This is a genomic window from Cohnella nanjingensis (assembly GCF_014212125.1).
In the GTDB taxonomy this organism is placed as follows: domain Bacteria; phylum Bacillota; class Bacilli; order Paenibacillales; family Paenibacillaceae; genus Cohnella; species Cohnella nanjingensis.
The window spans coordinates 1-57,671 of record NZ_JACJVP010000035.1 but is presented as its reverse complement, the minus strand read 5'-3'; the positions used below and the strand labels follow the sequence as shown (position 1 = coordinate 57,671).

Sequence of the window (57,671 nt, the reverse complement as noted above, 5' to 3'; positions counted from 1 at the left end):
TGCGCAGGTGGAGGGAGCGGGAGATGACGCCGTCCCGCTTCGTCCTGACGCTGGCGGACGGCAACCCAGGCCACCTCCGCCTCGCGCGCGAGACACTCGCCGAAGACGCCGCGTCCGGGGCGGCACGCATCCTGACCGATGCCGAAGCCGAGGCTTGCGATTGGCGGGATCGCCCGGCGATTCTGGTCGGCAACGAGCTGCTGGACGCGATGCCGGTGCACCGCGTCGTTCGGCGGGGCGGACGCTTGTGGGAGTGGGGCGTAGCCTGGGACGCGGCGCGCGGCTGCCCCGTCCCCTGCCGGACGGAGCCGAGCGATCCGCAGCTCGCCGCGTGGATGGAGCGGGACGGGATCCGGCTGCGGGAGGGGCAGACCGCGGAGCTGCATCTCGATGCGGGCGCCTGGCTGAAGGCGCGGAGCGGGCAGTTCGGCGAAGCGCTGCTCGTCTTCCTCGACTACGGCGACGCCTCGGAGGAGCTGACCGCACCGCACCGGATGGACGGGACGCTGCTCTGCTACTCCCGTCATGTCGCGCATACGGACCCCTACGCGCTACCGGGCGGGCAGGATCTGACGGCGCACGTCAACTTCACCTCGATCCGGCGCGCCGCGCTGGAGGCGGGCTGGGTCGAGGTGGCCTACCAGACGCAGAAGGAATTCCTCGTCTCCGCCGGCATCCTCTCCCGTTTGTCCCCGCCGGGGGACGCCGACCCGTTCGGTCCGGCAGCCCGGCGCAACCGGGCGGTCCGGCAGCTGCTCCTGACCGACGGCATGAGCGAGCTATTCAAGGTCCAGATCTTCGCCAAAAGCCAAGTAAAAACGGTTTTGCCGTCTTCCTAGACGGTGACACGTATTTATCGGAGGTCATACAGAGACGGATAGGCGTGAAAACTTAACATTCTGTATGACTAAACAAGGCCGGAGCGTTCGCGCTCCGGCCTTGTTGCTCTCGTTTGTGTAAAGGAAAAAGGTTCGCCCCGTCCCGTCGGATGGCCCTTAGTAAGGCAAGCTCATCTCGAATACGGACCAGTAGGTGAATCCCAAGAACGCGATGACCATGTATCCCCAGAACATGAAGATATAGGTGCGTTCGGTGAATTTCAGATAACCAAGCAAGAAGAAAGCGGCCGTCTGGATGAAGAATAGAAGCGACATCTCGTACATATCGCCTGCGAACGACATCAGCGCGATCGCCAGCGTCCAGAAGCCCAGCACCCGGAACATGCGTGCCACGTTTGATCCCCCCTCTGCACAACGTCCTCACGAATTTCTACAGCATATTATACCTTTATAGCCAATCGAGTGTAAACCTGAAGAAGTGACGAAATGGCAAACTTTTCGTCCAAGCCTCGGCGCGGCCCGCGTATACTCCGATCATTCCCCGAATCCGACGCCCGCCAAACGCGCGCGCACGGCGGTTCGGAAGGCTTCTGCCGGTATTTGGCGGGTCGCTTCCATGGTTCCACCGACTCCCCGTCCTTATACATGCCGTCTCCGGCCGGCCGGCGGCGGGACGGAAACCCTTGGGACCCGAAGGTATACCGTTCGAAAAAATGGATATACCTAGAAGTATCCGATAGATTCTATGAATTCTACCATGGGCATAAAGATGAATGAAGAAGATCATGAAACCTATGCGTAGACAAGGAGGGAACAAACCCCATGGCGGCTGTAAGACAAGACGCATGGAGTGCGGATGACGACCTGATCCTCGCGGAAGTCACACTGCGCCACATTAGAGAAGGAAGCACGCAACTTGCTGCTTTCGAAGAAGTCGGGCAACGGATTGCCCGCACGTCCGCGGCTTGCGGGTTCCGCTGGAACAGCTGCGTCCGCAAGCGCTACGACGAGGCGATCTCCATCGCCAAGCAGCAAAGGCAAAAGAGAAATTATTTGAAGAAGCAAGGCATCTCCGGAATGTCGCAGCCGGAACGGCTGCCGGTGCCGGGAGAAGAGCCCGAATCTGCGAAAACCGAACTGCTTTCTGCGGACTCCTTATCTATGGAGGCGGTTATCCGATATTTGCGGCAATGGAAGAATACGGTTCAGGATCTGACCCGTCAGGTGCGAACGCTCGACAAAGAATTGAAAGACAAAGAGGAGCAGCTCCTCAACCTGCGTCAATCGAACGACAAGCTCTCCAAAGAAGTGAACGAAGTGCAAACGGACTACCAGGTCGTCAACGACGACTACAAGGCGCTGATCCGGATCATGGACCGCGCGCGCAGGCTCGCCTTCCTCTCGGAGGAGACGGAAGACGAGAAGACCCGCTTCAAGATGGATGCCAACGGCAACCTGGAGCGCATCGAATAGCTAGGCGGCCGACCGCCTGACCGGGCCACCCCTTCGCGAACGCCGCGAAAGAGGGTGGCTTTCGTTTGAGAGGACCGCTATGATAAATGCAATCACGTCAAGCATGGGGGAGCGCTTCGAATGACGAAAATCGCGGTTGCGGGCGGGGGCTCGATCGGTCTGCTGCTGGCGGGCAGGATCGCGCTGGCGGGCAAGCCGGTGACGGTATGGACGCGCGCCGAAGCGCAGGCGCGCGCGTTGGCGGCGTCGGGCGTCGCGGTATGCGGAGCGTCCGGCGAGACGATCGGCATCGCGCCCGTGACGGCGATGACGCTGGATCAGGCGCAGGCGGAACGGGATCCGGCGCACGTCGTCCTGCTGGCGGTCAAGCAGACGGCGCTGTCGCAGGCGTTCCTGGACGCGCTCCGGGCCGCGGTGCCGCCGGGCGCCGCGGTCGCGGCGTTCTGCAACGGCTTGGGGCATACGGAGCGGCTCGCGGCGGCGCTGCCCGGACGGCATCTGCTGGCCGCCGTGACGACCGAGGGGGCGCGCCGTACGGGGCCGGCCGCGGTCCGCCACACGGGCAGCGGGAACACCTGGCTCGGGGACGCGCCGTTGTTCGACGGGACGGCGCGCGACGCCGCCGTTCCCGCGGACCCGGCAAAGCTACAGATCGTAGAAAAGGTGCTGAAAGAGGCAGGATTTACCGCGATTGTGTCGAATGATATGGCAGAGAGAATGTTGCGGAAATTGCTGAGCAACGCCGTGATCAATCCGTTGACGGCCTTGCTGCGCGTGCCGAACGGTCAGCTGACGGCGACGCGGGACCGCCTGCGGCTGATGCGGACGTTGTTCGACGAGACGGTCCCCGTCCTGCGGCAGTACGGCTTGCCGAACGACCCCGCGCTGTGGGACGAGCTGCTCGACGTCTGCGCGCGCACGGCGGCCAACCGTTCCTCCATGCTGCAGGACGTGGAGGCCGGCCGCCCGACGGAGATCGGCGCCATTAATGGAGCGGTCTCGCGCCTGGCGCGGCAGGCGGGCTTGCCGGCTCCGTGGAACGGCGGCTTGACGGCGCTCATCGAGGCGATTCCCGGCGACGGAGGAGACGTGTGAATGGGTTCATTGTGGGAGGCTTTGGTGTCCGCATACGCTTTTCTTGCCATCGTACCGGTCCTGCCCTTCCTGCTCGTGTTCGGGGTCGCTTCCGTCCGCAGCGGGGATCGGCAGCGGGCCATCCGGCTCGCGATGGATATCACGACGGCATTCCTGATCGGCATCGTCGCCTCGCTGATCAACAAGCTGCTGGGCAATCATTTCGGCCCGTATCTGATCCTGTTGTTCATGCTGCTCGGCGCGGGCTTGATCGGCAACGCGCAGTACCGGATGCGCGGCAAGGTGAACGGCATGCGGCTGTTCAGGGCGATCTGGCGGCTGTCTTTCTTCGCGATGAGCGTACTCTACATTCTGCTCATGCTCGTGGAACTCGTGAAGAGCATGTTCGGCAGCGAACCCGTCTAATCCCGATCGCCGGCGCGCGAGGGCGCCGAGAGCGCTTAGGTACGACCAGCTGGATCGATGGCAGGGGCTGTCCCGCAAGTCCGTACGGACTTGCGGGACAGCCCCTGCCGCATGAAGGCGCGCCGGCATGTACGATCTCCTCCAATCCAAGGATGGTCCCGTAATTCGAAAAGACGGGGAGAGAGGCGGGCGCTGGCGCGTCAAGACGAGCTTTGACGCCATCCGACCGCCTCGTGTACAATCGGATTTGACATGGTAATCTGACGGGAGGACCCTCTAAATGAACGTATATCCCCTCCAAGGCTTGTCTGCCCCGTCCTTGGCGGAACAATACAGGCTGGGCGACGCCGGCACCCGCCGGCTGTTCGGCGCTCATCCATTCGAACGCGCCGACTGGCTTCAGCGGGCGGAAGCGCTCGACCGGCTGGCGGATCGCCGGGCGGACCGGAAGTCGCTCGCCGCCGCGCTGAGGGAATACCAGGCGCAGTTGGCCCCGCACGAGCGGGTCTTGCAATCGATCGCGGATCTGGAGCGCGAGGACACGCTGGCCATCGTCGGCGGACAGCAGGCCGGCTTGTTCGGCGGCGCGCTGCTCATCGTCTACAAGGCGCTGACGGTCATCCAATCGGCCAAGCATGCCGAGCGGCTGCTCGGCCGCCGGGTCGTGCCGGTCTTCTGGATCGCGGGCGAGGACCACGACTTCGACGAGGCGAACCATGTCTACGTCGAAGCGAATCACGTCTTCGCCGGCGAAGCGGACGGCGAATCCGTCCGCATCCGCCTGAACCGGCCGGAAGGCCCGCGCCAGGCGGTCAGCCGCACGCCGCTCTCGGCCGCGGATTGGGAGTCCGCCGTCGGCGCGTTGGCGCGCGCCCTGCCCGATACAGAATTTAAACCGGAATTGCTCCGGCAAATCACCGCCCAACTCGCGGACGCGCCGTCGCTGACGCTGGCGTTCGCCCGGCTGCTGTCGGACTGGTTCGGCAAGGACGGTCTCGTCCTCCTCGATTCGGACGATCCGGCGCTGCGCCGCCTGGAGCGCCCGCTGTTCCGCGAGATGATCGAGCGAAGCGACGGCATCAGCGCGGCGATCGCCGAGGGCGAAGAGCGCGTGAAGGCGCTCGGGTACCCGCTGCAGGCCGAATCTTCGCCGGAGATCGCGAACCTGTTCCTGCACCTGGAGCGGGGCCGGACGCTCCTGTACCGCCGCGACGGCGGATTCCAGGACCGCCGCGGCGAAGTCGCCTTCACCCGGGACGAACTGCTGCAATGGACCGCGGAGAAGCCGGAGACGTTCAGCAACAACGCGCTGACCCGCCCGCTCATGCAGGAATACCTGCTGCCGGTGCTGGCGACGGTGCTCGGGCCTTCCGAAATCGCGTACTGGGGCGTGCTCGGCCCCTCGTTCGACCTGCTCGGGCTGCAGATGCCGCTGCTCGTCCCGCGTCAGTCGTTCACTTACCTGGAGCCTGCCGTCGGCAAGCTGCTCGCCAAGTACGGGATGACGGCGGAGGAATTGATGGCGCGCGGGGACGCGCGCAAGGCCGAATGGCTGTCCGCCCAGGACCGCTGGGATCTGGAAGCGAAGTTCGCCTCCGCCCGCGAAGCGTTCGAGCGGCTGTACGCGCCGATCCTGGAGACGGTCTCGGCCGTCCAGCCCGGATTGGATCGGCTCGGCGAGCGCAACCGCGACAAGATTCTGGAGCAGATGGCGTACCTGGAGCAGCAGACCGCGAGCGCGCTCGCGAAACGCCATGAGGACGCCTTGCGTCAATGGGACCGCATGCTGGGATCGCTCCGGCCGCAAGGCAAGCCGCAGGAGCGCGTGCTGGGCGGCATTCATTTTCTGAATCGCTATGGACCGGGCTGGTTGGACGCGCTCCGGGAAGTCGACTACGACGTAACGGGCGGACATCGATTGCTCGAAGGGTAGCCTTTCAACATACTATAATCAACAGGAGGTCGTTCATAAACGATGAAAACAACGCTTAGCAGCATTATCCGGGATCCGTCCCTCGCGCCGGAAGGCCGGCTGAAGATCGATTGGGTGCAGGCGCACATGCCGGTGCTGAACCGCATACGCGAGCAGTTCGAGCGCGACCAGCCGTTCAAAGGGCTGAAGGTGGCGATCTCGCTGCACCTCGAAGCGAAGACGGCCTATCTGGCCAAGGTCGTGCAGGCCGGCGGCGCCGAAGTCGCCATCACCGGCAGCAATCCGCTGTCCACGCAAGACGACGTCTGCGCGGCGCTCGCCCTTGACGGCATCGCGGTCTTCGCGAAGTACAATCCGGACCCGCAGGAGTACCACGACCTTATGGTCAAGGCGCTGGAGACGAAGCCCGATCTGATCATCGACGACGGCGGCGACCTGGTCACGATCCTGCATACGGAACGCAAGGACCTGCTGGCGAACGTTCGCGGCGGGGCGGAGGAGACGACGACGGGCATTCTGCGCCTGAAGGCGATGGAGAAGGACGGCTCGCTGCAATTCCCGATGGTCGCCGTGAACGACGCCTTCTGCAAATACCTGTTCGACAACCGTTACGGCACCGGTCAATCGGTATGGGACGGCATCAACCGGACGACGAACCTCGTCGTGGCGGGCAAGACGGTCGTCGTCAACGGCTACGGCTGGTGCGGCAAAGGCGTGGCGATGCGGGCGAAAGGGCTAGGCGCCAACGTCGTCGTTACGGAAGTGGACGCCATCAAAGCGGTCGAGGCGTATATGGACGGCTTCACCGTGCTGTCGATCGCCGAAGCGGCCAAGATCGGCGACTTCTTCGTCACCGTAACGGGCAACAAAGACGTCATCCGCGGCGAACATATCGCGAACATGAAGGACGGCGCGATCTTGTCCAACGCAGGCCACTTCGACGTCGAAGTGAATCTGGTGGAGCTCGCGGCGCTGTCGGTATCGAAGCGCGTCGTCCGCCGCAACATTGAGGAGTACCAACTGAAGGACGGACGCCGTATCTATGTGCTGGCGGAAGGCCGTCTGGTCAATCTCGCCGCGGGCGACGGGCATCCGGCCGAGATCATGGACATGACGTTCGCGCTCCAGGCGCTGTCGCTCCGCTACGTCAACGAGAACTACGAAGCGATCGGCAAGCGAGTCGTGAACGTGCCTTACGAGCTCGACGAGCAGGTCGCGCGGACGAAGCTCGAATCGCTCGGCATTACGATCGACAAACTCAGCGACGAACAGAAGGCTTATCTGGCCAGCTGGACCGCGCACTGAGTCGGCCATGCCGAAGCAGATCGGGGGCCGATAACCGTTTTGAGCGGTTAACTTGGCACGGTTCGTGCAGGTTGCGAGGCCGATAACCGTTTTGAGCGGTTAACTTGACCCGGTTGGGGCGAATAGCGAGGCCGATCACCGTTTTGGGCGTTAACTCTGCTCGGCTGAAGCATATCGCAGGGCCATTAACCACATTTACGCGGCAGCTTTGCCGACTGCAACGGTTAACGCACCTGAATACAGAGACGCCCTTCCGAACGACAAGATGTCGTCGCGGAGAGGCGTTTTTTCAGTCTTCCGGCATGACATCCAACACGAACGCATCTCCCACGCTCCAAAATGATCTCCGATACAAATGGATTTCCCGCCTTCCGGCATTCCCTCCTAAAGGCGCATTCTCACTTCCAGCATGATTTTCGATCAAAATCAAAAAAGTCGGCGACGTCTTGTTACTTGCTCGTTCGGAAACGGGCGGCCGAAAGCGGTGGCCCGGGCGGAAACGATGCGACCGTAGTTTGCAACATTTACCAGAACCTCCTCGTCTAGAGGGCAGATATACCGGATAAGGGGGATCTGTCGAATGAAGCAGATGGGGGTACGCCGCCCGCGAGGCGCGCGCAATCGGAAGAGATGGGCGTGGGCCGCGGTGTTTTCACTGTTGCTGCTGGCCGGCTGCAGCGGGCGTTCGAACGACAACGCGTCCGAGGCGCTGCGGGGCGAGGCGGCGTCCGCCCCGCAAGCGGCGGCGGTCGCGAACGAATCGCTAGCGGATGCAGTCACGGCTAAGAATTCGGAAGCGCTGAGCGAAAAGGGGAGCGCGGCGGACACCAGCTTCGCGGCGGCTTCCGGCGCGCCCGCTTCGGCGGATGGCCTGAGCGCCGGCACGACGTTCGGTCCGGTCGCGGACGCCGCGGCCGGGTTCAACCGCAAAATGATCTACAACGCCGACGTCGTCCTCAAGGTAGAGCGCTTCGCCGAAGGAGAGCGGCGGGTCAGCGATCTCATCTTCCAAAGCGGGGGCTATATCGTTCAATTCGCGGATTCGCGCACGGGCGAATATGCGGGTTCGACCTACGCGATCAAGATTCCGTCGGCGGGATTCAGCGCCTTCCTCGACCGGTTGGGCGAGATTCCGCACAACGGGTTCGAGCGGCAGATCAAAGGCAACGACGTCACCGAGGAATACGTCGACCTCGAGGCGCGGCTCAAAGCGAAGAAGATGGTGGAGACCCGGTTGCTCGCCTTCATGGACAAGGCGACGAAGTCCGACGATCTCGTGCGCTTCTCGAACGAGCTGGGCAGCGTGCAGCAAGAGATCGAGCAGATCCAGGGGCGCATCCGCTATCTCGATCAGAACGTCGCCTATTCGACGATCAACCTGCGCTTGTACGAAGGGCCGGCTGACGAGCCGATGAAAAAGGAGGAGAAGGACAAGGGCCTGGCAGCCAGACTCGGGGGCGCGATGTCGGGCAGCGCGGACTTCCTGCGCGTCTTCGGCGAAGGCGTACTCACCGTCTTGGCCGCGCTTCTGCCCGTGCTGGCCGTGGTCGTGATTCTGGGCGTTCCCCTATGGCTCGTCATTCGCCGCAGCCGCCGGGCGCGGCGGGGGGTGGCCGCCGAGCGGCGCGCGCTGCTGAACGCGCCCGTTCCGGCGGATCCGACGGCAACCGCCTCCGCGCGGGCGGATGCGGTCGAGGAAGCGCCCGTCGAAGAAGGTTCTGACGAATCGGGGGAGATTCGTTAATCCCCTAAAATATTTTTATGAAATCCTGCTCATTTAAGCAGGATTTCTTTTTTTTGACGCGAATAGTCATCATAAGTGGTTCAAAGTGGGGCAAAGTGGTGGAAGATGGAGGAGGTGTGGGGGCGCATGTTTTTAGGGGAATACCAACATTCGATCGACGACAAAGGCCGAATCATTATTCCCGCTAAATTCCGCGAATCCCTCGGCACGGAGTTCATCGTCACCCGCGGCTTGGACAACTGCTTGTTCGTCTACCCCCGCGAGGAATGGAACCTCTTGGAACAGAAGATGAAGTCGCTGCCTTCGATGGCGGCGAACGCGCGGGCGTTCTCGCGCTTGCTCTTCGCCGGCGCGTCCGAATGCGAGTGGGACAAACAGGGAAGGGTAAACGTGCCGAATCACCTGCGCGATTATGCCAAGCTTGACAAAGATTGTACGATTATCGGCGTCTCCTCCCGCGTGGAGATCTGGGACAAGGCGACTTGGGAAGCTTACAGCAAGCAGTCCCAAGATTCGTTCAACGAGATTGCCGAGAAGCTGGTCGATTTCGACTTTAACTTCTAAGCCGGAACCGGCCGCACGACGAGCGTTCACAAATTCCTTGCAGCATAGACAAAAATCAGAAAGACCCCGAGAGGTTGCCGGGAGGGCATACGCGTGTTTCACCACATTACCGTGCTCAAAGAGGAAGCGGTCGACGGACTCAACATCAAAGAAGACGGCATCTATGTCGATTGTACGCTCGGCGGGGCCGGCCACAGCGAAGCGATCGCTTCGCGGCTCGGACCGCGGGGAAGGCTGATCGGACTGGACCAGGACGATACCGCCCTCGCGCATGCGCGGGAGCGACTCGCGCCTTACGGCGCGGTCGTGACGCTGGTGAAAAGCAACTTTCGGCGCCTCGCCGAGGCGCTCCGGGAAGCCGGCGCGACCGGCGAGGACGGAGCGCCACAGGTGGACGGCGTGCTGTTCGACCTGGGCGTATCCAGCCCGCAGCTCGACGAAGCCGACCGCGGCTTCAGCTACAACCACGACGCCGAGCTCGACATGCGGATGGACCAGAGCCAGCGCTTGTCCGCGAAGGAGATCGTGAACGAATGGGACGAGCAAGAGCTCGCCCGCATCTTCCGCGACTACGGGGAAGAGAAGTTCGCCCGCAAGATCGCCCGCCAGATCGTCGCAGCCAGACAAAAGGCGCCGATCGAGAAGACCGGCGAGCTGGCGGAGCTGATCAAGTCCGCCATCCCGGCGGCGGCGAGACGCACCGGCGGCCATCCCGCCAAGCGGACGTTCCAGGCGATCCGCATCGCCGTGAACGACGAGCTCGGCGCGTTCCAGGACGCGCTGAATCAGGCGATCGAGGTCGTCCGTCCGGGCGGCCGCATCGCGGTCATCACGTTCCATTCGCTCGAAGACCGGATCTGCAAGCTGACGTTCGCGAAGGAAGTCGCCACCTGCCGCTGCCCGCCGGACTTTCCGGTGTGCGTCTGCGGCGGCGGAGACGGACGCCTGCGGCTCACGCCGCGCAAGCCGATCCTGCCGTCCGAACGGGAGCTCGAAGAGAACAACCGAGCCCGTTCCGCCAAGCTGCGCATCGCCGAGAGACTGTAGAGAGAACGTAAAGAGATATTAAAGAAGCAACTGTCGCATAGCACAACCACGTCAAGGGGGAGAGAACGAAGATGCAGTATTATGGAAACCTCGCGCTTCGCGAGGAGCGTAAGCCGGAGAAGCAGCCGCAGCAGCGGGGCCCGGCTCCTTCCCGCCAGTCTCCCCAGCCGCGCCGCCGCCATCTGCCGGTCGGGGAGAAGCTGATCTATCTGTTCACGGTGGCGCTGCTCGTAGGCGTAACCGGCCTCGTCATCTACCGTTCGGCGGGACTCTACGAGATGAATCGCGAGATTCAGAAGATGACCGGCGAATACGAGCAGGCCGTCGACCAATCCAGAGAGCTGCAACGCGAAGTGGACCGGCTGATGGATCCCGCGGAGATCGCGAGAAAGGCGCAAAAGCTAGGTTTGCAGAAGCTCGATCAGCAACCGATTACGTTGTCGGCCGACAAGGATCAAACGGCTTCCCAAACGAAGCCCTAACGTCTGATAGAAGGTGATGGGCGATGACGAAGAGAATCAAACTGCGTACGTTGTTAATGGGAGGGTTCCTAACCCTCCTTTTTGTCGGTTTATGGGGGCGGGTCTATTGGGTGCAAGTCGCGAACGCCGCCTTCTGGGAGAAGCAGGCGCGTACGACCTGGATGACGACCAAGACGCTGCCGCAGGAACGCGGCACGATCACGGACCGGTCCGGGAACGTGCTGGCCGCCGGCGCATCCGCCTTCACCTTGGCCGTTAATCCCAAGCTCATTCACGAGCTGGACGAGAAGAATCCCGAGTGGAAGCTGCGGGATCAGATCGTCTCCAAGATCCATAACGTCCTGGGCAAACCGGAGGACGAAATCCGGCAGAGCCTCGACGCCAAAAAGGAAAACGGCGATTATCTGGTTCAAAAGGAGATCCGCCCCGAAGGCTGGAAGATGGACAAGGCGGTCGCCGACCGCTTCAAAGCGTTCGTTAAAACGCTGCAGGATCAGACCGGCAAGAAAAACGTCGGCATCATCCTCGCGGAGGATCAGAAGAGGTATTATCCGAACGGATCGCTGGCCTCTCAAATTCTCGGCTACGAGAACAAAGACAACGAGGCGATCATGGGACTCGAGCGGTCGCTTAACGACCAGTTGGAAGGCTCGGCGGGCAAGATTACGTACGAGAAGGACGGCAAACGCACGCAGCTGCCGGACGGCAAGGTCGAAGCGACGCAGCCGGTCGACGGCAAAAACGTCAAGCTGACGATCGACAGGGACATCCAGTATTACATGGAACAGGCCATGCGCGAAGCGTACGAGAAGTATCATCCGGTCAGCATGACGGCCATCGCGGCCGATCCGAAGACGATGGATATTCTGGGCATGGTGAGCTTGCCGGACTTCGACCCGAACCATTACTGGCTGTACAAGGATCAGTCCGCCTTCAAGAACAACGCGGTCCAGTCGGTCTACGAGCCCGGTTCCACCTTCAAGATCGTGACGCTGGCGGCCGCGGTGCAGGAAGGGCTGTTCGATCCGAACGACCATTACATGTCGGGCAGCATCTCGATCTCGAGCAAGGACAAGCCGATCCGCGACGTCAAGCGGGGCGGCTGGGGCAATATCAGCTACCTGGACGGGCTCAAGCATTCGAGCAACGTGGCGTTCGTCAAGCTCGGATACGAGAAGCTGGGCAAGGAGAAGTTCCGTCAATACATTACCAACTTCGGCTTCTCGCAGAAAACGGGCATCGATCTGCCGGGCGAAGTGCTCGGCAACACGAGAATGAGCGCGAACCGCGACCTCGCGGCGGCGACGTTCGGACAGGCGGTCACCGTGACGCCGATCCAGCAGGTCGCGGCGGTGGCGGCGGTGGCGAACGGCGGCAAGCTCATGGTGCCGCATATCGTCAAGGAGATCTCGGATCCGAACACGGGAGAGAAGCAGGTGTTCGAACCGAAGATGGTCCGGCAGGTCATCTCCGAGGAGACGTCCCGCAAGGTTGGGGAGTATCTGGAACAGGTCGTCAGCGACCAGAATATCGGCACGGGGAAGTCCGCCTACATCCCGGGTTACCGCATCGCCGGCAAGACGGGGACGGCGCAGACGGTCGTCGGCAAAGACTATTCGACCGACCGGTTCGTCGTCTCCTTCATCGGCTACGCGCCGGTCGAGGATCCGAAGATCGTGCTCTATGTGCTCGTCGACCAGCCGCAGGACGATCTGGCGGGCGGCGGCAAGACGGTAGGACCGATCTTCAAGCAGATCATGGAGCAGTCGCTGAAGCATATGGGCATTCTGCCTAAGCTGACGCAGGAGGAAGCGAAGCAGCAGCAAGAGGAGACGAAGAGCGACGCGCCGGTGACGGCGAAGGTGCCGGACGTCTCCGGCGACGCGACGACGACGGCGAAAACGAAGCTCGCGTCGGGCGGCTTCGAGGCCGTCGTGCTCGGTAAGGGCGCGAAGGTGCTGGGCCAGCTGCCGGAAGCGGGGAGCGTGCTCCCGACCTCCCAGCAGGTCTATCTGCTCACCGAGAAGACGCTGGACAACGTGCCGAGCCTCAAGGGTCTCGCGCTGCGGGATGCGCTCGAGATGTGCGCGCTGCTCGGCGGCGCCTGCACCGTGCAGGGCGAAGGCTATGTGACCGCCCAGCACGCCGAACGGACGAACGGCAAGCTGACCATCGCGCTGACGCTGGCGCCTCCGCTCTCGGCCCAGGATGCGTCGGCGTCGGACGACCCCGGCGCGACGCCGCCTTCGGGCACGCAGACTCCGCCGCCTGCCGGCAGTCCTCCGCCCGGCTAAACGGCGCGGGAGGACCGCCGAACGGCGGCCGCCGCTAGGCGTACAGCCCCAGGCTTGTTCTAACCCCCTTCGTCCCGGAATAGCTTGGGAGTAACACTCCGACGTTCCGGGGGAGGGGGTTATCTCGTGAAAATCTCGCAAGTCACCGTGCGCAGGCGCCTGTTTTTTGCGCTCGTCGCGGTGTTTGTCGCTTTTCTGGCGCTCGTCATCAGGCTGGGCTACGTCCAGCTGTTCAAAGGCGGCGAGCTGGCCAAGCAGGCCGAAGACTCCTGGCGGCGCAACATCCCGTTCGAAGCGAACCGCGGCACGATTACCGACCGCAACGGCGTGAAGCTGGCCTACAACATCAGTTCGCCCACCGTGTACGCGGTGCCGGCGCAGGTGAAGGACAAGGCGGAGGCCGCCCGGCAGCTGGCTCCCCTGCTCGGCATGACCGAGGAGAAGCTGAACGCCCTGCTCAAGAAGAAGGAGAGCAGCGTGAAGCTCTGGCCGGGCGGTCGGAAGATCACGGCCGAGCTGGCGCAGCAGATCGTCGATCTCGCCCTCCCCGGCATCTATGTCGCGGGCGACAACAAGCGTTATTATCCGTTCGGCGAGCTGGCCGCCCAAGTGCTGGGCATCACCGGCTACGACGGCGGACTGACCGGCGTCGAGAAGAAGTACGACAGCCAGCTCTCCGGCGTCCCGGGCAGCCTGTCGTTCCTGACCGATGCGGCCGGCCGGCAGATGCCGAATTCGAACGAAGCGTATCAAGCGCCGAAGGACGGGCTCACTTTGCAATTGACGATCGACCAGTCGATCCAGTCGATCGTGGAGCGGGAGCTCGATCAGGCGATGCTCAAATACCAGCCCGATCACGTCATCGCGATCGCGATGGACCCGTCCTCCGGCGAGATTCTCGCCATGGGGAGCCGGCCGTCGTTCCAGCCCGACAAGTACCAGGAAGTCGACCCGCAGGTCTACAACCGAAACCTGCCGATCTGGATGACGTACGAGCCCGGATCGACCTTCAAGATCATTACGCTGTCCGCCGCGCTGCAGGAAGGCAAGGTGGACCTGAAGAACGAGCATTTCTACGATCCCGGCTACGTCGACGTAGCGGGCGCCAAGCTCCGCTGCTGGAAGAAGGGCGGCCACGGCAGCCAGTCGTTCCTCGAGGTCGTGGAAAATTCCTGCAACCCGGGCTTCGTGGCGCTCGGCCAGCGGCTCGGCAAGGATAAGCTGTTCGACTACATCAAGGCGTTCGGCTTCGGCAAGCGGACCGGCATCGACCTGGAAGGCGAGGAGAACGGCATTATGTTCAAGCCGTCCCGCGTCGGTCCGGTCGAGCTGGCCACGACGGCGTTCGGGCAAGGGGTATCGGTGACGCCGATCCAGCAGATCACGGCGGTGGCCGCCGCTATTAACGGAGGAAAGCTGTTCAAGCCGCATGTCGCGAAGGCCTGGGTGCAGCCGGAGACCGGCGAGGTGCGCGAGGCGGTGCAGCCCGAGCTGGTCCGGCAGGTCATCTCGCCCGAGACGTCCAAGCAGTTGCGGGAGGCGCTCGAGAGCGTCGTCGCCCAAGGGACGGGGGGCAACGCCTTCCTCGACGGCTACCGGGTCGGCGGCAAGACGGGGACCGCGCAGAAGGTCGTGAACGGCGTCTACTCCGCGAGCGAGCATATCGTCTCGTTCATCGGCTTCGCGCCGGCGGACGATCCGAAGCTCGTCGTCTACGTCGCCGTAGACAATCCCCAAGGCATCCAGTTCGGCGGCGTCGTCGCGGCGCCGATCGTCCGGAACATTATGGCGGACGCGCTGCCGCATCTCGGGGTCGCCCCTCGCGCCAAGCAATTGAACAAGGAATACAAGTACGGCGAGGTGCCGATGGTGACGGTGCCGAACGTGGTCGGCAAGACGGTGTCGGACTTGTACGAAGATATGAACATGAACTTCCAGCTGACCGCTTCGGGCAAAGGCCAGACCGTCTTGCGCCAAGCGCCGGCGGCCGGCGAGCGCGTGCTGAAGGGCTCGACCATCCGCATCTATCTCGGCGACGAGAACGGCGGCGCCGACGCCAAGAAGAACGGGAATTGAAGGGGATCTTCCGGCGCGGAGCGGCAGGAAAGCCGCTTCGCGCCAGCGTTGTCCTGACATGACTGGCAAGATGTGGCGGAGCGACCAATTCGAACATTAGCATTTTCAAAGAAACGGGGCCTTTCTCTTGTAAGGGGGAGGGCATTGGTCGATAATGGAGAATGAAATTGCCGAAGGAGGCCGATTACACGATGCAACTACATAAGCTTTGCGAAAACTTGCTGGTCTATCGCACGATCGGCGAGATCCATAGGGAGATCACGGGGCTCGAGGCCGATTCCCGCGCCGTGCTGCCTGGGCAGCTGTTCTTCTGCCTGCCCGGCCATACGGTGGACGGGCACGACTACGCGCCCCAGGCCGCGGAGAAAGGGGCCGCCGCGCTCGTGACGAACCGGGAGCTGCCGCTGCCGGTCGCCCAGATCGTCGTGCCGGACGTCCGGCAGGCGCTCGCCGTGCTGGCGGACGCCTACTACGAACATCCGTCGCACCGGCTGCGTCCGATCGGCGTCACCGGCACGAACGGCAAGACGACGACGACGTACCTCGTCGAACGGATCCTGGCCGACGCGGGCATCGCGCCGGGCGTGATCGGTACGATCGAAGCCCGGTTCGACGGCCGAAGCCTGCCGATGTCCGGCACGACGCCGGACGTCCTCGGGCTGCAGCGGCTGTTCGCCCAGATGGTCGAAGCCGGCACGGAGCGGGCGGTCATCGAGGTCAGCTCGCACGCGCTGGAGCAGGGACGCGTGAAGGGGACGCGGTTCCGCACGGCGATCTTCACGAACCTGACCCAAGATCATCTGGACTATCACGGCACGATGGAAGCCTACGCCGAAGCGAAGGGTCTCTTCTTCTCCCGGCTCGGCAACGCCTACGCGGCGGATCCGCGGGAACGCGCGTACGCGGTGCTGAACGCGGACGACGACGCCTCGGCGAAGTACGCGAAGCTGACCGCCGCCGAAGTCGTCACCTACGGCGTCGAGCGCGACGCGCACGTCCGCGCGACGAACGTGCGGATCACGTCCCGCGGGACGTCCTTCCGCGTCGATACGTTCCGCGGCAGCCGCGACGTTGAACTCCGGATGGTCGGCAAGTTCAACGTCTACAACGCGCTCGCCGCCTTGGCGGCCGCGCTCTGCGAGGGCATCGCCCTGGGGGCGGCGGTCCACAGCCTGGAGGAGACGCCCGGCGTGCCCGGACGGGTCGAAGCCGTCGACGAGAGCCAGCCTTACGCGGTCATCGTCGACTACGCGCATACGCCGGACGGGCTCGACAACGTGCTGCGCACCGTGCGGGAGATCGCGGAGGGCCGCGTCATCTGCGTGTTCGGCTGCGGCGGCGACCGCGACCGGACGAAGCGGCCGATCATGGGCCGGATCGCCGCCGGGTGGGCCGACGTAGTGATCGCTACGAGCGACAATCCCCGCACCGAAGATCCGGCGGCGATCCTTCGCGATATCGAAGCGGGATTGCGCGAGGCCGATCCTGCGGGAGGCCGCTATACGCTGGAGCCCGACAGGCGCGCCGCGATCCAAAAAGCGGTTGAAATGGCAAGCCCGGGGGATGTAGTATTGATAGCGGGAAAAGGCCATGAAACCTATCAAATCATCGGCGGCGTCACGCACGACTTCGACGACCGCCTCGAGGCGCGAGCCGCCGTAAGGAGCCGGATGCAGTGATTCAAGCGACGCTAAAGGAAGTTGCCGCCTGGTGCGGAGCCGCCGGCATCTCGGCGCAGGACGCGGACGCCGCGGGCGCGCTGCGCATCGCGGGCGTGTCGACCGATTCGCGGTCGATCGCGCCCGGCCGGCTGTTCGTGCCGCTCGCGGGCGACCGCTTCGACGGGCACGACTATCTGGCGACGGCGGAGCGGGCCGGCGCGGCCGCCGCGCTCTGGCAGCAGGACCGTCCGGCGCCGAAGACGGCGCTGCCCCTGCTGCGCGTGGCGGACACGCTCGCGGCGCTGCAAGCGCTGGCGGCCGGCTATCTCGCCGCCTGGAAGCCCCGGGTGGTGGGCGTGACCGGCAGCAACGGCAAGACCACGACCAAGGATCTGATTGCCTCGGTCTTGGCGACGACTTACAAGGTCGCCAAGACCGAAGGCAACTTCAATAATCATATCGGCCTGCCGCTAACCATCTTGGGCGCGGATCCCGGGACGGAAGCGCTCGTGCTCGAGATGGGCATGAGCGGGCGCGGCGAGATCTCGCTGCTCTCGCGTTTGACCGGGCCGGATGCCGCCGTCATCACGAACGTCGGCGAGTCGCATCTGCTGCAGCTGGGATCGCGGCGCAACATCGCGCGCGCCAAGCTGGAGATCGCCGAAGGGCTGAAGCCGGGCGGCACGCTCGTCTATTACGGCGACGAGCCGCTGCTGCGGGAAGAGCTCGCCGCGCTGGCCCGGCCGGCGGCGGACCTGCGCACCGTCACGTTCGGCGAGCGGGAAGGGGACGACCTGCGCGCCGAGCGGATCGCAGTGCGTCCCGACGGCGTCTCGTTCGCGCTCGCGGGCGAGCCCGCGGGCGCCGCGTACGCGCTGCCGATCCCCGGACGGCACAACGCGGTCAACGCGCTCGCGGCCATCGCGATCGGGAGGTTGTTCGGCGTGGCCGAGGACCGGATCGCGGAAGGGCTGCGCGCGGCGAAGATGACCGGCATGCGCATCGAGCGGACGGCCGCCTGGAACGGCGCGCTCGTCCTGAACGACGCGTACAACGCCAGCCCCACCTCGATGCGGGCGGCGATCGGTCTCGTCGCGCAGCTGACGGGGTTCCGCCGCAAGTGGCTCGTCCTCGGCGACATGCTGGAGCTCGGGCCCGACGAAGCCGCCTTCCACGCGGACATCGGCCGAGAGCTGTCGACGGACAAGGCGGACGGCCTCTTCGCGTTCGGACCGCTGTCCGCGTTGGCGGCCGCGGAGGCGAAGCGGCGGCTGCCCGACGGCGCCGTCCTTCATTTCGCCGACAAGCGCGAACTGGCCGACGCGCTCCTCGCGCGGCTAGCGCCGGAAGACCTGGTGCTGGTGAAGGCGTCGCGGGGCATGCGCATGGAAGAGGTCGTGCAACGTCTGCGACAAGGGACGGGGGGAGACTAACGTGGACTACGCTTCGACATTATGGACGCTGGGCGTCTCGTTCGTCCTGGCCGCGCTGCTCGGACCGCTGTTCATCCCGCTGCTGCGCAGGCTGAAGTTCGGGCAGCAGGTGCGGGTGGAAGGGCCGCAATCGCATTTGAAGAAAACCGGAACGCCGACGATGGGCGGGATCATCATCCTGCTCGCGCTGACGCTGGCCTTCCTGAAGTTCTCCGACCGGGGCCCCGAATTCTGGGCGCTGCTGATCGCGTGCCTCGGCTTCGGCCTCGTCGGCTTCCTGGACGACTATATCAAGATCGCCCTGAAGCGCTCGCTGGGCCTCACGGCCAAGCAGAAGCTGTTCGGGCAGCTGCTCTTTTCCATCCTGTTCTGCGTCATGCTGTATCGGATGGGTCACGGCACGACGGTCGGGATGCCGGGCACGCACTGGTCGGTCGACCTCGGATGGGGCTATTATCTGTTCGTCGTCATTATCTTTTTCGCGTCGAGCAACGCGGTCAACTTCACCGACGGGCTGGACGGCCTTCTGTCCGGGACAAGCGCCCTGGCGTTCGGGGCGTTCACCTTCATCGCGCTGCAGGCGACGCAGCAGCAGTCCGCGATCTTCTCCGCGGCGATGATCGGCGCGGTGCTGGGGTTCCTCGTGTACAACGCGCATCCCGCGAAGGTATTCATGGGCGACTCCGGTTCGCTCGGCATCGGCGGGGGGCTCGCGGCCGTCGCGATCCTGACCAAGACGGAGCTATTGCTCGTCGTCATCGGCGGCGTGTTCGTCCTCGAGATGCTGTCCGTCATCATCCAAGTCGCCTCGTTTAAGACGAGAGGCAAGCGGGTATTCAAAATGAGTCCGATTCACCATCACTTCGAATTGTCCGGCTGGTCCGAATGGCGCGTCGTCACCACGTTCTGGCTGGCGGGCCTCGTGCTGGCGGGCGTCGGCCTGATCTTGTATAAGGGGATATATCGCCTATGAAGCCATTGCACGAATACGAAGATCGGCACGTCGTCATCCTGGGCCTGGCGCGCAGCGGCGTCGCGGCCGCCAAGCTGTTCCACGGCGCCGGCGCGCGCGTCGTCGCGAACGATCGCAAAGAGCGGGAGCAGTGTCCCGAAGCCTCGGAGCTCGAGGCTTTGGGCATTTCTGTTGTATGCGGCGGACATCCGGAAGGCCTGGTGACGTCCGAGACGGCGCTGCTGGTCAAAAATCCGGGCATCCCCTATTCGGCGGAGCCGATCGTAAGGGCGGCCGCGCTCGGCGTAGAGATCGTCACCGAGGTCGAGGTGGCCGGACGGCTGTCCCCGGCCCCGATCGTCGGCATCACCGGTTCCAACGGGAAAACGACGACGACGACGTGGACGGGGGAGCTGCTGGCGGCGGCGGGACTGTCCCCGCTCGTGGCCGGCAATATCGGCCGTCCGCTGTGCGACGCGGCGCAGGAAGTGTCGCCCCGAGGGTGGCTGGTCGCGGAGCTGTCGAGCTTCCAGCTGAAGGGAACGTCGGACTTCCATCCGCGCATCGCATGCTTACTCAACGTGGCCGAGACGCATCTCGATTATCACGGCACGATGGAGGACTACGTTAGCTCCAAGGCGAAGCTGTTCGCCAATCTGACGCCGGACGATACGGCCGTCTACAATGCCGACGATGCCGCGTGCGTCCGGATCGCGGAAGCGTCCGGCGCCCGGCTGCGGCCGTTCTCGCTCGCGCGGCGGCTTGCGGCGGGGGTGTCGGTCGAGCCGCCTTATCCGGCTGCGGGAGCGGAGGAGAACGGCGCGGAGGCCGAACGCTGGATCGTCTCGCGGACGGAGGCGGGGGAGGAGACGCGCATCGTCCGCGCGGACCGTCTCGGCATCCCCGGCCGGCACAACTGCGCCAACGCGTTGGCGGCGGTCGCGATCGCGCTGGCTGCGGGCGCCGCGCCGTCCGCGCTCGTCCGCCCGCTGGAGGAATTCCGCGGCGTCGAGCACCGGCTGGAGTTCGTCGGGACGTTCCGCGGCGTCCGGTACTACAACGACTCGAAGGCGACCAACCCGACCGCGACCGTCATGTCGGTGTCTTCGCTGCCGTCGCCGCTCGTGCTGATCGCCGGCGGTCTCGACCGCGGTTCCGACTACATGGAGCTGCTGCCGACGTTCCGCGAGCGGCTGAAGGGGGTCGTCGCCCTCGGCGAGACGCGGGAGAAGATTCGGCGCGTCGCGGAAGCGGCCGGTTTAACGGCCGTCAAACTCGTCGAACCTGAGGAGGATGCCGCCGTTACGCTTCGCCGGGCCGTAGAGGAAGCAGCCGCGCTGGCCGAACCGGGAGACACCGTGCTCCTGTCTCCGGCTTGCGCGAGCTGGGACATGTTTCCATCCTATGAGGTCAGGGGTCGCATTTTTAAAGAATCGGCGCATACGTTGTAAGAAGGGGGCCTGTCCCCACTTCTTCAGTCACGTGAGGTGTCCGGTTCATGGCCAAATCCCGTTCCGCTCCCGATATCTGGATGATCGTGGCGACGATCGGCATCCTGGCGATCGGCGTAATCATGGTATACAGCGCCAGCGCCGTCGCCGCGTTCCACGACTACGGCGACAAATTCTATTACGTCAAGCGGCAGCTGCTGTTCGCGGCGCTGGGCGTCGCCGCGATGTTCGTCACGATGAACGTGGACTACGACCGCTTCCGCAAGTGGGCGCTGCCCGGATTACTCATCTGCTTCGGCCTGCTGCTGCTGGTGCTCGTCCCGGGCATCGGCAACGTCCGGGGCGGAGCGCGCAGCTGGCTCGGCATCGGAAGCTTCGGCATCCAGCCGTCCGAATTCATGAAGCTGGCGATGATCCTGTTCCTCGCCCGCTACCTGACCGAGCGCCAGGAACGGCTCGTCTCGTTCACTTCCGGACTGCTGCCGCCGCTGGCCATCCTCGGGAGCGCGTTCGGACTGATCATGCTGCAGCCGGACCTCGGCACCGGCGCGGTGATGCTCGGCGCCTCGCTGCTGGTCATCTACGTGGCGGGCGCCAGGCTCTCCCATCTCGGCGGCTTGGCGCTGCTCGGCGTGGCCGGCTTCGTCGGCCTGATCGCCGCCGCGCCTTACCGGCTGCTGCGGATCACGACCTTCCTCGATCCCTGGAAGGATCCGCTGGGCGCGGGCTACCAATCGATTCAATCGCTCTACGCGATCGGACCGGGGGGGCTCGTGGGACTGGGGCTCGGCATGAGCCGGCAGAAATACAATTACTTGCCCGAACCGCAGACGGACTTCATCTTCTCGATCCTCGCGGAGGAGCTCGGCTTCATCGGCGGGACGCTGCTGCTGCTCTTGTTCCTCCTGCTGATCTGGCGGGGGATGCGGGTGGCCATCACGATCTCCGATCCGTTCGGAAGCTTCCTCGCGGCGGGGATCGTCGGCATCGTCGCGGTTCAGGTGCTGATCAATATCGGCGTCGTCATCGGCCTTATGCCGGTGACGGGCATCACGCTGCCGCTGGTCAGCTACGGGGGCTCGTCCCTCACGCTGCTCTTGACGGCGCTAGGCATTTTGCTTAATTTATCCCGATATTCGAGGTGACGCATATGCGCATTGTGTTGACCGGCGGTGGCACCGGCGGGCATATCTATCCCGCGCTTGCCATCGGGCGCGAGGCGCAGCGCCGGCAGCCGGAGACTACGCTGCTCTACATCGGCACAAAGCGCGGCCTGGAGAGCAAGATCGTGCCCCAGCAGGGGGTGCGTTTCGAAAGCATCGACATTACCGGTTTCCGCCGGTCTTTGTCCATGGAGAACGTCAAGACCGTCATGCGCTTCATTCAGGGCGTGCGGCGCTCGAAGGCGCTGCTGCGCGCGTTCCGGCCGGACGCCGTCGTCGGCACGGGCGGCTACGTGTGCGGCCCGGTCGTCTACGCGGCCGCGAAGCTGGGCATCCCGACGCTCATTCACGAGCAGAACGTCATACCCGGTCTGACGAACAAGTTCCTCAGCCGGTACGCGGACGGCATCGCCGTCAGCTTCGCGGATTCCAAGCCGCACTTCGCCCGCGCGCGGAACGTGATTCATGCGGGCAACCCGTGCGCGAGCGCCGTCGTCGACGCCGATCCCGCGAAGGGCTACGCCTCGCTGGGCTTGCGGACCGGCACGAAGTTCGTGCTCGCCGTCGGCGGCAGCCGCGGCGCGCAGGCGCTGAACCACGCGATCGCGGAGATGGCCCCCAGGCTGTCGGGCATGCCGGACGTGCACTTCGTCTTCGTCACGGGAGAGCGGTATTACGAGGAGACGCAGGCGAGGATGAAGTCGCTGCCCGCCACGGACGCCGACCGGGTGCACGTCGTGTCCTACTTGCACAACATGCCGGAGGTGCTGGCCGCGGCCTCGCTCGTCGTCAGCCGCGCGGGCGCGTCGTCGCTCGCCGAGATTACGGCGCTGGGCGTGCCGGCCATCCTCGTGCCCTCGCCGAACGTGACGAACAACCATCAGCAGCCCAACGCGGAGAGTCTGGCCGCGTGCGGCGGAGGCGAGATGATCCTCGAGCGAGATCTGACCGGCGATCTGCTGTACGAACGGATCGCGGCGATCATGGGAGACGACGCCCGCCGCCGCGAGATGGCGGCGGCGTCCCGGCGTCTGGGCATGCCCGAGGCGGCGGCGACGATCTGCTTCCAGCTCGAAGCGCTGGTCCGCCGTCGTTGAAGGCGATCCGGACGTTCGGAATCTTCGAACGTGAGAGAACGACAACGGGCGGCCGGCCGGCGGAATCCGCTTGCGCCGCCGCCCGATTCAAGCTTGGCTGCTGGGCGTTTGTCACCACGCCTGCGGACGCGACATAAGATACTACGTGATCGCGACGGACGAACGGGCGCATGGCGACATGGCATCCCCGGCAGCCCCGAAGAGAACGGGCAAGGAGGAACAATCATGCAGCAGTTGATCGCGGACCTGGAGAGAACCCCAATCGGAAGCGTGACGTACGGCGAGTCTCTCGCCAAGCATACGACTTGGAAGATCGGCGGGCCCGCGGACCTATTCATCGTTCCGAATACCCGGGAGGAACTGTCGGCGGCGCTTCAGGCGCTCTACCGGCACGGCGTGCCTTGGACGGTGCTCGGCCGCGGCTCGAATACGCTCGTATCCGACAAAGGCGTCCGCGGCGCCGTCATCAAGCTCGGCGGCGGATTCGACGAAGTCGGGTTCGATGGCGGACTCGTCACGGCGGGCGCTTCCTATTCCTTCATCAAGCTGTCGGTCATGGCGGGCAAGGAAGGACTCACCGGCCTGGAATTCGCGGGAGGGATTCCGGGAACGGTGGGCGGAGCCGTCTACATGAACGCCGGCGCGCACCATTCGGACGTATCGCGCATCTTCAAGTCAGCCGACATCGTCTGGGAAGACGGAACGTGCGGCACGTACGGAAAGGAACAGATGAACTTCGGCTACCGGCATTCGATTCTGCACGACCGCAAAGGCATCGTGACGGAAGCGGCGTTCGATCTGGTCCCAGGGGACCGCAAGGAGATCGCGGCCATGCTCGCTTCCTACAAGGATCGCAGGCTGCGCACGCAGCCGCTCCAGGCGGCGTGCGCCGGCAGCGTGTTCCGCAATCCGCCGAACGATCATGCGGCGCGCCTGATCGAAGCCGCCGGGCTCAAGGGAGCCCGGGAAGGCGGGGCCGAAGTGTCCCTTCTGCATGCCAACTTTATCGTCAACCAGGGCGGTGCGACGGCTGAGGACGTGCTTACGCTCATGCGTCGGGTTCAGCGAACCGTCGAGGACCAGTTTAACATTCGATTGGTGCCGGAGGTTCTCCTGATGGGCGAGCGGTAATCCGGAGGTGAACCCCCTTGGACAAATTGGTGATTGAAGGCGGAAAGCCGCTTTCGGGCACCATACGCATCCACGGAGCCAAGAACGCCGCATTGCCGATTCTGGCCGCCAGCTTGCTGGCGCAAGGGACGGTAACGATTCGCAACGTACCCCAACTGCTCGATATCGAAGTGATGCTGGACATTCTTAGCGACCTCGGCTGCGAGACGCGCCACGAACACGGCGTCGTCACCGTAGACAGCAAGGTTGCCTCGTCTTCGCACGTGCCGGAAAGCCTCATGCGCCTCATGCGCTCGTCCGTCTTCCTGATGGGCCCGCTGCTGGCGCGCTTCGGCGAAGTTCACGTCTACCAGCCCGGCGGCTGCGCGATCGGCGAACGGAAGATCGATCTGCACCTGCGGGGGCTTGCGGCGCTCGGCGCGGAGATCGAGGAGAAGGGCAGCCGCATCGTCTGCCGCGCGCATCAGCTCAAGGGCGCGGAGATTATCCTGGACTTTCCTAGCGTCGGGGCGACCGAGAACATCATGATGGCCGCCGTGCACGCGCAAGGACGGACGACGATCGTCGGGGCCGCGCGCGAGCCGGAGATTCAGGATCTCCAAGCGTTCTTGAACCAGATGGGCGCCCAGGTCCGCGGCGCGGGCACCGACACGATCACCATCGACGGCGTGCAGACGCTGTCGGGATGCGACTTCGAGATCATCCCGGATCGGATCGTGACCGGCACGGTGATGGTGGCGGCCGCCGCGACGAGAGGCGAAGTGACGCTCGAAGGCGCGCAGCCCGCGCATCTGACGTCGCTCATCCACGTGCTCCGGCGGGCCGGTGTTCAAATCGAGGTAAGTAATGGTATAATGAAAGTTGGCGCTACCGCCCGTCCGCGGGCGGTCGATCGCGTCGTGACCTCGCCTTATCCGGCGTTCCCGACCGATCTTCAAGCACAGCTCATGATTCTGCTCTCGCTGGCCGACGGCGTCAGCGTCATCAAAGAAACGGTATTCGAAGGCCGCTTCAAGCATGTGGACGAATTGTGCCGCATGGGCGCGGATATCCGAATCGATCTGAACACCGCGTTCGTGCGCGGCGTTCAGAAGCTCTACGGCACGACCGTGGAAGCGACCGACCTGCGGGCCGGCGCCGCGCTCGTCATTGCCGGCCTTGCCGCGCATGGGCGCACCGTCGTGGAGCAAGTTCATCATATCGATCGGGGCTATGACCGGATCGAGCAGATGTTCAGTCAACTGGGCGGTCAGGTCACGCGCCGTCCCGACGACCGGATCGTAACGGGCAAGATCAGGTAAAGCCTATCCCCGTGGCAGCGGCAGATCCGCAGCGGGGACCTTTTTTGCGTAGCGTGCGGACAAGCCTCTATTAACGCCGGGCTTAGAAGGAGAGGTGGACGGAATGACAGAGCGGATTCCCGCGATCAAGCGGGAGCCTGCGGAGCGGCGCCGCGGCGGCAAGCTGCTGTGGATCGTCATCGCGCTGTTCGTTATCGTGCTGGTCGTGCTCTTTTTCCGGTCCTCCCTGTCCCGCATCACCGACATCGAAGTGACGGGCAACGCGTATGCCACCAGGGCGGAGATCGAACAGGCGCTCGGCGTGCAGGCGGGAGACTCGTTCTTCTCCCCCAGCGCCAAGACGCTCGAACGCCGCGTCGAGCAGCTCCAGTCGGTTCATCTCGCGCAGGCGAAAAAGCGGTTCCCGGGCAAGCTGACGATCGAAGTCCAGGAATACGCCCCGGTGGCCGTCGAGCTGGACGGATCGGGCAAGCTCGGCCTCGTGCTGGAGAACGGCCTGGTCCTCCCCGCCAAGGAAGGGACCGCGCTGCCGAACAAGCCGGTGCTGGCGGGCTGGAAGGCGGACGATCCGCAGCGCCTGGCCTTGTGCCAGGTGCTCGGGAAGATCCAGGAAGGCCAGCTGAGCGACCTGTCGCAGATCTCGCCGGACCCGTCGAAGGCTTATCCGGACCGGATCAAGCTGTATACGCGCTCGCGTTTCGAGGTCATCACGACGGTCGGCAAGCTGGGAGAAAAGATCCCGATTCTGAACGAGTTGGTAGAGAACCGGGAGCCGGGCCAGGTCGTCATGCTGGATTCGGACACCTATCGGCCTTATTCAGCACAAAATGCCTCGTAGAACGGCGCGGAAGGCTGTAAACATAAGGAAAAGGACTCTACTCAAGCCGTCCAATCAATGCTAGAATTTGGCTTATCGGCTGGGAGATCCGCACGAGCGACGATCGGTTTCGAACGAGAATCGCCGGCATCGTTTTTGAGATTCGAACCCGTTTTTGACGCGCGCGATTGGAAAATTTTACGAAGCGCGGAACGTCAAAAATTTTGTAGAAAAAAGAGGGAAAAGCGCGCTGATGTTGAATATGTAGAGGAAGCATCCCTTTACGCAGCATTTTTCATCGACCAATGGGAGGTGCCACCGGTTGAGTAGCAACGACCTCATCGTCAGCCTGGACATCGGAACTTCTAAGGTTCGGGTGATTATCGGGGAAATTAGCAACGGGGCCATTAATATCATTGGCGTCGGTTCGGCGGATTCCGATGGCATCCGCAAAGGCGCCATTGTCGATATCGATCAGACCGTTCAATCCATTCGCAACGCCGTCGACCATGCCGAACGGATGGTCGGCATTTCGATCGGCGAGGTGTATGTCGGCATTGCCGGCAACCATATTTCGCTTCAGAGCAACCACGGCGTCGTCGCCGTCTCCAACGAGGACCGGGAGATCGGGGAGGAAGACATCGAACGCGTGCTTCAGGCCGCCAAGGTCGTCGCCTTGCCGCCCGAGCGCGAGATTATCGGACTTCTGCCGAAGCAGTTCCTGGTAGACGGCTTGACCGGCATCCAGGATCCGCGCGGGATGATCGGCGTGCGCCTCGAAGTCGAGTGCACGATCATCACCGGCACGAAGGCGGCCGTACATAACCTGATGCGATGCGTCGAGAAGGCGGGACTCCGCATCTCCGGCGTCGTGCTGATGTCGCTTGCATCGGGCATGATGGCGCTCACGAAGGACGAGAAGATGATGGGGACGGTACTGGCCGATATCGGCGCCGGCTCCACGACGCTCGCGATCTTCGAAGGCGGCAGCCTCGCGGCCGTCTCGACGCTGCCGATCGGCGGCGACTACGTCACGAGCGACATCTGCTACGGCCTCAAGACGCAGACGGAGCATGCCGAGAAGATCAAGCTGAAGTATGGCTGCGCCCGGGTGGACGAAGCGGCCGACGATCAGAAGTTCAAGGTGATGCGCGTCGGCAGCAACGTGGAGAAGGAATTCTCCCAGCTCGAGCTGGCGAACATCATCGAGCCGCGCATGCAGGAGATCTTCCACATGATCCGCCAGGAAGTGAAGCGCCTCGGCTACTTGGACAAGCTGAACGGCTACGTCTTGACGGGCGGAACCGTCTCGATGCCGAGCGTGCTGTCGCTCGCGCAGATCGAGCTGGAATCGAACGTGAGGATCGCCGTGCCCGACTTCATCGGCGTGAGGGACCCGTCCTTCAGCAGCGGGGTCGGCATGATCCAGTACGTCACCAAATACGTACGCACGCGCGGGACGCCGGCGAACAAGCGTCCGGCCAAAAGCAAAGCGGCCCCCGGTGCGGCACCGTCCAAACCGGGCGTCATGGAGTGGTTTAAGAACATGTTCAAAGAGTTCATTTGAGCCGCTGCTGACGACTAGCCACCCAGCGAAGCGAGGAGGAGTATTGAAATATGTTGGAATTTGATTTTGAGATGGAACCGCTCGCGAAGATCAAAGTCATCGGAGTCGGTGGCGGCGGCAGCAACGCGGTAAACCGAATGATCGAGAACGGCGTGAAGGGCGTCGAGTTCATCACCGTGAACACCGACGCCCAAGCGCTGCAGCTGACGAAGTCGGAGCAGAAGCTCCAGATCGGGGACAAGCTGACGCGCGGACTCGGCGCCGGCGCGAATCCGGACGTCGGCAAGAAGGCGGCCGAGGAATCCCGCGAGGGCATCATGAACTCGCTGCGCGGCGCGGACATGGTGTTCGTCACCGCCGGGATGGGCGGCGGCACGGGCACCGGCGCGGCGCCGGTCATCGCCGAGCTGGCGAAGGAATGCGGCGCGCTCACCGTAGGCGTCGTTACCCGTCCGTTCACGTTCGAGGGACGCAAGCGTTCCGGTCAAGCCGAGCTGGGCATCGAAGCCCTCAAGGAGAAGGTCGACACCCTCATCGTCATCCCGAATGACCGGCTGCTCGAGATCGTCGACAAGAAGACCCCGATGATGGAGGCGTTCCGCGAAGCGGACAACGTGCTCCGCCAGGCGGTTCAAGGCATCTCCGACCTGATCGCGGTGCCGGGATTGATCAACCTCGACTTCGCGGACGTGAAGACGATCATGACCGAGCGCGGCTCCGCGCTGATGGGCATCGGCGTCGCCTCCGGCGAGAACCGCGCGATGGACGCGGCCCGCAAAGCGATCATGAGCCCGCTGCTCGAGACGTCGATCGAAGGCGCGCGCGGCATCATCATGAACATCACGGGCGGCTCCAATCTATCCCTGTTCGAGGTCAACGAAGCGGCCGAGATCGTCATCTCCGCTTCCGATCCCGAAGTGAACATGATCTTCGGCGCAAGCATCGACGACAATATGAAGGACGATATCAAGGTGACCGTGATCGCGACCGGCTTCGAGCACAAAGCGCCGACCCGCCGGCCGATCTCGCCGCAGACGTCGACTCCTACACACGCGACTCACGCGTCCTCGCCTTCGGAGTCGCACCAGGAATCCCGCACGTCGGGCAACAACCTGCGTCCTTTCGGCAGCAACACCCCGTCCAGCGACCAACTGGACATTCCGGCCTTCCTGCGGAACCGTCCGCGCGGCGACCGTTAATCAGCCGTTCGCGACTGACGGCGCCAACGCCGAATCGCCATGAAGTCCAAGCACTCCTTCTTTATTTGAAGACCGCCCGGTGATGATCCGGCGGTCTTTTTTATTTCGCGACATTCGACAAGATCAAAGGAAAATGCACCCATCATGTCGAATGGTTCCAAAACAAAAGATTGAATCGTTGGCCCCGTTGCCGGAGGTGCAAGATGTCCAATCCATACCGTTCCTTCACGCTGATCTTAGCTGCATTCGTGGTATTCTTCGGTATTGCACTCTCCTTTGCAGCCTACTTCCTCATCTCCGGCCAAATCGTTCGGGATACGAGCGATATCACGAGAAGCGCGGTCGAACGGCATTTCTCGGGACTCCCGCAATTGAGCGGTCTCTTCGGCGAGGGGACCGCAGCGGCAAGCGACGGCTCGGCGCATGCGGCCCACGGGCAAACGCGGCAGGATGAGCATGCGGGACATGCCGGCATGGGCGGCAGCGCCCCGGCAACGGCGGACGCGGCGTCCGACGCTGCCCACGAAGCGCTCAAGCAGGTGATCCGCACGCATTTCGATCTCTATCAGATTCAGGAAGTTCAAATGTATGACCGCAACGGGACGATCCAATTCAGTTACGATCGCAGCCGGATCCATACGCCGGTCGCGGACGCCGACCGCCGCGAGTTCGAGCGCGTCCTCGCGAGCGACGACATGCTCTCGGAGAAGCAAGGTTCCTTTCTCCGGCTCTGGATTCCGATCGCGGACGCCTCGGGCCACGTCGTCGGGATCGTCGAAGCGAAGCGCGACTGGTCCGCGCAAAAAGACAACATCCTGCGCATAAGCTTGACGATGGCGCTGCTCACGGCAGCGGGAATGTTCGCATTGTTCTTCGGCTTGCGCCAACTGTTCCTCCGATCTTCCCGCATTATCGAGCGGCAAACGGAAGAACTTGGAGACCTGCTCGCGCGGATACATCGGACGTACGATGAATCGCTGCAGGCGCTCAGCAGCGCGCTCGACAGCCGAGACAACGAGACCCAAGGCCATTCCTACCGCGTCACGGCTTACTCCTGGCTGCTCGCCAAGGAGCTCGGCATGCGGAGCGATCAGATGGAGACGCTCATCCGCGGGGCGCTGCTGCACGACGTCGGCAAAATCGGCATTCCGGACGCCATTCTGCGCAAGGAGGGTCCGCTTGACGACATGGAGTGGGCGATCATGCGGACCCATGTGAGCATGGGCGTTCATATGCTCGAGCATATCGACTTCCTCAAGCCCGCTTTGGAGATCGTGCGCTGCCACCACGAGCGTTGGGACGGCGGCGGCTATCCGATGGGGCTGAGCGGCGAGGGAATCCCGCTGAAGGCGCGCATCTTCGCGATCTGCGATTCGTACGACGCGATGACGTCCGACCGTCCTTACCGGTCCGCGCGCACCCACGAGGAGGCGATCGCCGAGCTTCGCCGCTGCGCCGGCACGCAGTTCTGTCCGACGTGCATCGAAGCGTTCCAACGGCTGCCGAAGGGGACGCTCGAGAAGGTCCGGCGTCTGTCCCAGCAAGAGATGCATAACGTCTCCATCGAGCAATTCCTGCCCCAGGTCGGTTAAGCGGCTTGTCCGGCGCTCCGATCGCATAGCAGATTCAACCGTTTGCGCCGCCAGGGTTCCCCTGGCGGCTTTGTCGTATGTTGGCGCGCTCCGCCCAAAGTCCCTTGTCGGCCCCGGGCGGGCTCGACAAAAAAACTTCCGGAAGGGCGGCACGTTTAGACAGACTCCGAATATCAAACCGATTATACTGGGTTCAACCATTCCGGGGGCGATCAAAAAGGAAGCGATGGCGCATGACGGTATACGTAGATTTGGTCTTCCTGTCCAACTTGACGATGGACGCGGCGGTGCTCCTCGCCACCGCCAAGGCGCGCCGGCTCCGGCCCGCGAAGCGGCGCGTCGCCGCCTCCGCCACGCTCGGCGCGGCGTATGCGGCCGCGATGTTCGTGGCGACGGTGCCGTTCCTGTACACCTTCGGGGCCAAGGTCGGCGTCTCCATCCTCATGGTGCTGCTAGCCTTCGGATATGGGGGACCGCTGCGGTTCGCGCGCCACCTGGGTTCCTTCTACTTGGCGAGCTTCGCGGCGCTGGGCGGCATGATCGGCATCTCGTCGCTGCTGAAGTACGCGGGGTCCCCGTGGGAGCTCATGGAGGTGACAAGCTCGGGGAGCGTCGCGATCTCCTTCCGGATGTCGGCGGGGTTGTTCGCCGTCACCGCGGCGATCGCCATCTGGCTCTACCGCGGCGAGAAGGCGAGCGTGCAGAGCCGCGATCGATTGGAAGCGCTGCTCGCGGACGTGTCCGTCCGCATCGACGGACAAGTATGGCGATGCCGGGGGATCGTGGACACCGGCAATCGGCTGTACGACCCGCTGACGCGCATTCCCGTCATGATCATGGAAGCCGCCGTCTGGCGGGACCAGTTGCCATCCGGGTGGGCCGACCGCCTGCGGGAGGAACCCGCCGACCGGCTCGTCTCGGAGCTCGATCCGTCCGCTCCGGACGGGTTCGCCTGGAGCGATCGGCTGCGGCTCGTCCCTTACCGCGGCGTGAACGGCAGCACGCGGCTGATGCTGGCGATCAAGCCCGACGCGGTCGAGATCGCCGTCCCGGGCGGGAACCCGCTCACGCATCGCAGGGTGCTCGTCGGGCTGGACGGCGGGACGCTTTCGGCCGAAGGCGCCTACCGCGCGATTGTGCATGCCGATTTGACTTTGGCCGACGAGCAGGCGTCGGCTCCATCCCAGACCGCTTGACAGGAGGTTGTCGAATTGCTCGTGAAATGGAAGCTGATGTACCAGCTGACGCTCTATCGCCTGTTGCTCTGGTTCGGATGGAAGAGCGAGGAAGTGTACTACATCGGGGGCAGCGAAGCGCTGCCGCCGCCGCTCTCGCGGGAGGAAGAGGAATATCTGCTCGAGCGCCTGCCTTCCGGCGACGCCGCCATTCGGGCGATGCTCATCGAGCGCAATCTTCGGCTCGTCGTCTACATCGCCCGCAAGTTCGAGAATACCGGCATTCATATCGAGGATCTGGTGTCGATCGGCGCGATCGGTCTGATCAAAGCCGTCAATACGTTCGATCCCGAGAAAAAAATCAAGCTGGCGACGTACGCGTCGCGCTGCATCGAGAACGAGATTCTGATGTATCTGCGCCGCAACAGCAAGACCCGCACCGAGGTGAGCTTCGACGAACCGCTCAACATCGATTGGGACGGCAACGAGCTGCTGCTCTCCGACGTGCTCGGCACGGAGAACGACACGATCTACCGCAATATCGAGGAGCAGGTGGACCGCAAGCTGCTTCACAAGGCGCTCGACAAGCTCACCGACCGGGAGCGCACGATCATGGAGCTGCGTTTCGGCTTGGCCGACGGAGAAGAGAAGACCCAGAAGGATGTCGCGGACTTGCTCGGCATATCCCAATCGTACATTTCTCGTCTGGAGAAGCGGATCATCAAGCGCCTTCGGAAAGAGTTCAATAAAATGGTTTGATCGCCATCCGGTTGTTTTAAACGGAATAAAAACCCCTCCCCCGGAGATACTTTACAATAACGCTGCTCCCCGGGAGGGAAAACACCTTGACCCGCAACAAAGTGGAGATTTGTGGAGTGGACACCTCAAAGCTGCCCGTCCTCACCAACGCCGAAATGAGGGAATTGTTCCTCGCTCTGCAAACCCGCGGTGAACTCGAAGCCCGGGAAAAACTCGTAAATGGCAATCTGCGCCTCGTGCTCAGCGTGATTCAGCGGTTCAACAACCGCGGAGAATATGTGGACGACCTGTTCCAGGTCGGGTGCATCGGCCTTATGAAAGCCATCGACAATTTCGATTTGGGTCAGAACGTTCGCTTCTCTACGTACGCGGTGCCGATGATCATCGGAGAAATTCGCCGCTATCTGCGCGACAACAATCCGATCCGCGTCTCGCGCAGCTTGCGGGACATCGCGTACAAGGCGCTGCAGGTCCGCGACCAGTTGACGAACATGCATGCGCGCGAACCGACCATTCTCGAGATTTCGCAAGTGCTGAACGTGCCGAAGGAAGACATCGTATTCGCGCTCGACGCGATCCAAGATCCCGTGTCTCTGTTCGAGCCGATCTATCACGACGGGGGCGACCCGATCTACGTGATGGATCAGATTAGCGACGAGCGGAACAAGGATATCCAATGGATCGAGGAGATCGCGCTGCGCGAAGCGATGCGGAAGCTGAACGAACGCGAGAAGATGATCCTGTCGATGCGGTTCTTCGAAGGAAAGACGCAGATGGAGGTCGCCGACGAGATCGGCATCTCGCAGGCGCAAGTCTCGCGGCTCGAGAAGTCGGCTATCCAGCAAATGCAAAAACACGTCAAGACGTAGCGGAACGGCCGGCGCGACCGCGCCGCAGCGCCGTCCGCAGGAGACAGGCCGGGGCCCGCACCCGGCCTGTTTTTGCCGCGCCCGCCGGAAGGCATCCGCATGAAGCATCCCGGCGTCCCCCTTTCCCGCGCCTCGGACAGAACTTCGGAAGATGGCTTGAAACTTTTGAAGGCATGGCTCATATAGTTATAGTAACGGTACGTTGGCCTATCTCCATTACGCCGACTGCGGGAAGGCGGGCGCGATCATGAAAATATCCGATTTCCAAACGAAAGACGTCATCAACATCGTGGACGGCAAGAAGCTCGGGCAAGTGAGCGACCTGGAGCTCGATCTGCGCCAAGGCCGCATCGATTCGATCGTGGTGCCGACGGTCGGCCGGCTGTTCGGCATGTTCGGCGGCGGCACGGACGTCGTCATCCCGTGGCGCAACATTGTGAAGATCGGCGCGGACGTGGTGCTCGTCCGGCTGGACGACGCGAGAGCCTACCGGACCGACGAGTCGGAAGGCGCCGCGCGCTAAAGGCGCGGCGCCGCCGTTCGTCATACAGCATGTATTAGTTTCACGCCTATCCATTTCCGTATGACCGCCGATAAAAACGTGTTGCCCTCTTCCGGGAAGACGGCAAAGCCGTTTTTACTTGGTCATACAGCATGCAAAAGTTTCACGCCTATCCATTTCCGTATGACCGCCGATAAAAACGTGTTGCCCGCTTCCGAGAAGACGGCAAAGCCGTTTTTACTTGGGCTGCGCGACTAACGCGGCCGAGAACGGGCGGACGATCCTTCCCTGCGGCCGAGAACGGGCGGACGATCCTTCCCTGCGGCCGGCGGGCATGATACACTGGTTGGCGGAGGTGGAACGATGGAACCTTTTGCAGCGCAATCATCAACGCAGCCCGAGCAATCGCAAGCCGCCCTGCTGCATCTCGCGCCCTGGGCATCGCTCGCCGGCGTGACGGCGGGCTTCACGTCCCGTCGCGGCGGCGTCAGCGCGGCGCCTTGGCAGAGTCTGAACGTTGCCTTGCACGTCGGCGACGACGCCGAAGACGTCATCCGCAACCGGCGGATCGTGTCCGAAGCGCTGGATTGGCCGTTCGAGGCCTGGACCTGCGCCGAGCAGGTGCACGGATCCCGCGTGTACGTCGTACGGACGGAGGACCGCGGAGCGGGTCGGGAGAGACGGGCATCGGCCATTCAGGATGCCGACGCGCTCGTCACCGACGAGCCGAACGTGCTACTCGCCATGTACTTCGCCGATTGCGTCCCTTTGTACTTCTACGATCCCCGCCACGGCGCGCTGGGACTCGCTCATGCCGGGTGGAAGGGGACCGTGCTGGATATCGCGTCCGAGACGGTTCGCGCGATGGCCGCCGAATACGGAACGGACCCGCGGGAGCTGCGAGCGGCGATCGGACCTTCGATCGGGGCTTGCTGCTACGAGGTGGACGAGGCCGTCATGCAGCGCGTTCGTCCGCTGACGGCAGGCGCGGACGGACGCTTCTATACCGAAGGCGCGGACGGCAAGGCGAACCTTGACTTGAAAGAAATCAACCGACATCTTATGATAAAAGCAGGAATTTTGCCGAGCCGCATCGAAATGTCAACATGGTGCACGAGTTGTCGAACCGACGTATTCTTCTCCCACCGTCGGGAACGGGGAAGAGCAGGTCGAATGATGAGCTGGCTGGGTAAGAGAAATTGAGGTGGACGTTGCCGTGACATTGGCGGAACGAATGCAGGACGTCGAACGCAGGCTTGAGGACGCGTGCGCGCGGTCGGGCCGCAGGCGCGAGGAAGTGAATGTCGTCGCCGTGACGAAGTACGTCTCGGCGGAGCTCGCGCAGCGGGTCGCGGCTGCCGGCTGCCGGCATCTCGGAGAGAATCGCTGGCCCGCAGCCGAGGCCAAGTGGCGGCTCTTGCAGGGACAAGCCGTCTTTCACTATATCGGATCGCTGCAGACGAATAAGGTCAAGGACGTGGTCGGACGGTTCGATTACATCCATTCGGTCGACCGCCTGTCCTTGGCGACGGAGATCCACAAACGGGCCGCGTCGCTCGGGATCGCGGTGCCTTGCTTCATCCAGGTGAACGTGTCCGGCGAAGATTCGAAGCACGGGCTGGCGCCCGAAGGACTTGCGGCGTTCGCCGAGTCGATCCGGGGGCTCGCCGGCATCCGTCCGGTAGGGCTCATGACGATGGCCCCGTTCGAGAGCGAAGCGGAGGAGACGCGCCCCGTCTTCCGGGAGCTGCGGAGATTGCGGGACGCGCTGAACGAGCGGGCGCTGCTCGCGGAGCCGCTGACCGAGCTGTCGATGGGGATGTCGAACGACTTCGAGGTCGCGGTCGAAGAGGGCGCGACTTGGGTACGTCTAGGAACCGTGTTAGTCGGGAAAGAAGATAACGGGTAACGGAGGGATCACGATGAGCGTCATGAACAAATTCTTGAACTACCTGGGTCTCCAGGAAGAAGACGAAGCGAACCGCCGCGAGCCCATGGGCATCGAGGATGAACCGGAAATTGAAACCACGCCCTTCGAAGCGCGTAAACAAATGGGGAAGAACAATGTCGTGAGCATTCATTCGCAGAAAAACGCCCGCGTCGTGCTGACCGAACCGAAAACCTACGATAACGAGGCGCAGGAGATTGCCGATCATCTGAAGTCCCGCCGTTCCGTCGTCGTGAATCTGCAGCGGGTACGCCGCGATCAGGCGATCCGCATGGTCGATTTTCTGAGCGGCACGGTATACGCCCTGGGCGGACATATCTCCAAGCTCGGCCCGAACATTTTCCTTTGCACGCCGGACTCCGTTGAAATCTCGGGCACGATATCGGAACTGTTAGCGGAGGAAGCCGATTATTCCAAAATGAGGTGACTTTCGCATTGGCACAAGTAATTGAATACCTGTGGTATTTGGAGACCGTGTACAACTGGCTTATCATTATCTACATTCTCATGTCCTGGCTGCCCAACGTCCGCGAGAGCTTCGTCGGCGAGCTGCTGGGCAAGCTGGTCGAGCCGTACCTGCGGCCGTTCCGCCGGCTGATTCCGCCGATCGGCGGCATCTTGGACATCTCCCCGATCATTGCCTTGTTCGCGCTGTTCTACGTGTTCAAGGGGATCGAGACCGTGCTCCTCTTCTTCGGAGGCATGTGACGGACGGAAAGGAACGACGATGGCTAGAAACGATATTTACGCGCATTTCCATCCCGACGAAAAGCCTTTCGTTGACCGCGCCTGGGAATGGGTCGAGCGGGCCGCCGAGCTGCACGAGCTTCGGCGTACCGACTTTCTCGATCCGCGCCAGGCGCATATTTTGTTTACGCTGGCGAACCGCCATCCCGACGTCGCCCTCCGGCTCGACGGGGGGTACGCGGGCGCGGAGCGCCAACGGGCGATCATCGCGCCGGACTATCGTCCGCTCGAGGCGGAGGAAGCCGGCATCGCGGTGCTGGCGGTCGGCTCGGACGACCGCCGGATCGGCGAGCTGGACCACGGCGACTACCTGGGCGCCATGCTCGGCCTCGGCATCAAGCGCGAGAAGATCGGCGATCTGCACGTGCGGGACGACGGCTGCCACGTCCTGATCGCGGAGGACATCGGCGACTTCCTGCGCACCCACCTGCGGCAGGCGCACCGGCTCGAGGTGTCGACCGCCGTGCTGCCGCTCTCCGAGCTGCAGGAAGTGAAGGTCAAGCTCGAGGAATCTACGATCTCGGTCGCTTCCATGCGGCTCGACGGCGTCGCGAGCGACGTGTTCCGGCTCAGCCGGGCGAAGATCGTCGATCCGATCCGCGCCGGCCGCTGCCGGATCAACTGGAAGACGGTGGAGGACCCTTCGGCGCTCGTCGGCGAAGGAGACGTCATCTCGTTCAAAGGGTTCGGTCGGTTCAAGGTGATCGAGGCGGAAGGCGTGTCGAAAAGCGGCAGAATCCGTCTGAAGATTGGCAAATATGTGTAATCGTTCAGGAGGAATTCGGCATCTTTCGTCGAATTGAGTGAGGGAGCAGAATTACATACGGACTCTACGCCACAGGAGGTAACCCAATGCCACTCACGCCATTGGACATCCATAACAAGGAATTCGGCCGCCGCTTGCGCGGGTACGACGAGGACGAAGTCAACGAATTCCTCGACCAGATCATCAAGGACTACGAAGCGATGATCCGCGAGAACAAGGAACTGCAGAACCAGCTGATGGCCATGCAGGACAAGCTGGGCCACTTCGCCAATATCGAAGAGACGCTCAGCAAGACGATCATCGTCGCGCAGGAAGCCGCGGACGAGCTGAAGGGCAACGCGAAGAAGGAAGCGCAGCTCATCGTCAAGGAAGCGGAGAAGAACGCGGACCGGATCATCAACGAATCGCTCTCCAAGTCCCGCAAGTACGCGCTGGAGGTCGAAGAGCTGAAGAAGCAGGCGGCGATCTACCGCGCGCGGTTCCGTACGCTGGTGGAGACGCAGCTCGACCTTCTCAACCAGGACGGCTGGGAGAAGCTCGAGACCGCGAACGTCGGCGCGCGCGAGCTGGAGTAGACGATCGAGACGACCGTTATTCGGCGGGGGTGCCGGGTAACGGTTTTTTTGCGGCGGCGGGCGGGAATTCGAAGTCGCGCGCGGGATTTGACAAAATCGCCGGCAAACCGTATAACTGGAATATACGCGCTTAACGTCGATGACGGGAACCTGAAGCGGGTGGATCCATCCCAGAGAGTTGGCGGCCGCTGCGAGCCAACGTTGGACCCCGCCGAACATCGTCCCCGAGACGCCCACCGAACGCCCAGCGGCTCTAGCGGCCGCGCTGGAAGGGCAAGTAGGCCGGGCCGTTCCGTTCCCCCGTTACGGGAATTACGAAGGATATTCCGCGCTGCGCCGCAGCCCGGCATCTTTCGTCTTGAGCGCCCGCGTCTCCTTCCGGAGTCGCGGCGGAACAAGGGTGGTACCGCGAGCGAGTCTCGTCCCTTCCATGGGGACGGGCTTTTTTTATTTTCACGAGAGACAGAGAGGATGAGGGACATGCGTCGCGTCGACGTCAAAGAGAAGGCGCGCAGCCGCGAGCTGCGGGTGCTGGAGCAATGGAAGAAGGAGGATACGTTCCGCCGATCGATCGAGAACCGCGCCGGCCGGCCGAACTTCGTCTTCTACGAAGGGCCGCCGACCGCCAACGGCAAGCCGCATATCGGGCACGTCCTGGGCCGGGTCATCAAGGACTTCGTCAGCCGCTACAAGACGATGTCGGGCTACCGCGTCATCCGCAAGGCGGGATGGGACACGCACGGTCTCCCGGTCGAGCTCGGCGTCGAAAAGCAGCTCGGCATCTCGGGCAAGCCGGAGATCGAGAAGTACGGCGTGGAGCCGTTCATCAAGAAGTGCAAGGAGAGCGTGTTCGAGTACGAACGCCAGTGGCGCGAACTGACCGAAGCGATCGCCTACTGGACCGATCTGGACGATCCGTATATCACGCTGGACAACCGGTACATCGAGAGCGTATGGAACATCCTCGCGACGATCCACGACAAGGGCTTGCTCTACCGCGGCCACCGGGTCAGCCCGTATTGCCCGGACTGCCAGACGACGCTCAGCTCGCATGAAGTGGCGCAAGGCTACGAGGACGTCAAGGATCTGACGGCGACGGCCAAGTTCAAGCTGACGGACAGCGGCGAATACGCGCTCGCCTGGACGACGACGCCTTGGACGCTGCCGGCGAACGTGGCGCTGGCCGTTCATCCCGACATCGATTATGTGCGCGTGCGCCAAGACGGCGAGACTTACATCCTCGCCGGCACGCTGGCGGACAAAGTGATGAAGGGCGAGTACGAGACGCTAGGCACGGTCAAGGGGCGCGAGCTGGTCGGCTTGACCTACGAGCCGCTGTTCCCGTACGTCCGCGTGGAAGGCGCCTACCGGATCATCGACGCCGACTACGTCAGCGACGCGAGCGGGACGGGGATCGTCCATATCGCGCCGGCGCACGGCGAGGACGACTATCGGGTCTCGCGCCAGCACGGCATCCCGATGCTGATGGTCGTGAACAACGCCGGCCGCTACATCGACGAAGTGACGGACCTGGCCGGCCGCTTCGTGAAGGACTGCGACGTCGACATCGTGAAGATGCTGTCGGAGCGGGGCCTGCTCTACCACAAGGAGAAATACGAGCACAGCTATCCGTTCTGCTGGCGCTGCAAGACGCCGCTGCTCTACTACGCCACGGAGAGCTGGTTTATCGAGACGACGGCGGTGAAGGACCAGTTGATCGCGAACAACAAGACGGTCGCCTGGTATCCCGAGCATCTGCGCGACGGACGCTTCGGCAAGTTCCTCGAAGACCTGGTGGACTGGAACATCAGCCGGAACCGCTATTGGGGCACGCCGCTCAACGTCTGGGTGTGCGATGACTGCGGCCGGCAGAAGGCGCCGCATAGCCACGCGGAGCTGCGGTCGCTCGCGATCGGCGAAGTCGCGGAGGACCTCGAGCTGCACAAGCCGTACGTGGACGACGTGAAGCTGCGCTGCGCCTGCGGCGGCGTCATGCGCCGGACGCCCGAAGTGATCGACGTCTGGTTCGACAGCGGCTCGATGCCGTTCGCGCAATACCATCACCCGTTCGGCGACGAGTCGAAGTTCGAGGAGCAGTATCCGGCGGACTTCATCTGCGAAGGCATCGACCAGACGCGCGGCTGGTTCTACAGCCTGCTGGCCGTCTCGACGCTGTACAACGGCCGGGCGCCGTACAAATCCGTCATCTCGACCGGCCACGTGCTGGACGAGAACGGACAGAAGATGAGCAAGTCCAAGGGCAACGTCATCGACCCTTGGGAGATCATCGAAGAGTTCGGCACCGACGCGTTCCGCTGGGCGCTGCTCTCGGACAGCGCGCCTTGGAACAGCAAGCGCTTCTCGAAGAGCATCGTCGGCGAAGCGAAATCCAAAGTGGTGGATACGCTCGTCAACACCCACGCCTTCTACGCGTTGTACGCGTCGATCGACGGCTTCGACCCTGCGGCGCATCCGGCGCGCGGCTCCGAGAGCAAGCTGGACCGCTGGATCCTGTCCCGCTTGAACTCGCTCATCCAAGAGGTCGTGCGCGGATTGGACGGGAACGACTTCCTCAACCCGGCCAAGGCGATCGAGACGTTCGTCGACGAGCTGTCGAACTGGTACGTGCGGCGCTCGCGCGACCGCTTCTGGGGCAGCGGCCTGACGGAAGACAAGGTAGCCGCCTACCAGACGCTGCGCGAAGTGCTGCTGACGGTGTCCCGGCTGGTCGCGCCGTACTTGCCGCTGCTCGCCGAAGATATCTACGGCAACCTCGGCGGCGAAGGCAGCGTGCACCTGGCCGACTATCCGACGGCCGACGCCAAGGCGATCGACGCCGCGCTCGAACGCGACATGGAGACGGCGCGCAACATCGTCGAACTCGCGCGGAACGTGCGCAACGAGACCGGCATCAAGACGCGCCAGCCGCTCTCGGAGCTGCTCGTCTCGCTCAGCGGCGAATTCGGCGCCGCCGACTATGAGGACATCGTCAAGGACGAGCTGAACGTGAAGCGGATCACGCTGGTCACCGAGGACAGCGGCTTCGTGGACTACTCGCTGAAGCTGAACCTGAAGCTGGCCGGCAAGAAATACGGCAAGCACGTCGGTCCGATCCAGGGCGCGCTGAAGGGGCTGTCGGCCGAGGACGCGAACCGTGTCGTCAGCGAAGGCGCGTTCGCCTTCGAGGCCGAAGGCGAATCGCTCCGGATCGCTTTGGACGAACTGCTGGCGGAGAAGCAAGCGAAGCCGGGCTTCGCGTCCGCTTCGGGCGGCGGGGTGACCGTGGCGCTGAACACGGAGATCACGCCCGAACTGGAGCAGGAGGGGATCGTCCGCGAAGTCATCCGCGCCGTGCAGGACACGCGGAAGAAGCTCGATCTGCCGATCGAGCGCCGCGTCGGCCTCATGCTGGACGTCGACGCCGAGACGGAAGCCGCGCTGCGCGCGTTCGACGACGTGCTGCGGGAGAACGTGCTCGTGAAGGACGTCGCGTTCGGACGGACGGAACGCACGGAGACGGTGCAAGCCGGCGACAAGACGATCGGCCTGGCCATCGTGGCGGAGTGACGGATCGCCGGGCGCGTCTTGCGCGATCGGGAGCATAATGCGGCCGGGTTCGGAGCAAACCATTAATAGCATGCAGGAGCAAACGAGTCTTGTCCGCAAGGGCTGCCGCGAACGCAGCCGCTCGCGGCGGACTCGTTTTGCATCTGAGAGGGGGGCGCGCGGATGAGCCCGGAGGAAGGCGCAGGCGGCGAAGAGCGGAAAACGACAACAAGATCCAGTCTCGCGGCGGAAGCGAACGCCATGCGGCGCACGCTCGAACTCCTGACCGTGAGGCTGGATCGATTGGCATTGGATATGGAGAAGGCGCAATTGAAGGACTACGTCAATCTCATGAACCGGCCGTGGCAGCTCATCTGGCGCAACGTCCTGGCCGGCCTGTCGAGAGGCGTCGGCATCGCGCTCGGCTTCACCTTTTTCGCGGCGACGATCGTCTGGCTGCTGCAGCTGCTGGGCGCTTTGAACTTGCCGGTCGTGGGCGACTATATCGCGGACATCGTTCGGATCGTCCAGCGCCAGTTGGAGATCAACCCGTACTGAGCGCGGGCGCGGTTACTCTTCCGCCCACTCGTCGGGCTCGAGCAGCGGATCCCCTTCCGCTTGGGCCATGTAACGATGGTAAGCGCGGTTGCGCACGACGCTGATGTCGTGGCCCGTGATGTCGGTGGCGAGGAAGCTCTCGATCGGCTCGACGAAGCCCTCGTTCTCGTCGGCTTCGATCGACAGGTTGCCATAGTCGTCGTTGTTGTTGCCTTCCGCCATGGCGGGCGTGTTGGAGTTGCCCCAGCTTTCGACGATCTGCCAAGCGTCTTCGCCGTCGAAGCCGTTCTGGTCGTCGCGCTCGTCGAGACTGGTACGCCCGAACGGCGGGTTTAGGAATTCCTCTTCGATCGGCCGGCTGCGGGTTTCCTCCTGCATCGGCTCGTGGGCCACGCAGTAGATCGCCGTGGGCATCGCTTCGAGCCGTTCGGGCGGGATGAAGCTGCCGCAAGCCGCGCATCGGCCGTATTCGCCCGTCTTCATGCGCGCGAGCGCCGCATCGATCCGCTCGAGGCGGAAAGCTTCCCGCTCGAGCAAGGCGAGGTCCTTGCCCCGCTCGTACATCTCCGTGCCGGCGTCGGCGGGGTGATTGTCGATCGCGGAGAGGTCCCCGGTCTCGTCGCGATAGCTGTTCGCCAGCCCATAGTGGTCGTTGTCCCGCGTCCGCCGCTCGAGTTCGTGTTTTTCCTCCAGCAACCGGGTCCGCAGCGCTTCCATTCGGTGATCCGTCAAAGGGAGGGTCATCGCAGGTCCGCTCCTTTACTCGTAGTGGTGGCATTCGGCGCGCCCTTCGTGCCAGGCGGACGCATCATAGGGGATAGTGTATGCCGGGAACGCCGGTTTTACGTAGACGGCGCGGCGGGCAAGTATGGCCGCCCTGTCGATTTATGGAGCGGATAGGTTGGACGCCCCGCGAACCGGTATGTTAAAATCATCAAGCAGGATTATTCGGGGAAGGGCGGCATGCCTTACATGCAACGACGTCGAATCGGAATCTGGGTTTATTACGTGATCGCGGCCCTCGTGTTCGCGATCGATTACGTCACCAAGAAGCTGATCGAGCACAACCTGGATCTCTATCAGCAGGTGAAGGTCATTGGCGATTTCTTCATCATTACGTTCATCCACAACCGGGGCGCCGCCTTCGGCATCCTGCAGGAACAGCGCTGGTTCTTCCTGCTCATCACGGTGCTGGTCGTATCGGCCATCGTCTGGTACTTGCACCGTTCGCACCGTCACGGACGCGGGTTGCTGCTGGTCGCGCTGGCGCTCGTGCTGGGCGGCGCGCTGGGCAATTTTCTGGATCGCGCGATTTACGGCCAAGTGGTCGACTTTATGCAATTTAACTTCGGCAGCTACACGTTTCCGATCTTCAACGCGGCAGACTGCGCTATCGTCGTCGGCGTCGCCATGATCATTCTGGATTCGCTGTTAGCGCCGAAACGGGAGAATGGGCATCATGACCAAGAACAAGATCGTCAAGGAGAACAGCTTGCCTGATTCGTTGGACCGGACGGAGGCAGAAGCGCTCGAAGCCGAGGATTCGGCCGAGGAGGAACTGCTCGAGTGGACGGTGAGCGAGGCGCAGGCGGGACAGCGCATCGACAAATTCGTCACGGAGCAAGCGTTGGACGCGGCGTCGTCCCGCTCGCAGATTCAAGAATGGATCCGCGACGGCCACGTGACCGTAGGCGGCCAATCGGTGAAGCCGAACGCGAAGCTGCAAGCCGGGATGACCGTCGAGGTTCGCGTCCCGGAGCCTGAGCCCGTAGAGGCGCTTCCGGAGGACATTCCGCTCGACGTGATCTATGAAGACGGCGACGTGATCGTCATCAACAAGCCGCGGGGGCTCGTCGTCCACCCGGCCGCCGGCCACGCGCGGGGCACCGTCGTGAACGCGCTCTTGTACCATTGCCGCGACTTGTCCGGGATCAACGGCATGCTCCGTCCGGGCATCGTGCATCGGATCGACAAGGACACGACCGGCCTCCTGATGGCGGCCAAGAACGACCTCGCGCACGCTTCGCTGGCCGAGCAGCTCAAGGCGCACACCGTCACCCGGCGCTATCTCGCGCTCGTCTACGGGAACGTGCCGCACGACCGGGGCACGATCGACGCGCCGATCGGACGCGATTCGAACGACCGCAAGCTGTTCACCGTCACGGACAAGGGCAGCAAGCGGGCGGTTACCCACTTCGCGGTGGTCGAACGCTTCGGCGATTATACGCTCGTCGAGCTGAAGCTCGAGACCGGCCGGACCCATCAGATCCGCGTGCATATGAAGTATATCGGGCATACGCTCGTCGGCGATCCGTTCTACGGCGGCCGCAGCGGCCGGACGCTGGGCATGACGGGCCAGGCGCTCCACGCGGGCGTGCTGGGCTTCGATCATCCGCGTACGGGAGAGAAGCTGGAATTCAGCGTTCCGCTGCCCGAGGATATGGAGCACGCCTTGCACATGCTTCGCACGCGATAGCAGTACCCTAGCTGAACCCGCATGAGGCTCGCCGCATCCCCGAGGATGCCGGACGAGCCTTTTTCGGCGTTTCGAGCGGATTGCGTTTCGCCGAAGCGACGGGGATCCGGCCGATCGGGGCGGGCGGCGTTGCCGTCCGAATCGTTCCGTAGCGCATGCGTCGCTCACCGAAGGCGGCACAGCCGTTTGTACTTGTTTCTGCAAATGTTCGGCGAAATAATCCATGGCGGCGATTACCCGCTTAAGGCATAGTAATAGCGTGAACCCGTGTCGGCTTGGCCGGCGTTCGTTCGCCGGAGCCGCTCGGCCTGTCGTTATCGCCGATCAGGCAAGTTTTCCAATCCCTACAATCAAGGAGTGTCGAATTTGAGCGTCGAACAATACCAAGGCACCTACCTCCAACAGCAATTCGCGAACCGCATCGGCGGCGCGAACTACGGCAAGGATACGAACATCTACAAATTCGAGAAGATCAAACGCGCCAAAGCGGCGGCCCGCGCCGCCTTCCCCGATATCGAGCTGATCGACCTGGGCGTCGGCGAACCGGACGAGATGGCGGACGCCGGCATCGTGGCCAAGCTGGCCGAAGAAGCGGCTAAGCCGGAGAACCGCGGTTACGCGGACAACGGCATCGCCGAGTTCAAAGCGGCCGCCGCGAAATACCTGAAGGAAGTGTTCGCGGTGGACGGCATCGACGCCGACACCGAAGTGGTGCACTCCATCGGCTCGAAGCCGGCGCTGGCCATGCTGCCGACGGCGTTCATCAACCCGGGCGACGTGACGATCATGACGGTGCCGGGGTACCCGATCATGGGAACGCACACGAAGTATCTGGGCGGCGAAGTCTACAACGTGAAGCTGACGAAGGAGAACGACTTCCTGCCGGACCTGGCTGCCATCCCGGAAGACATCGCGAAGCGCGCGAAGCTGCTCTACCTGAACTACCCGAACAATCCGACCGGCGCCGCCGCAACCGCCGATTTCTTCGCAAAGGTTGTCGCGTGGGCGAAGAAGTACCAGGTCGTCGTCGTGCATGACGCGCCTTACGCCGCCTTGACTTACGACGGCATGAAGCCGCTGAGCTTCCTGTCCGTGCCGGGCGCGAAGGACGTAGGCGTCGAGCTGCACTCCTTGTCCAAGTCGTACAACATGACCGGCTGGCGGATCGGATTCGTCGCCGGCAACCCGTTGATCGTCAAGGCGTTCAGCGACGTGAAGGACAACAACGACTCCGGCCAGTTCATCGCGATTCAGAAGGCGGCCGCTTACGGCCTGGCGAACCCGCAGATCACCGAAGCGATCGCGGCCAAGTACTCCCGCCGCCACGACCTCCTGGTCGCCGCGCTGAACGAGATCGGCTTCAAGGCGGAGAAGCCGAAGGGCTCCTTCTTCCTGTACGTCGAAGCGCCGAAGGGCATCAAGGGCGGACAGCGCTTCAACTCCGGCGAGGACTTCTCGCAGTTCCTGATCCGCGAGAAGCTGATCTCCTCCGTGCCGTGGGACGACGCCGGCGCGTTCGTGCGCTTCTCCGTAACGTTCCTTGCGGCCGGAGAGGCCGAGGAACGCCGCGTCATCGACGAGATCAAGCGCCGCCTGACGGACGTCGAATTCGAATTTTAGTCGTCCGCCGATATTGACAGGGCATGTCGAAAGTGCGATAATTTCTCTTAATGAACTGGTACCTTTAAATCAGTCCCGTGAGACTGGCAAGGTGGCGCGTATCGTACGGCCCGGTTCAGCTATCGCCTAGCGGCACGTCTCTGCGACGTCTCTTGGGCGGTCTAGCTGTGCGGGTATCGGAGCGACTATGGACCTCCTTGCGTCTGACGCAAGGAGGTTTTTTGATGCCGTCTTTCGGAGCAGGAGGGGTCGGTATGCAGGAATCCGGCAACATCATTATGGACGAATCGGCGATCCGGCGAGCGCTGACGCGCATCGCACACGAGATCGTCGAGAAGAACAAAGGGATCGAAGGCTGCGCGATCGTCGGCATTCGCACCCGCGGCATCTACCTGGCCCGGCGGATCGCCGAGCGCATCCGGGAGATCGAGGGCAACCCCATCGGCGTCGGCGAGCTGGACATCACCCGCTACCGCGACGACAGGCCGGTGAACGAGCTGCCGCTGGACGGCATCGTCTGCCGGAACGGCGACACGTCCTTCGACGTCAGGGACAAACGCATCATTCTGTTCGACGACGTGCTGTATACCGGCAGGACGATCCGCGCCGCGATGGACGCGCTGATGGACTGCGGCAGGCCGCAATCGATCCAGCTCGCGGTGCTGGTCGACCGCGGACACCGGGAGCTGCCGATCCGTCCGGACTACGTAGGCAAGAACGTGCCGACCTCTAGGCACGAGCAGATCGAAGTGTCGCTCAGGGAGATCGACGAGACGGACTGCGTCACGATCCTGCATCCGCGCGAAGCGGAAGTGGAAGTGTGAACGAGAGGCCGACGGCACCAGGGATTGCGGCATCTATCGGAACAAGAGGAGGAACAATAGCCGTGACAACATGGATTCTGAACGGCCTGACGCTCAACCCGGAGACGGGAGAGACGGAGAAGAAGCATCTGCGCATCGAGAACGGCGCGGTCGCGGAATGGGCGGACGGCGCGAGCGCGCCCGATACGGCGGGGACGGAAACGATCGACGCTTCCGGCAAGCTCGTATCGGCCGGGCTGATCGACATGCACGTCCACCTGCGCGAACCGGGCTTCGAACATAAAGAAACGATCGCGACCGGCACGCAATCGGCGGCCAAGGGCGGCTTCACGACGATCGCCTGCATGCCGAACACCCGGCCGGTCATCGATACGCCGGATACGGTGAAGCTGGTGCTGGACAAAGCGGCGACCGAAGGCGCGGTCCGCGTGCTGCCGTACGCGGCGATCACGAAGAACGAGCTCGGCCGCGAGCTGACCGACTTCGCGGCGCTGAAGGAAGCGGGCGCGATCGGCTTCACGGACGACGGCGTCGGCGTGCAGAACGCGCAGATGATGAAGAACGCCATGACGCTCGCCAAGTCGCTCGGCATGCCGGTCATCGCGCACTGCGAGGACGACTCGCTCGTCGAGGGCGCATCGGTGTCCGAAGGCGCGTTCGCCCGCAAGCACGGCTTGAAGGGCATCCCGAACGAGTCCGAAGCGATCCACGTCGGCCGCGACATCCTGCTCTCCGAAGCGACGGGCGTGCACTACCACGTCTGCCACGTCAGCACCGAACAGTCGATCCGGCTGATCCGGCTGGGCAAGTCGATCGGCGTCAACGTCACCTCGGAGGTGTGCCCGCACCATCTGCTGCTCGCGGACGAAGATATCCCGGATACGATGGACGCGAACTGGAAGATGAACCCGCCGCTGCGCACGCCGCGCGACGTCGAGGCTTGCATCCGGGCGTTGGAGGAAGGGACGATCGACATCATCGTCACCGACCACGCGCCGCACAGCGAGGAAGAGAAAGCCCGCGGCATGGACCGCGCGCCCTTCGGCATCGTCGGCTTCGAGACGGCGTTCCCGCTGCTCTACACGAAGTTCGTCAAGACCGGCCGCTGGACGCTGGACTTCCTGCTGCGGCGCATGACGAGCGACCCCGCCCGCGTGTTCAATCTGCCGACCGGCAAGCTCACGCCGGGCGCGCCGGCCGATATCGTCTTGATCGACCTGGAGCAAGAGCGCGAAGTGAACCCCGAGACGTTCTTGACCAAGGGCCGCAATACCCCGTTCGCGGGCTGGAAGCTATATGGATGGCCGGCGTTGACCATGGTAGGCGGCAAGGTCGTCTGGACCGAAGAGAACGGCATCAACTAACGAGCGAGGAGCGATTCGGATGCAAGCGAGACTTTTACTGGAAGACGGCACGCTGTTCACGGGCCAGTCCTTCGGCGCGGACGGCGCGTCGATCGGCGAAGTCGTGTTCAACACCGGGATCACCGGTTACCAAGAAGTATTGTCCGATCCGTCCTACTGCGGACAGATCGTTACCATGACTTTCCCGCTCATCGGGAACTACGGCATTAACCGCGACGACTTCGAGGCCGTCCGTCCCTTCATTCACGGGTTCGTCGTGCGCCGCCACGAGGAAGTGCCGAGCAACTGGAGAGCGCAATATACGCTGGACCATCTGCTGAAGGAGTACGGCATTCTCGGCATCAGCGAGATCGACACCCGCATGCTGACGCGGATTCTGCGCCAGCACGGCACGATGAAGGGCATTCTGACGACGGGTTCCGAGCGCGTCGAAGAGCTGCAAGAGCGTCTCGGCGTCACGCCGCTCCTGCGCGACCAAGTGGCCCGCACGTCGACGAAGAGCGTCTTCTCGAGCCCGGGTACCAAAGAACGGATCGTGCTGATCGATTACGGCGCGAAGAGCGGCATTCTGCGCGAGCTGACGCAGCGCGGCTGCGACGTCGTCGTCGTGCCGCAAGACACGACCGCGGACGACATTCGCCGGCTGCATCCGGACGGCATTCAGCTGTCCAACGGCCCCGGGGATCCGAAGGACGTACCCCACGCCGTCGAGACGATCCGCGAGCTGCTCGGCGAGTATCCGATCTTCGGCATCTGCCTTGGCCACCAGCTGTTCGCCCTCGCCTGCGGCGCGGACACGGGTAAGCTGAAGTTCGGCCACCGCGGCGGCAACCATCCGGTCAAGGAGCTCGAATCCGGCCGCTGCTTCATCACGTCGCAGAACCATGGTTACACAGTCAAGGAAGATTCGATTCAAGGCACCGACCTGACCGTCACGCACATCAACAACAACGACAAGACGATCGAAGGCCTGAAGCACAACAAATTCCCGGCTTTCACGGTTCAATACCATCCGGAAGCCGCGCCCGGCCCGTTCGACAACAGCTACCTGTTCGACCGGTTCCTGGACATGATCCGCGAGCATAAGCTCGCCAACCCGGCGCGTCCGCGCCAAGCGCAATTGTCGGAGACGCTGAGAGGAGAGCTGCAGTATGCCCAGAAATAAAGACCTCAAGAAAATTCTCGTCATCGGCTCGGGTCCCATCGTCATCGGACAAGCGGCGGAATTCGACTATGCCGGCACGCAAGCTTGCCAAGCGCTGAAGGAAGAAGGGCTGGAAGTCGTCCTGATCAACAGCAACCCGGCCACCATCATGACCGACACGAACATGGCCGACAAAGTATATATCGAGCCGATCAACCTCGAGTTCGTCTCCCAGATCATCCGCCAGGAGCGTCCGGACGGCTTGCTGCCGACGCTCGGCGGGCAGACGGGCCTGAACATGGCCGTCGAGCTGGCGCGCGCAGGCGTGCTTGAAGCCGAAGGCGTCAAGCTGCTCGGCACCCAGCTGACGGCGATCGAGAAAGCCGAAGACCGCGACCTGTTCCGCGATCTGATGCGCGAGCTGGAGCAGCCGGTGCCGGAGAGCGTCATCGTCACGACGGTTCAAGAATCGGTCGACTTCGCGAACGAGATCGGCTATCCGGTCATCGTGCGTCCGGCGTACACGCTGGGCGGCACGGGCGGCGGCATCTCGGGCAGCGAAGAGGAGCTGCGCGAGATCGTGGCGAACGGCCTGCGCTACAGCCCGATCGGCCAATGTCTGATCGAGAAGTCCATCGCCGGCATGAAGGAAGTCGAGTACGAAGTCATGCGCGACGCGAACGACAACTGTATCGTCGTCTGCAACATGGAGAACTTCGACCCGGTCGGCGTCCATACCGGCGACAGCATCGTCGTCGCGCCTAGCCAGACGCTGTCCGACCGCGAGTATCAAATGCTGCGCTCGGCGTCGCTGAAGATCATCCGCGCGCTGAACATCGAAGGCGGCTGCAACGTGCAGTTCGCGCTCGATCCCCAAAGCTATCAATATTACGTCATCGAAGTCAATCCGCGGGTTAGCCGCTCCTCGGCGCTCGCTTCCAAAGCGACGGGCTATCCGATCGCGAAGATGGCGGCGAAGATCGCCGTCGGCTACACGCTCGACGAGATCGTCAACCCCGTCACGGGTCAGACCTACGCTTGCTTCGAGCCTACGCTGGACTACATCGTAAGCAAAATTCCGCGCTGGCCGTTCGACAAGTTCACGGACGCCAACCGCAAGCTCGGCACGCAGATGAAAGCGACCGGCGAAGTCATGGCCATCGGCCGTACGTTCGAGGAGTCGATCCACAAAGCGGTGCGCTCGCTGGAGATCGGCACGCATCGCCTGCTGCTCAAAGGCGCGAACGAGCTGGACGACGAGACGCTGACGAATCGTCTGGCCAAAGCGGACGACGAGCGGCTGTTCCTGATCGCCGAAGCGTTCCGCCGCGGCTGGTCGCTGCAGCATATCCAGGACACGACGAGCATCGACTGGTGGTTCCTGGACAAGATCGAACGGATCGTCCGGTTCGAGGACGTCATCCGCCGCGAGCCGGGGCTGACCCAGGAGACGCTGTACAAGGCGAAGCGCATGGGCTTCACCGACCGCGCGATCGCCGAGCTGCGCCGCGAAGGCCAAGGCGCGAGCGCCGCGCTGACGGTCGAGGGCGACGTTCGGAAGCACCGTCTGGAGCAAGGCCTGAAGCCGGTCTACAAGATGGTCGACACGTGCGCGGCCGAGTTCGAGGCGACCACGCCGTACTACTACTCGACCTACGAGACGGAGAACGAAGTGCTGCCGAGCGCGAAGCAGAAGGTCATCGTGCTGGGCTCGGGCCCGATCCGGATCGGCCAAGGCATCGAGTTCGACTACTCGACGGTGCACGCCGTATGGGCGCTGCGCAACGCCGGCTACGAAGCCGTCATCATCAATAACAATCCCGAGACGGTATCCACCGACTTTAACACGTCGGACCGCCTCTACTTCGAGCCTCTCTTCTTCGAGGACGTCATGAACGTCATCGAGCAAGAGAAGCCGCTCGGCGTCATCGTGCAGTTCGGCGGCCAGACGGCCATCAACTTGGCGGGTCCGCTGTCCAAAGCCGGCGTCCGCATCCTCGGCACTTCGCTCGAGAGCATCGACGAAGCCGAAGACCGCAAGAAGTTCGAAGCGCTGCTGCGCAAGCTGGATATCCCGCAGCCGAAGGGCAGCACGGTCACGTCGGTTGAAGAAGCCGTCGGCACCGCCCAATCGCTCGGCTATCCGGTGCTCGTGCGTCCTTCGTACGTCCTCGGCGGCCGCGCCATGGAGATCGTCTACTCCGACGAAGAGCTGCTGGCCTACATGAAGGTGGCCGTGAAGATCAATCCGGAGCATCCGGTCCTGATCGACCGCTACATGCTGGGCAAGGAGATCGAAGTCGACGCCATCTGCGACGGCGAGACGGTGCTCATCCCGGGCATCATGGAGCACGTCGAGCGCGCCGGCGTCCACTCCGGCGACTCGATCGCGGTCTATCCGCCGCAGTCGCTGTCCGACGACGTGAAGCAGCAGGCGATCGACATCACGATCCGCATCGCCAAGGAGCTGAAGACGATCGGCCTGGTCAACATCCAGTTCGTCGTCTGGCAGGACCGCGTCTACGTCATCGAGGTCAACCCGCGCTCTTCGCGGACGGTTCCGTTCCTGTCCAAGGTGACGAACATCCCGATGGCGAACCTGGCGACTCAGGCAATTCTCGGCGTCAAGCTGGCCGATCTGGGGTATCAGGACGGCTTGTGGCCGGAAGACGAATACGTCTCCGTCAAGGTGCCGGTCTTCTCCTTCGCCAAGCTGCGCCGCGTCGACCCGACGCTGACGCCGGAGATGAAGTCGACGGGCGAAGTCATGGGACGCGACCGCCACTTCGCGAAGGCGCTGTTCAAAGGACTCATCGGCTCCGGCATGAAGATCCCGCAATCCGGTTCGATCATCGCGACGATCGCCGACAAGGACAAGGCCGAAGCGATCGAGATTCTGAAGGGCTTCTACAACCTGGGCTACAAGCTCATCGCCACCGGCGGAACCGCGGATGCCATCGAGCAAGCGGGCATGCGCGTGAAGCGGGTGAACAAGCTGAGCGAAGGCTCGCCGAACATCGTCGACCTGATCCGTACCGGCAAAGCCCAATTCGTCGTCAACACGCTGACGAAGGGCAAAACGCCGGAACGTGACGGCTTCCGCATCCGCCGCGAGGCGGTCGAGAACGGCGTCGTCTGCCTGACGTCGCTCGATACCGTCAGCGCGCTGCTGCACATGCTGCAGGCGCTCCGCTTCTCGAGCGAGCCGATGCCGGTGTTCCAGGGTTAAAACGTCGTATATGGCCCGGTCCTCCCGCGAATCTTGCGGCGCAGGATCGGGCTTCTATATGAACATGAACGATTCGAAGGAGGCGGGGAAGATCATGATCCAAACTTTGACACGCGAGCAAGCGGCGGCGAAAGTTATGGTGGCGCTGGACAAGCCGGATGCCGAAGCCGCGCTGCGGCTCGCATCCGAGCTGCAAGGAGCCGGTTGCTGGATGAAGGTGGGCCTGGAGCTCGTCTACGCGGCGGGCCCGTCCGTCGTCCGGGAACTGAAGTCCCGCGGATTCCAGGTGTTCCTGGACGTGAAGATGCACGACATTCCGAACACCGTGCGCGGCGGCGCGCGGAGCGTCGCGCGCCTCGGCGTCGACATGTTCAACGTCCACGCGGCCGGCGGCCTGGCGATGATGCGCGCGGGGCGGGAAGGCATCGAAGATGCCGTCCAAGCCGGAGATGCGGCGAATTCGCCGCTCGTCATCGCGGTCACCCAGTTGACGAGCACGAACCAGGCGACGCTGAACGACGAGATCGGCATCGCCGGTGCCGTGGAAGAGGCCGTCGTGCGCTACGCGCGACTGGCGAAGGCGGCAGGCCTGCACGGGGTCGTCGCTTCCCCGCTCGAAGTCGCCGCGATCAAGGCGGTCTGCGGCGAGGAATTCTGCACCGTCACGCCGGGCATTCGCCCAAGCGGGTCCGAGACGGGCGACCAATCCCGCATCACGACCCCGCGCGACGCCGTGGCGGGAGGCACGGACTATCTGGTGATCGGCCGTCCGATCACCGCCGCCCCGAACCCGGCCCAAGCGCTGGAACACATTTTGAAGGAGATGACCGAAGCATGAGCGATACTCTGTTGACCGAACTGCCCGCCCGAATCGCCGGGCACCTGCTCGAGATCGGCGCCGTCAGCCTGCGCCCCCAAGACCCGTTCACCTGGACGTCCGGCATCGTCTCGCCCATCTATTGCGACAACCGGTTGACGATGTCCTACCCGGCGATCCGCGATACGATCGCGGAAGGCTTCGCGGCCGTCATCCGCGCGAAGTACCCCGACTGCGAGGCGGTCGCGGGCATCGCGACCGGCGGCATCCCGCATGCGGCCTGGGTCGCGGACAAGCTGGGCCTGCCGATGCTGTACGTGCGCGACAAGGCCAAAGGCCATGGCAAGACGAACCAGATCGAAGGCCACTTCAAGCCGGGACAGAAGGTCGTCCTGATCGAGGACCTCATCTCCACCGGCGGCAGCTCGCTCAAAGCGGCTGTCGCGGTCCGCGAGGCCGGCTGCGACGCGCAGGGCGTCGTCGCGATCTTCACCTATCAGTTCCAGAACGCGCTGGACGCCTTCGCCGCGGAGAACGTGCCGCTCGATACGCTGTCCAACTACTCCGCGTTGATCGATACGGCCCTCGCCGCCGGCAAGATCCGTCAAGCAGACGTGGCGCTGCTCCAATCGTGGCGGGAGAATCCGCAAGCGTTCGGGAAATAATTGCGAGCATGTCCACAGAGCATCTTTAGGCCTTCTTTAGGCCTCGGGATGCTCTTTTTTTTGATTCATTCGGCATGGCATAGGGTTATAAAAAGAATAACGAAGCATACACTCTATTAATTGCCGATAGAATTCGAGATTGAGAGGTTGAGGGAAAATGAACATGATCACATTCCAACAATTAATGGCTGAAACCGGAGATCTGCTGTACCGCGTCCGCATCTACGACCGGAATCTGATCCATGGCGACGAGATTCTGGAGATGGACCGGACCTATGAGATGTTGAACAATATGCGATGGATGGGCAACAGCGACCTGCTCCGCAATATCGCGGCGGAGAAGCTGCTGCGCATGCGCAGGCGGCTGCTGACGATGATGGAAGATTTGTTGTTCAGCGCTTAAAGTTGGGTATTGCCAACCGGATGATGGGCTGGTAATATGTAACATCAAACGGAAGGGTTTCTAGGGATCCGACGCGGCGCATCGCCGCGGGCGAACCGAGCGAGACCGACGGGGCACATATGCCGCGCTACACCGTAGGGATAAAAGACCTTCGGCAAGTTCCGCCTATGAAGGCGGCGCCTGCCGGAGGTCTTTTTTGCTTTACCGAGACAAAGCGGGGCAGAAGGGGAGGAGATGCCGCATGCGCGCGTTGACGACGAGCGGCCTGAGCAAGACGTTTAAGGTAAAGCGGAAGCCCGAAGGGCTGAGCGGGAGCTTCCGCTCGCTGTTCAAGCCGGAATGGGAGGAGAAGGCGGCGGTGCAAGCGATCGACCTGGCGGTCGATCAAGGAGAAACGGTCGCCTTCCTCGGTCCGAACGGAGCGGGCAAGTCCACGACGATTAAGATGTTAACCGGCATCCTGCATCCGACGTCCGGCGAAGCGAATGTAGCCGGCTTTGTCCCTTGGAAAGACCGCGCGAGACTCGCTTTCCGCATCGGTACCGTCTTCGGACAGAAATCGCAGCTCTGGTACCATCTCCCGCCGATCGATACGTTCGAGTTGATCAGCCGGGTCTACGAGCTGAAGCGGACGGACTATCTTACGCGGCAGCGGGATCTGATCGAGCGCTTCGAGCTCGGCCCTTATCTGCATACGCCCGTCCGCAAGCTCTCGCTCGGCGAACGAATGCGGTGCGAGATCGCGGCATCGTTCCTGCACCGGCCGCGACTGCTTTTCCTCGACGAACCGACGATCGGGCTTGACGTCGTGGTCAAGCAGCGGATCCGCGAGTTGATCCGGGAGCGGAACCGGCAGGAGGAGACGACCGTCTTCCTGACGTCGCACGACGCCGGAGATGTGGAGGAGCTGTGCTCGCGGGTCATCGTGATCCACCATGGCGGCATGCTGCTCGACGAGCCGGTGGAGCGAGTGAAGCGCGATGTGCTGAGCCGCAAGACGATCAAGCTCACGTTGACCGAGGCGGCGGATCGGACTTCTTTCCCCGTCGTGACGGGGACCGAGGTACATGCTGTGGAAGATAGGCGGCTCATCCTCTCGGTAGACCTGAAGCAAATCGGGATCGAGGAGGCGTTGGGCGGCTTCCTAGGCCGGGTCCGGATCGAAGATCTGACGGTCGAGGATCCGCCGCTCGAAGAGATCATCAAGCACATCTACGGAATGCGGGCGAGCGGGGAGGGATCCGCATGAACCGGAGCGTCCGGCTATCGCGTTGGCGCGCGTCGGGGAGCAAAGGGATCGCGGTCGGTCGAATCGCTTGGCGCCAGCAGCTTGCGTACAAAACGGACTTTGTGCTGCGGGCCTCGTTTCTGCTGCTGATTCTGTTCGTTTTCGAGCAGCTCTGGTCGGCCGCGTATGGCGGCGACTTCGCGAAGGAGATCGGCGGCTTCACGTTGAAGCAGATCGTCTGGTATCTGGTATTCACGGAGGCGCTGACGATGGCGGTGCCGCCGCTCGCCGCCCGGATCGAGGAGGAGGTCAAGAACGGCGACATCGCGGTCCGTCTCACCCGCCCGATCTCCTACGTCGGCTATCACTATGCCTCGTACATGGCGGAGGCGGCATTTCGGTTTCTCGTCCACTTGGCCGTCGGGAGCCTTATCGCTTGGCCGTTCGTAGGCGCGCCAGCTTTTGGGGCCGGTTGGGCGGGGCTGCTGATTCTGAGCGTGGGCGCGCTGTCGGTGCTGTTCCTATTAAACGCCATCGTAGCGCTCTCTGCGTTCTGGGTGGAAGAGACGAGCGGTTTGAGCTTCGTGCTCAGCAAGCTGCAATTCACGGTCGGCGGCATGCTGCTGCCGCTCGATCTGATGCCCGAGTGGCTGCAGCGCGTCTGCGCTTGGCTTCCTTTCCAAGCGGCGCTGTATTTCCCGGCGCGGGCCGGCGTGCAGGCGGACAGCGCGGAGTTGCTCCGCGACCTGGCGATCCAGGCGGCTTGGCTGATCGCGCTGTCGGCGATCGTCATGTTCATCTACCGAAGAGGAGTGAGAAAGCTGCATGTCAACGGAGGCTAATCGGGTTGGCGGCATTTGGCGGTTTTTGGTCGCTTGCTGGAAAGCGAATCTCTCTTCGGCTTTGGAATATCGGCTCAGCTTTCTCCTGCTGGCGGGCATGATGCTGGTGAACAATCTGATGTGGCTGTTCTTCTGGAGCTTGTTCTTCGCCCGGTTTCCTGTCGTGCAGGGCTGGGAGCTGCGGGACGTTATGATGCTCTGGGCGATCAGCGCGGGCGGCTTCGGCTGGGCGAGCGTCCTGTTCGGCAACTATTATCGGATCGCGACGATCGTATCGTCGGGGCAGCTGGACGTCTATCTCTCCCAGCCGAAGCCGGTGCTGCTGCACGTGCTGGCGAGCCGCATGTCGGTCATGGCGGCAGGCGACTTCCTGTTCGGCTTGCTCGTCTATGCCTGGGCTGGGGATCACACCATTCGGGGATTCTTGCTCTTCGCGGCAGGGTTGCTGCTGGCCGGACTGCTCTTCATGGGCATCATGATCATCGTCGGGTGCTTGGCCTTCTGGTACGGCAATTCGGAAGGGATCGCGCAACAGGTGTTCAACAGCTTCGTCGCGCTGACGACCTATCCCTCGGATATCTTCCGCGGCGTCGCGAGGACGATTCTGTTCTCCGTCGTCCCGGCGGGGTTCATCAGCTACTTGCCGATCGGGCTGCTCCGGTACTTCGATCCGGCATTCGTCTTCGTCGCCGTCTTGGTCACATTAGGACTCCTCGCAATCGGCATCGTCCTGTTCTATGTCGGCTTGCGCCGCTATGCGTCGGGCAACGCCATTACCGTTAGGCAGTAGAGGGAGGGAGCGAGGCTGATTGCCCGTTCGCTCCTGTCGGGAGAGAAGGTCAACCTTACTGCAGGGGAGGGAAGGCGTCTCGTCTCAACTTTGCGCAATATCCCCGTCGCTCAGGAAGAAAGGTGTCCGTGATTCGGCGTTTGCGCAATATCCTCGTCGCTCAGGAAGAAGGGTGCACGTGATTCGGCGTTTGCGCAATATCC

At 63.1% G+C, this 57,671-nt stretch carries 51 protein-coding genes (1 of these 51 running past the window's edge); 49 read left to right on the top strand and 2 right to left on the bottom strand.

Annotated features, from left to right (window positions below):
* Positions 1-839, top strand: the 3' portion of a protein-coding gene (locus H7C19_RS21405) for a class I SAM-dependent methyltransferase (RefSeq protein WP_185671096.1). The gene continues 352 nt to the left of window position 1, outside the view; only the last 839 of its 1,191 coding nucleotides appear in the window; its start codon lies off the left edge, out of view; the stop codon is at positions 837-839.
* Positions 840-995: 156 nt separating this feature from the next.
* Here the strand turns inward: H7C19_RS21405 and H7C19_RS21400 are convergent, their stop codons facing one another.
* Complete coding sequence (locus H7C19_RS21400; RefSeq protein ID WP_185671094.1) at positions 996-1,232, bottom strand: DUF2626 domain-containing protein; 237 nt, start codon at positions 1,230-1,232, stop codon at positions 996-998.
* Between the two features lie 429 nt (positions 1,233-1,661).
* Between H7C19_RS21400 and H7C19_RS21395 the strand changes: the two genes are divergently transcribed.
* The 35 genes from H7C19_RS21395 to H7C19_RS21225 all read left to right on the top strand — a co-directional run bounded on the left by H7C19_RS21395 (position 1,662) and on the right by H7C19_RS21225 (position 42,066).
* Positions 1,662-2,312, top strand: a complete 651-nt coding sequence (locus tag H7C19_RS21395; protein ID WP_185671093.1) for an RsfA family transcriptional regulator — start codon at positions 1,662-1,664, stop codon at positions 2,310-2,312.
* A 120-nt stretch (positions 2,313-2,432) separates the two neighbouring features.
* The gene (locus H7C19_RS21390) at positions 2,433-3,407 is read left to right on the top strand and encodes a ketopantoate reductase family protein (RefSeq protein WP_185671091.1); all 975 of its coding nucleotides are present in this window, start codon (positions 2,433-2,435) and stop codon (positions 3,405-3,407) included.
* Positions 3,408-3,812 (top strand): DUF3397 domain-containing protein, encoded by a 405-nt coding sequence (locus H7C19_RS21385; protein ID WP_185671089.1) that lies wholly within the window; start codon positions 3,408-3,410, stop codon positions 3,810-3,812.
* A 280-nt stretch (positions 3,813-4,092) separates the two neighbouring features.
* Positions 4,093-5,745 (top strand): bacillithiol biosynthesis cysteine-adding enzyme BshC, encoded by a 1,653-nt coding sequence (bshC, locus tag H7C19_RS21380; protein ID WP_185671088.1) that lies wholly within the window; start codon positions 4,093-4,095, stop codon positions 5,743-5,745.
* Between the two features lie 42 nt (positions 5,746-5,787).
* Positions 5,788-7,050 carry an adenosylhomocysteinase gene (locus tag H7C19_RS21375; RefSeq protein ID WP_185671087.1) on the top strand — a complete coding sequence of 421 codons (1,263 nt, stop codon included), beginning with the start codon at positions 5,788-5,790 and terminating at the stop codon, positions 7,048-7,050.
* A gap of 580 nt (positions 7,051-7,630) precedes the next feature.
* Positions 7,631-8,794 (top strand): DUF4349 domain-containing protein, encoded by a 1,164-nt coding sequence (locus H7C19_RS21370; RefSeq protein WP_185671086.1) that lies wholly within the window; start codon positions 7,631-7,633, stop codon positions 8,792-8,794.
* 126 nt (positions 8,795-8,920) lie between these two features.
* Positions 8,921-9,358, top strand: coding sequence for a division/cell wall cluster transcriptional repressor MraZ (gene mraZ, locus H7C19_RS21365; protein ID WP_185671084.1), 438 nt, complete (start codon positions 8,921-8,923; stop codon positions 9,356-9,358).
* A 93-nt stretch (positions 9,359-9,451) separates the two neighbouring features.
* Positions 9,452-10,405, top strand: a complete 954-nt coding sequence (gene rsmH, locus H7C19_RS21360; RefSeq protein ID WP_185671083.1) for a 16S rRNA (cytosine(1402)-N(4))-methyltransferase RsmH — start codon at positions 9,452-9,454, stop codon at positions 10,403-10,405.
* Between the two features lie 71 nt (positions 10,406-10,476).
* On the top strand, positions 10,477-10,887 hold the full coding sequence (gene ftsL2 / locus H7C19_RS21355) for a cell division protein FtsL (RefSeq protein ID WP_185671082.1): 411 nt from the start codon (positions 10,477-10,479) through the stop codon (positions 10,885-10,887).
* A gap of 23 nt (positions 10,888-10,910) precedes the next feature.
* The gene (locus H7C19_RS21350; RefSeq protein ID WP_185671081.1) at positions 10,911-13,181 is read left to right on the top strand and encodes a penicillin-binding transpeptidase domain-containing protein; all 2,271 of its coding nucleotides are present in this window, start codon (positions 10,911-10,913) and stop codon (positions 13,179-13,181) included.
* Between the two features lie 126 nt (positions 13,182-13,307).
* Positions 13,308-15,257 carry a stage V sporulation protein D gene (locus tag H7C19_RS21345; protein ID WP_185671080.1) on the top strand — a complete coding sequence of 650 codons (1,950 nt, stop codon included), beginning with the start codon at positions 13,308-13,310 and terminating at the stop codon, positions 15,255-15,257.
* Between the two features lie 191 nt (positions 15,258-15,448).
* Positions 15,449-16,936: a UDP-N-acetylmuramoyl-L-alanyl-D-glutamate--2,6-diaminopimelate ligase gene (locus H7C19_RS21340; protein ID WP_185671079.1), complete on the top strand. Its 1,488-nt coding sequence runs from the start codon at positions 15,449-15,451 to the stop codon at positions 16,934-16,936.
* Positions 16,933-18,351: a UDP-N-acetylmuramoyl-tripeptide--D-alanyl-D-alanine ligase gene (locus H7C19_RS21335; protein ID WP_185671078.1), complete on the top strand. Its 1,419-nt coding sequence runs from the start codon at positions 16,933-16,935 to the stop codon at positions 18,349-18,351. The genes H7C19_RS21340 and H7C19_RS21335 overlap by 4 nt, the downstream gene beginning before the upstream one ends.
* 1 nt (position 18,352) lies before the next feature.
* The gene (gene mraY / locus H7C19_RS21330; RefSeq protein WP_185671077.1) at positions 18,353-19,324 is read left to right on the top strand and encodes a phospho-N-acetylmuramoyl-pentapeptide-transferase; all 972 of its coding nucleotides are present in this window, start codon (positions 18,353-18,355) and stop codon (positions 19,322-19,324) included.
* Positions 19,321-20,754 carry a UDP-N-acetylmuramoyl-L-alanine--D-glutamate ligase gene (gene murD, locus H7C19_RS21325; RefSeq protein WP_185671076.1) on the top strand — a complete coding sequence of 478 codons (1,434 nt, stop codon included), beginning with the start codon at positions 19,321-19,323 and terminating at the stop codon, positions 20,752-20,754. The genes mraY and murD overlap by 4 nt, the downstream gene beginning before the upstream one ends.
* A 47-nt stretch (positions 20,755-20,801) precedes the next feature.
* A complete protein-coding gene (gene spoVE, locus H7C19_RS21320) occupies positions 20,802-21,899 on the top strand; it encodes a stage V sporulation protein E (protein WP_185671075.1) in 1,098 nt (365 codons plus the stop codon).
* Between the two features lie 5 nt (positions 21,900-21,904).
* A complete protein-coding gene (gene murG, locus H7C19_RS21315; protein WP_185671074.1) occupies positions 21,905-23,014 on the top strand; it encodes an undecaprenyldiphospho-muramoylpentapeptide beta-N-acetylglucosaminyltransferase in 1,110 nt (369 codons plus the stop codon).
* A 225-nt stretch (positions 23,015-23,239) separates the two neighbouring features.
* On the top strand, positions 23,240-24,145 hold the full coding sequence (gene murB / locus H7C19_RS21310; RefSeq protein ID WP_185671073.1) for a UDP-N-acetylmuramate dehydrogenase: 906 nt from the start codon (positions 23,240-23,242) through the stop codon (positions 24,143-24,145).
* 17 nt (positions 24,146-24,162) lie between these two features.
* Entirely contained in the window at positions 24,163-25,446 is a 1,284-nt protein-coding gene (gene murA / locus H7C19_RS21305) for a UDP-N-acetylglucosamine 1-carboxyvinyltransferase (protein ID WP_185671072.1), read from the top strand.
* Positions 25,447-25,549: 103 nt separating this feature from the next.
* Entirely contained in the window at positions 25,550-26,284 is a 735-nt protein-coding gene (locus H7C19_RS21300; RefSeq protein ID WP_185671071.1) for a cell division protein FtsQ/DivIB, read from the top strand.
* Between the two features lie 301 nt (positions 26,285-26,585).
* Positions 26,586-27,830 (top strand): cell division protein FtsA, encoded by a 1,245-nt coding sequence (ftsA, locus tag H7C19_RS21295; RefSeq protein ID WP_185671070.1) that lies wholly within the window; start codon positions 26,586-26,588, stop codon positions 27,828-27,830.
* 50 nt (positions 27,831-27,880) lie between these two features.
* The gene (gene ftsZ / locus H7C19_RS21290) at positions 27,881-29,029 is read left to right on the top strand and encodes a cell division protein FtsZ (RefSeq protein WP_185671069.1); all 1,149 of its coding nucleotides are present in this window, start codon (positions 27,881-27,883) and stop codon (positions 29,027-29,029) included.
* A gap of 203 nt (positions 29,030-29,232) precedes the next feature.
* Entirely contained in the window at positions 29,233-30,621 is a 1,389-nt protein-coding gene (locus H7C19_RS21285; protein ID WP_185671068.1) for an HD-GYP domain-containing protein, read from the top strand.
* Between the two features lie 233 nt (positions 30,622-30,854).
* Positions 30,855-31,817 carry a sigma-E processing peptidase SpoIIGA gene (locus H7C19_RS21280; RefSeq protein WP_185671067.1) on the top strand — a complete coding sequence of 321 codons (963 nt, stop codon included), beginning with the start codon at positions 30,855-30,857 and terminating at the stop codon, positions 31,815-31,817.
* 15 nt (positions 31,818-31,832) lie between these two features.
* The gene (sigE, locus tag H7C19_RS21275; RefSeq protein WP_185671066.1) at positions 31,833-32,555 is read left to right on the top strand and encodes an RNA polymerase sporulation sigma factor SigE; all 723 of its coding nucleotides are present in this window, start codon (positions 31,833-31,835) and stop codon (positions 32,553-32,555) included.
* Between the two features lie 86 nt (positions 32,556-32,641).
* The gene (gene sigG, locus H7C19_RS21270; RefSeq protein ID WP_185671065.1) at positions 32,642-33,424 is read left to right on the top strand and encodes an RNA polymerase sporulation sigma factor SigG; all 783 of its coding nucleotides are present in this window, start codon (positions 32,642-32,644) and stop codon (positions 33,422-33,424) included.
* A 247-nt stretch (positions 33,425-33,671) separates the two neighbouring features.
* Positions 33,672-33,947, top strand: a complete 276-nt coding sequence (locus H7C19_RS21265) for a YlmC/YmxH family sporulation protein (RefSeq protein WP_185671063.1) — start codon at positions 33,672-33,674, stop codon at positions 33,945-33,947.
* Positions 33,948-34,289: 342 nt separating this feature from the next.
* Positions 34,290-35,129, top strand: a complete 840-nt coding sequence (gene pgeF, locus H7C19_RS21260; protein ID WP_185671062.1) for a peptidoglycan editing factor PgeF — start codon at positions 34,290-34,292, stop codon at positions 35,127-35,129.
* A gap of 13 nt (positions 35,130-35,142) precedes the next feature.
* The gene (locus H7C19_RS21255) at positions 35,143-35,835 is read left to right on the top strand and encodes a YggS family pyridoxal phosphate-dependent enzyme (RefSeq protein WP_313731894.1); all 693 of its coding nucleotides are present in this window, start codon (positions 35,143-35,145) and stop codon (positions 35,833-35,835) included.
* Positions 35,836-35,848: 13 nt separating this feature from the next.
* Positions 35,849-36,301, top strand: coding sequence for a cell division protein SepF (locus H7C19_RS21250; RefSeq protein ID WP_185671060.1), 453 nt, complete (start codon positions 35,849-35,851; stop codon positions 36,299-36,301).
* An 8-nt stretch (positions 36,302-36,309) separates the two neighbouring features.
* Positions 36,310-36,582 carry a YggT family protein gene (locus H7C19_RS21245; RefSeq protein WP_185671059.1) on the top strand — a complete coding sequence of 91 codons (273 nt, stop codon included), beginning with the start codon at positions 36,310-36,312 and terminating at the stop codon, positions 36,580-36,582.
* Positions 36,583-36,601: 19 nt separating this feature from the next.
* Positions 36,602-37,387: a YlmH family RNA-binding protein gene (locus H7C19_RS21240; RefSeq protein ID WP_185671058.1), complete on the top strand. Its 786-nt coding sequence runs from the start codon at positions 36,602-36,604 to the stop codon at positions 37,385-37,387.
* Positions 37,388-37,473: 86 nt separating this feature from the next.
* Entirely contained in the window at positions 37,474-37,962 is a 489-nt protein-coding gene (locus H7C19_RS21235) for a DivIVA domain-containing protein (RefSeq protein ID WP_185671057.1), read from the top strand.
* A 480-nt stretch (positions 37,963-38,442) separates the two neighbouring features.
* Positions 38,443-41,529 (top strand): isoleucine--tRNA ligase, encoded by a 3,087-nt coding sequence (gene ileS, locus H7C19_RS21230; RefSeq protein ID WP_185671056.1) that lies wholly within the window; start codon positions 38,443-38,445, stop codon positions 41,527-41,529.
* 162 nt (positions 41,530-41,691) lie between these two features.
* Positions 41,692-42,066 (top strand): DUF5665 domain-containing protein, encoded by a 375-nt coding sequence (locus H7C19_RS21225; RefSeq protein ID WP_185671055.1) that lies wholly within the window; start codon positions 41,692-41,694, stop codon positions 42,064-42,066.
* Between the two features lie 12 nt (positions 42,067-42,078).
* Here H7C19_RS21225 and H7C19_RS21220 read toward each other — a convergent pair whose 3' ends face one another.
* On the bottom strand, positions 42,079-42,810 hold the full coding sequence (locus H7C19_RS21220) for a TraR/DksA C4-type zinc finger protein (protein WP_185671054.1): 732 nt from the start codon (positions 42,808-42,810) through the stop codon (positions 42,079-42,081).
* Between the two features lie 228 nt (positions 42,811-43,038).
* Between H7C19_RS21220 and lspA the strand changes: the two genes are divergently transcribed.
* The 13 genes from lspA to H7C19_RS21155 all read left to right on the top strand — a co-directional run bounded on the left by lspA (position 43,039) and on the right by H7C19_RS21155 (position 57,468).
* Positions 43,039-43,566, top strand: coding sequence for a signal peptidase II (lspA, locus tag H7C19_RS21215; RefSeq protein WP_185671053.1), 528 nt, complete (start codon positions 43,039-43,041; stop codon positions 43,564-43,566).
* On the top strand, positions 43,526-44,542 hold the full coding sequence (locus tag H7C19_RS21210; RefSeq protein ID WP_185671052.1) for an RluA family pseudouridine synthase: 1,017 nt from the start codon (positions 43,526-43,528) through the stop codon (positions 44,540-44,542). Before lspA ends, H7C19_RS21210 begins: the two co-directional genes overlap by 41 nt.
* Positions 44,543-44,908: 366 nt before the next feature.
* Positions 44,909-46,162, top strand: coding sequence for an LL-diaminopimelate aminotransferase (locus H7C19_RS21205; protein ID WP_185671051.1), 1,254 nt, complete (start codon positions 44,909-44,911; stop codon positions 46,160-46,162).
* A 254-nt stretch (positions 46,163-46,416) separates the two neighbouring features.
* Positions 46,417-46,986, top strand: coding sequence for a bifunctional pyr operon transcriptional regulator/uracil phosphoribosyltransferase PyrR (pyrR, locus tag H7C19_RS21200; RefSeq protein WP_185671050.1), 570 nt, complete (start codon positions 46,417-46,419; stop codon positions 46,984-46,986).
* A gap of 62 nt (positions 46,987-47,048) precedes the next feature.
* A complete protein-coding gene (gene pyrC / locus H7C19_RS21195) occupies positions 47,049-48,350 on the top strand; it encodes a dihydroorotase (protein ID WP_185671049.1) in 1,302 nt (433 codons plus the stop codon).
* A 19-nt stretch (positions 48,351-48,369) separates the two neighbouring features.
* Positions 48,370-49,515 (top strand): carbamoyl phosphate synthase small subunit, encoded by a 1,146-nt coding sequence (locus H7C19_RS21190; protein ID WP_185671048.1) that lies wholly within the window; start codon positions 48,370-48,372, stop codon positions 49,513-49,515.
* Positions 49,502-52,723 (top strand): carbamoyl-phosphate synthase large subunit, encoded by a 3,222-nt coding sequence (carB, locus tag H7C19_RS21185; RefSeq protein WP_185671047.1) that lies wholly within the window; start codon positions 49,502-49,504, stop codon positions 52,721-52,723. The genes H7C19_RS21190 and carB overlap by 14 nt, the downstream gene beginning before the upstream one ends.
* A 94-nt stretch (positions 52,724-52,817) precedes the next feature.
* Complete coding sequence (gene pyrF, locus H7C19_RS21180) at positions 52,818-53,561, top strand: orotidine-5'-phosphate decarboxylase (protein WP_185671046.1); 744 nt, start codon at positions 52,818-52,820, stop codon at positions 53,559-53,561.
* Complete coding sequence (gene pyrE, locus H7C19_RS21175) at positions 53,558-54,205, top strand: orotate phosphoribosyltransferase (RefSeq protein ID WP_281384920.1); 648 nt, start codon at positions 53,558-53,560, stop codon at positions 54,203-54,205. The genes pyrF and pyrE overlap by 4 nt, the downstream gene beginning before the upstream one ends.
* A gap of 163 nt (positions 54,206-54,368) precedes the next feature.
* Positions 54,369-54,608, top strand: coding sequence for a hypothetical protein (locus H7C19_RS21170; protein WP_221469385.1), 240 nt, complete (start codon positions 54,369-54,371; stop codon positions 54,606-54,608).
* A gap of 241 nt (positions 54,609-54,849) precedes the next feature.
* The gene (locus H7C19_RS21165; protein WP_185671044.1) at positions 54,850-55,857 is read left to right on the top strand and encodes an ABC transporter ATP-binding protein; all 1,008 of its coding nucleotides are present in this window, start codon (positions 54,850-54,852) and stop codon (positions 55,855-55,857) included.
* A complete protein-coding gene (locus H7C19_RS21160) occupies positions 55,854-56,678 on the top strand; it encodes an ABC transporter permease (protein ID WP_185671043.1) in 825 nt (274 codons plus the stop codon). Before H7C19_RS21165 ends, H7C19_RS21160 begins: the two co-directional genes overlap by 4 nt.
* Positions 56,662-57,468: an ABC transporter permease gene (locus H7C19_RS21155; protein ID WP_185671042.1), complete on the top strand. Its 807-nt coding sequence runs from the start codon at positions 56,662-56,664 to the stop codon at positions 57,466-57,468. Before H7C19_RS21160 ends, H7C19_RS21155 begins: the two co-directional genes overlap by 17 nt.
* The last annotated feature ends 203 nt before the right edge of the window (positions 57,469-57,671 follow it).

Coding starts and splice junctions, on each gene's coding strand:
- H7C19_RS21395 (WP_185671093.1), top strand. CDS start 1,662: ATGGCGGCTGTAAGACAAGACGCATGGAGTGCGGATGACGACCTGATC.
- H7C19_RS21390 (WP_185671091.1), top strand. CDS start 2,433: ATGACGAAAATCGCGGTTGCGGGCGGGGGCTCGATCGGTCTGCTGCTG.
- H7C19_RS21385 (WP_185671089.1), top strand. CDS start 3,408: ATGGGTTCATTGTGGGAGGCTTTGGTGTCCGCATACGCTTTTCTTGCC.
- bshC (WP_185671088.1), top strand. CDS start 4,093: ATGAACGTATATCCCCTCCAAGGCTTGTCTGCCCCGTCCTTGGCGGAA.
- H7C19_RS21375 (WP_185671087.1), top strand. CDS start 5,788: ATGAAAACAACGCTTAGCAGCATTATCCGGGATCCGTCCCTCGCGCCG.
- H7C19_RS21370 (WP_185671086.1), top strand. CDS start 7,631: ATGAAGCAGATGGGGGTACGCCGCCCGCGAGGCGCGCGCAATCGGAAG.
- mraZ (WP_185671084.1), top strand. CDS start 8,921: ATGTTTTTAGGGGAATACCAACATTCGATCGACGACAAAGGCCGAATC.
- ftsL2 (WP_185671082.1), top strand. CDS start 10,477: ATGCAGTATTATGGAAACCTCGCGCTTCGCGAGGAGCGTAAGCCGGAG.
- H7C19_RS21350 (WP_185671081.1), top strand. CDS start 10,911: ATGACGAAGAGAATCAAACTGCGTACGTTGTTAATGGGAGGGTTCCTA.
- H7C19_RS21340 (WP_185671079.1), top strand. CDS start 15,449: ATGCAACTACATAAGCTTTGCGAAAACTTGCTGGTCTATCGCACGATC.
- murD (WP_185671076.1), top strand. CDS start 19,321: ATGAAGCCATTGCACGAATACGAAGATCGGCACGTCGTCATCCTGGGC.
- spoVE (WP_185671075.1), top strand. CDS start 20,802: ATGGCCAAATCCCGTTCCGCTCCCGATATCTGGATGATCGTGGCGACG.
- murG (WP_185671074.1), top strand. CDS start 21,905: ATGCGCATTGTGTTGACCGGCGGTGGCACCGGCGGGCATATCTATCCC.
- murB (WP_185671073.1), top strand. CDS start 23,240: ATGCAGCAGTTGATCGCGGACCTGGAGAGAACCCCAATCGGAAGCGTG.
- H7C19_RS21300 (WP_185671071.1), top strand. CDS start 25,550: ATGACAGAGCGGATTCCCGCGATCAAGCGGGAGCCTGCGGAGCGGCGC.
- ftsZ (WP_185671069.1), top strand. CDS start 27,881: ATGTTGGAATTTGATTTTGAGATGGAACCGCTCGCGAAGATCAAAGTC.
- H7C19_RS21285 (WP_185671068.1), top strand. CDS start 29,233: ATGTCCAATCCATACCGTTCCTTCACGCTGATCTTAGCTGCATTCGTG.
- H7C19_RS21280 (WP_185671067.1), top strand. CDS start 30,855: ATGACGGTATACGTAGATTTGGTCTTCCTGTCCAACTTGACGATGGAC.
- H7C19_RS21265 (WP_185671063.1), top strand. CDS start 33,672: ATGAAAATATCCGATTTCCAAACGAAAGACGTCATCAACATCGTGGAC.
- pgeF (WP_185671062.1), top strand. CDS start 34,290: ATGGAACCTTTTGCAGCGCAATCATCAACGCAGCCCGAGCAATCGCAA.
- H7C19_RS21250 (WP_185671060.1), top strand. CDS start 35,849: ATGAGCGTCATGAACAAATTCTTGAACTACCTGGGTCTCCAGGAAGAA.
- H7C19_RS21240 (WP_185671058.1), top strand. CDS start 36,602: ATGGCTAGAAACGATATTTACGCGCATTTCCATCCCGACGAAAAGCCT.
- H7C19_RS21235 (WP_185671057.1), top strand. CDS start 37,474: ATGCCACTCACGCCATTGGACATCCATAACAAGGAATTCGGCCGCCGC.
- ileS (WP_185671056.1), top strand. CDS start 38,443: ATGCGTCGCGTCGACGTCAAAGAGAAGGCGCGCAGCCGCGAGCTGCGG.
- H7C19_RS21225 (WP_185671055.1), top strand. CDS start 41,692: ATGAGCCCGGAGGAAGGCGCAGGCGGCGAAGAGCGGAAAACGACAACA.
- H7C19_RS21220 (WP_185671054.1), bottom strand. CDS start 42,810: ATGACCCTCCCTTTGACGGATCACCGAATGGAAGCGCTGCGGACCCGG.
- lspA (WP_185671053.1), top strand. CDS start 43,039: ATGCAACGACGTCGAATCGGAATCTGGGTTTATTACGTGATCGCGGCC.
- H7C19_RS21210 (WP_185671052.1), top strand. CDS start 43,526: ATGACCAAGAACAAGATCGTCAAGGAGAACAGCTTGCCTGATTCGTTG.
- pyrR (WP_185671050.1), top strand. CDS start 46,417: ATGCAGGAATCCGGCAACATCATTATGGACGAATCGGCGATCCGGCGA.
- H7C19_RS21190 (WP_185671048.1), top strand. CDS start 48,370: ATGCAAGCGAGACTTTTACTGGAAGACGGCACGCTGTTCACGGGCCAG.
- carB (WP_185671047.1), top strand. CDS start 49,502: ATGCCCAGAAATAAAGACCTCAAGAAAATTCTCGTCATCGGCTCGGGT.
- pyrF (WP_185671046.1), top strand. CDS start 52,818: ATGATCCAAACTTTGACACGCGAGCAAGCGGCGGCGAAAGTTATGGTG.
- pyrE (WP_281384920.1), top strand. CDS start 53,558: ATGAGCGATACTCTGTTGACCGAACTGCCCGCCCGAATCGCCGGGCAC.
- H7C19_RS21170 (WP_221469385.1), top strand. CDS start 54,369: ATGATCACATTCCAACAATTAATGGCTGAAACCGGAGATCTGCTGTAC.
- H7C19_RS21165 (WP_185671044.1), top strand. CDS start 54,850: ATGCGCGCGTTGACGACGAGCGGCCTGAGCAAGACGTTTAAGGTAAAG.
- H7C19_RS21160 (WP_185671043.1), top strand. CDS start 55,854: ATGAACCGGAGCGTCCGGCTATCGCGTTGGCGCGCGTCGGGGAGCAAA.
- H7C19_RS21155 (WP_185671042.1), top strand. CDS start 56,662: ATGTCAACGGAGGCTAATCGGGTTGGCGGCATTTGGCGGTTTTTGGTC.